Raw genomic sequence first — 57671 nt, 5'->3', positions numbered from 1 at the left:
TTTTTCAGGCTTTGCAGCCGCAGGTTCGCGCGTTGCACAGCGGCCATTTTTTCGGGGCGCTTCATGCGCTTCCATTTCCTGATGTCCTCCTTGATGCGCCCACAACTCACACACAGCTCGCCGCGCAGCTGACAAACGGAAATACACGGGTTTTCGATATCCTTGGCCATGGTTCAATCCCGAGTCGAGCGCTGGCGCGCCAAACGTTGCTGCCAGTTTCCGGCATGAGCGCGCTGACATTCTTCTTCGGTGTCAAATTGCACGTGAGCCGAAACCGGACTGACGAGAATGTCCGCTTCACTCAACGCCACGGCCGTCAGTTCGACCATTCGTTCAGCTTGCCCGACGGCCAGGGCCTGGCGCTTGTTGGCCAGCGTGTCGAAGACCCAGGTCACCTTCAGGCTTGCGGGGAACGCCGTGTAATCCACCTCGTGAGTCAACCAGGCAAACCCTGCTATTTCCGTCTTGGCCGTCTCACACGCCTCGGTCAGAGTAACCACCAGGCGACGCTCGATTCGCGCCTGATCGCGTTTGCTTAAAAGCATGGGTTGATCCTTGAATGAATATCCGTGGCCGGCCGAAGGATGCACCGGCCAGCGATGTGTTCTTTTCGCAAATGATGCCGCGCCTACAAATGGGCGGCAGGGGGAACGCTGCGGGAAATCAATGACGGCAACCATACCGAAACACCCAACCCGCGTCTTGCCACTTCATCGCCAAACCCCAGGCGGATCTGTGCCCCGTTGCGATCGGCTACCGCCTTGACGATCGACAGCCCCAGCCCGGACCCGACCTCATGGTTCCCGAGGCTGCGATAAAACGGATCGAACACACGTTCCCGTTCCTCAGCCGCAATCCCGGGGCCGGTGTCCTTGACCTGCAACAGCGCTCCGCCCTCCTCCATGCACACCGAAATATCTACCCGTCCGCCCGCAGGCGTATAGCGAATGGCGTTATCGACCAGGTTCTTGACCATGGCCAGCAGGTCGAGCTCGTTGATCAGCACCTGCACATCCTGTTCATCCTCGACACCGATGTCGATATGCTTGGCCTCGGCCAGCGGCAGCAGGTCCTCCAACACACGCCGATAGACGCCATGCACGGAAACCGGCGTTGCCGGCAGCGTCGAGTTCGATTGTGCGGTGGCCAACGCCAACAGTTGATCAATCAGATTTTTGCCGCGCTCGATCCCTCGCCGCAATGCAAACAGACGCTCCCGGGCCAACGTCGACATGTCGGCGACGGCCAGGCGCTCGGCTTGCAGCGACAGGGCCGTCAACGGCGATCGGAGTTCGTGGGCGGCGTCGGCGACGAAGCGCCGCTGGGTCTCCATCGACTGCGCCACACGGTTGAGCAATCGATTGATGGCCAACACGAAGGGACGGATCTCGGCGGGCAAATGGTTTTCGTCGATGGGGTGCAGTTCCTGCTCGCCGCGCTGGTCGATTTCAGACGCCAGTGCCGCGATAGGCCGAAACAGCTTGCGCACCAGATCGGCAACCACCAGCAAGAGCACGGGAAACAGGATGAGAAACGGCAGCAGGCCGCGCCAGGCACTCTCGCGGGCGTCCTTGTCGCGCATGCCGGTTTCCTGTGCAACGGCGATGCGTGCGCCACTGGTCAGGGTCTTGACCAGCACGCGAAACGGCTCGCCACCGACCACCAGCGTCGACAGGCCGTCGGCCAGCGTTGTCGGCAGTGGCAGCGGTGCGCCAGTCTCCACATTGCCCGACACCTGGTTGCCATCGTTCAGGTATTGAACGGTGACCCGGGACTCTTCATCGTCGCCCTCGATGCCCTTGCCTTGCGTCGGATAGGTCAGCGTCATCTGCTGGCGCTCGAACAGCACGGCCACCTGATGCAAGGTGTTGTCCTGCATTTCCAGGGCTTCATCGAATGCCGAGACGAAGGCGAAAATACCAGCCACGATAGCGACGATGAGAATGGCCAGCGACAGGGAAACGGACAGCCTGACCTGAACCGACTCGCTCAGTCGCCTTTTGAAACCATCCATCCCATACCCCTGACATTCTTGATGACGTGGCTGCCCAGTTTGCGACGCAGCGCATGGATCAGAAACTCCACCGCATTGCTTTCCACTTCATTGCCCCAGCCATAGATACGGTCTTCGAGCTCGCTGCGCGAGAGAATTGCCCCCGGCCTGATCAACAGCGCCTGCAGCAGCGAAAACTCGCGGCTGGAGAGCTGGACCTCGGGGTTTTCTTCGGTGCTGGCGTGTTTCGAGATCGGGTCCAGCGACACCACGCCGTTGCTGAACACCGGCAGCGCGCTGCCGCCCTTGCGGCGCAGAACGGCACGCATGCGGGCCAGCAGCTCGGCCATATCAAAGGGTTTGAGCAGGTAATCGTCGGCGCCGCCATCGAGGCCGCGCAAGCGATCGTCGAGGCTGTCGCGGGCTGTGATGATCAGCAGGGGAACGCCGTTGTTGCGCGCCCGAATGCTGCTCAATACCGCAAGGCCGTCCTTGCCGGGCAGGCCGAGGTCAAGCAGCACCAGATCATAATGTTGAGTGTCCAGCGCCGTCAGGGCGGTGAGGCCATTGTTGACCCAGTCGGCGGCATAACTGGCATCTTTCAGTGCGCCCTGGATCGCCTCCCCGATCATCGGGTCGTCTTCGACCAGTAATATCCGCATGTCCCTCTCCGGTGATAAGTGAGGCTCGACACTCACGCGGGTATACCTGCGCGAATGTCGAGCCTGCATTGAATCACCTGTTCAAGCGTGCGCGAAGCGATTTATGGGTATTGAAAGCGGTCAGCTTTTTCCTTGCAGCGAATTGAAGGTTTTCAGCAAGTCATCCATCGCCGCCTTGCAGTCGCTCTGTTTCGGGGTGCTGGCGCGCAAGGCTTCAAGTGCAGTGTCGATGGACTTGTCCAGGACATGCCAGTCGCTGGCAGCACGTGGCTTGATGCCGGCTTCCGCGGAGTCCCAGGACAACTCCAGGTCCTTGATTCGCGTTTTCGCGCCTGGCAGGTCGTTTTTATTCACCAGATCGGCAACGTTGGCCGCAATGCCCTGGAACGCGGACAGGTCGCCGAGTTTCGAGGCCGAGCTCTGCTGGACGCTGGCCGCGCCCGAAGTAGCACTCGTTTTAGGCGCGTCAGCGGGTTTAGAACACCCGGCGACCAGGCCGAACACGACAATGGCTGAAAGGACGGCGGCTTTACGAATGGCGGTTTGAACGTAGACCATGATGATTCCTTGATAGGCTTTTGAACCGGTTATTCAGTGACGAGTTTGCGATTGCCGACGCTCATCTGTGCGACGGCCACCAGAATCAGGATGACGCTGAGGAACATCGCGCTGGTCCACATGGCGCCCATGCCGAAGCCGCCATAAGTCTTGGCTTGCGTCAGCAGATCTCCCAGGGAGGCGCCGAAAGGGCGGGTCAGGATGTAGGCGATCCAGAAGGTCAGGACTGTATTGCCACCCAGGCGCCAGGCGGCGAACGTCACGCCGATCAGCGCGCCGAAAATCACCGCGCCCAGTGTGAAGCCAAGCCCCAGCGCTTCGGTGGCGAGGTCGCCGGCGGCGGTGCCCAGCGCAAAGGTGCAGAGCACCGTCGCCCAATAGAACAGTTCCCGGCGTGGCGTGACGATTTCAGTGATCGAAAGACTGCGTTCCAGCCCGTACCAGATCATGAAATTGATCGCCAGCAACACCGAAAATACCGCCGTGCTGGCATACAGACTGATGCCCATTTTGTCAGTGAGTACATCGGTAATCTGCGTCCCGACGACGCTCACCAGCACCACCGTCAACCAATAAATCCAAGGGCTGTAGGCGCGTGTACGAAGTTGGCCGAACAGCGCGATCGCCAACAGCACGGCCATGCCGATACTGGTCACACCCTGCCCCAACCCGGCATCGACGGCGAGAAAGTCAGCGCCGGTTTCACCCACTGTAGTGGACATGATCTTGATGACCCAGAACGACAGGGTCACCTCGGGGACTTTATTGAGCCAGTCAGCTTTCGTAAGCGGCTTCATGTGGATGCTTCTCCTTGACAGCGCTGCAAATCGCGCAAGGGAGAGACTACGCAGGCAAACTTAGCTGGGACTGAGGAACTTCGATTGTCGGTCATGAAGCGAACATAAAGTCCCGGCCAGGCCCGTACACAGGGGCTTAGCGGGCGCTCTTGACTAAAAAAATCATCTCAACAGCCTGTAGCAAACAGTTACAAATAAGGCCATTATTCCGCTCGCAGTCACCATGAACGACCCTCTGACAGAGCGGTTCAGTCCAGGATCATTTGCCCACTGCCAAGACTTTCCGAACGTCGTGCCGTGTTTTCGGGGCTAGTGGGAAAGCCTTACTTTTTAAGGAACGTATTTTGACAAACGTCTGTACCAGCGGCCTTGATATCGGCTTTGCTTCTCTGGATTTCCTGCAAATTGGCATCCTGGGGATCATTCAAGGCATCACCGAGCTATTACCCATTTCATCCACTGCGCACATGCGAATCGTGCCCGCCCTGCTCGGCTGGCCCGATCCCGGCTCGGCGTTTTCCGCCGCGATGCAATTGGCCGCACTGGCTGCGGTCGTCAGCTATTTCTGGCGTGATGTACGGGAAGTCGTCGCTGGCAGCATAGGCGCCGTGCGCCAGCGTGATTACAACAATCAGTCGTTCAAGCTGGCCGTTGCGATTGTGCTGGCGACCATCCCGATCGGCATTGCGGGCCTGGCCTTGTCCTCGCTGCTCAATACCTGCAACTCACCGTTAAGAGGCCTGATGGTGATTGGTATCTCGTGCCTGGTGATGGCCGTTCTGCTGGCTGCGGCCGAACTCAGCTGCCGCCATCAACGCGTCGTGGGACAGATGCGCCTGCGGGATGCATTGATTGTCGGCATTGCACAGATCGGCGCGCTGATCCCCGGCGTTTCCCGCTCCGGTTCAACACTCACCGCCGCACTCTTCCTTAACTTCAAACGCGAAGAAGCTGCGCGTTTCTCATTCCTGCTTGGACTGCCCGCCATTGCGCTGGCCGGCTTGAAAGAGCTGTGGGTGCTGTATCACGCACATATCCCGGCCGAAGCGTGGTCGCACCTGATTTTCGGGTTGGTGATCGCCAGCGTGTCGGCGTTTTGCGCCATCTGGGGCCTGATGAAGTTCCTCGAAAGGTTTTCCACCTGGCCTTTCGTTATTTATCGGGCGGTACTGGGTATTTTCCTGATTGTCGCGGTCAGTACCGGGCTGTTGAGCTAAACAACATTCAAACGCTGATAGAGCCCGGCCCAGTGCCGGGCTTTTTATTGTCAGCCGACGATACGGTCTGCGCTGCGCCGCGCGCCCCCGTTTCGCAACCGGGAGCGCGGCGTTCACACGGTTGCCAGCATTACTTGTCGTCGATCTTTTTTTCCGACGATTGAGGCCGATACTCGGTGCTCTCTTCAGCGTTGGGTGCTTCCGGGAGATGCCCGGGAGTGAACACATGCGTCAGCAAGTCTTTGGCATCGATTTCGTTGACGCCATTCACCGAACGGGCGAGCTCTACCACCCGCTCGCATTCTTTATGGGTGTTGACGCGACCGCTCAACGCTACCGTACCTGCGTGGGTTTTGACATTGACATGCATGCTGAGAGTCGGCTCTGCAAATGTCAGGGCCGATTTCACCCGGGTAGTAATCCATGCGTCGTGAACGGCCATTCCCAGATTATGAGAGTAATGCTGGAAGGAGTGAGTTTTCATAGTTGGACCCTCTCTCGTGTCATCGACAGATTAATTATAGTGCGGTCGTTGCGGTCCGAGCGCTGTCCCCCAGCCCATCTGCTTTAATCACTCTGTATCGAGCGCAAGGGTGCGCTACCGAACAGACCCGCGCCGGTAGCTAAGTCAACCTGACACAAGGCAGATCGCCGCCATATCAAGACGGTTGTGATCTTCCTGCTCATCCAGTGGACGGTGGGGTTCAGTGATTCCCTCATTGAAGGAGGCACGATTCATGACTCAGCATTTGCAAATACCTGTATACCGACGGCTGGCAGTAATGCTTGTCGCTGTTACCGTGGCAGCGGCCGCGCTACCGGCACAAGCGCAACATGACTATCAGCGGGACGGCTACGGCCGGCAGGTTTACCATCGCGACTATCGTGGTGGCCATGACAACCGTCGTGACTATCGCGGCGGCGGTGGTGACTATCGCGGTGGTGGCAGCGGCGATTTGGGGGCGATACTGGTTGGTGCAATATTGGGAGCAGTCGTCGCAGGTGCGGTACAGGCGCCGCCCGCCGTGATTTACCGGCAACCTCCTCCGCCCCCTCCACCGGGGGTCCGGTACTACCCAAGGCCGTACTATCCCGATTCGTACAACTCCTATGGATATCCTCCACCCGGCTATTAAGCTGCCTGGTCGTATGGAACCCGAGCGACCGCCGCTCACACTGATATATCCCATACAACGGTCGTCAGTTCGACAACTCAATCCGGATATAAAGACATGAATAACTTCGTACTCAAAGCAGCTATGCCGGCAGCGTTGATGCTGGCATTGCTCAGCACTTCTGTCTCGGCACAGACGACGGCAACGAACAGTCCTGCTGCAACGTCACAGACAGCTGCCAGTCATACCAAAAAGCACATGGACGTTGTGGAGAAGAGGATCAAGGAACTGCACGCCAAGCTGAAAATCACCGACAAGCAGTCAACTCAATGGGAGGCCTACGCGCAAACCATCCGCGACAATGCGCACAACGCCGATACCGCCTTTCTGGAGCGAGCGGAAAAGCTGCCATCGTTGAATGCCGATGACGCAATGGCCTCCTATGCCAAATTAGCCCAGTTGCACGCGGACAATATGCAAAAGCTTGCAACGACGTTTAGCGCTCTGTATGGCACGTTTTCCGACGATCAGAAAAAAAATGCCGACAAGCTGTTCCGCAATGAACAGGAAAAACGCGAGGACCGGCTCGAGGCCGCGAAAAAATCCAAGTGATATGCCACGACCTTCAACCAGGCGAACCGGCCGCAGCAGGCTCGGTTCGCACTGGAACGCAGCGCCCCGCAGAGGCTGATGCCAAGGGCTGAAGTATTGCTGAACTGCTAGGCTGTTCCAGGAAGTCCGCGCGACCTTTTGGAGGTTTGCCCCATGCAGCTTGAAGGTTCCTGCCATTGCGGCGCGGTGTCGTTCAGTCTGAACAGTGCCCACCCCTACCCGTATCAACGTTGTTATTGCTCGATCTGCCGCAAGACCCAAGGCTCGGGTGGCTACGCGATCAACCTCGGCGGCGAGGCGAAAAGCCTGAAAGTCCGCGGTCGCAAACACATCTCGATCTATCACGCGCGTCTCAAGGATGACGGCGCCCGGCGTGCCCACAGCAGCAGCGCCGAACGGCACTTCTGCTCGCTTTGCGGCAGTGGTTTGTGGTTGTTCAGCCCTGAATGGCCCGAGTTGATTCACCCCTTTGCTTCGGCCATCGACACCCCGCTGCCGGTGCCGCCGGAACACACGCACCTGATGCTCGGTTCAAAAGCCTCGTGGGTCGAAGTCGAGCTACATCCCGGCGATCAGCAGTTCGAGGTCTACCCGCAAGAATCCATCGCCGAGTGGCACGAGCGGCTGGGCCTGAGCCGTTAACAGTCTTTGACAGTTTCCCGACAAAGCTCTCAAAGATTGCCTACCCGTACGCCCCTAGCATGATGGCATCCTAATCCCTGCCGGGTGCCTCATGCTTGCTCTGAAAAACCGCAAAACCTTTTGTCTTTCGCTGACGTCCATCTGCCTGCTGGCCTCGACCGATTACGTGCAAGCCGAAGACTGGCATTACAGCGTGCAGGCCGGTGTGGCTAACGCGCCACGCTACAGCGGCAGTGATGAACGCGTGACTGCGCCGCTGCTCGGCGGCCAGATTGTCAGCCCTTATGGCCTCTTCCTCGACACCGAACGCGGTCTGGGTTGGCAGAACGAATGGGGGGACCTGGCATTCAGCACCTACATTGGCCTGAGTGAAACGCGCAAGGACCGCAAGTCGAGGTTCGAGGGCTCGAATCGCCTGGATGGGATGGGCTCGATCAAATCCCGCCCGCAACTGGGCGCCAGTATTCACTACACCTTGGGCGAAGTGGTTGTCGGCGCCACCCTGGAGCACGCGCTGAAAAAGAGCGATGACGACCGCGACACCGGCTCCGCCTACAACCGGCTGGAGCTGAGTATCAGCACCAACCTCTATGAAGGCGAATACGGCAGCCTGGATGGCAGCCTCAACAGCGTGTTTGGTGATGCCGACTACGTGCGGACCTGGTACGGCGTGAGCACGGCCCAGGCGTCACGCAGCCAGTTCCGGGCCTACGCCACCCACGGCGGGATGGTCAGCCGAGGCGCAGCGTTGACCTGGGCGGTGCCGATCAACGACCAGACCGAATTCTCGACGGTGCTGGCGATGCAGTACCTCAATGGCGATGCAGCGGACAGCCCGATCGTCGAACGACGGATGCAAACGTCGCTGGCCGGCCAGGTGAAATACAGCTTCTAAGTTGCCTCCCCCGCAGTACGCCCCAGACCTCGTAGCAGCCTGCTGCTACGGGTGATCGGTTATGCGTTAAGGCTGATATCTGACTTAGTCAGCCTGCGCCCAGGTCATGCGAAACGACGCGCCGCCCCACGGCGAATCGCTGACGTCGACCTTGCCGCCGTGCGATTGCGACACCCGCCGAACCAGCGCCAGGCCCAGGCCGAAACCGCCGGTGCGACGGTCGCGACTGGTGTCGAGTCGCGAGAACGGCTCGAAAATCTTCTCGCGCCCTTCCATCGGCACGCCGGGGCCATCGTCGTTGACCAACACTTCATATCCGTCTTCACCCAGCGTCAGCGATACCTCCACCCGTCGCTCGGCGTAGCGAATGGCATTGCGCAGCAGGTTGATCACCGCCCGCGCCATAAAGCGCGGTTCGATCCGCACAGAGTCGACCTCACAGGCGCGAATCAACAGCTGCACCCCGGCCGCCTCGGCCTCCAGGGCAACACTGCCGACCACGCTGTCGAGCCAACTGTGGGCCTGAATGTTTTCGAGACTGATCACCGTGGCACCGCGCTCAAGACTGGCGTAGGTCAGTAACTCGGAAACCATCTCTTCCAGTTCACCGAGATCGGCGTACATGTCGGCAATCAGTGCTTTGCGCTCGCTCGGATCAACCTGTTGCTTGAGTTGATCGAGTTCGAACGACAAGCGCGCAATCGGCGTGCGCAACTCATGGGACACCGCATTGGTCAGCTCGCGCTGATTGGCAATCAAGCCTTCGATACGCGCAGCCATCTGGTTGAAGTGCTCGGCCAGGACGCGAATGTTCGAGCGTTTGGACAATTGAATGCGCGAGGTCAGATCGTTATCGCCGAAACGTTGCGCGGCCACTCTGATCAGTTCGAGGTCGCGCCAATGCGGTCGCACCCAGAAGTACAGGACAAAAGCCAGAAACACGCCCAGTAAAGCGTAGGCCCAGACATACAGCCACTTGGGCTCCTCCGGGAGTTTGATGTTCAACAACTGCGGACCGCCATCGATGTTGGCGATAAACTCGTTGAAATCCCCGCGCACGACCAACAGACCGTCAGCCAGCAGTTTTTGCTCTCGCTCAGTGAGATCCAGCTCACTGCTCTGCACCAGTTTCAGGCGCAACCCGTAGTGGGTTTTCAGCTCCGCCAGACGCTCATCACGCGCAATGCCGGTGACCGGACGGAGCAATTCGACCAGGCTGTAAGCTGGCCCGCGCATGGCTTCGCGGTTATAGGTCTCGTTGGCCTCGGGCAACAGCTCGTCAAAAATGTAATTGACCGTCCAGATCGCCCCTGCGAAGCCAACAGCAAGAATGACGTACAGCCGCAGAAACAGCCTTAGCATCTAGAGCTCCCAGGCAAATGGATTGAACAGATAACCCTTGCCCCAAACGGTCTTGATGCACACCGGCTCTCTGGGATTGTCCTTGAGCTTGCCGCGCAGCTTGCTGATGTACACGTCAACACTGCGGTTGAGCCCGTCAAAGGCGATGCCGCGCATGCGATTGAGGATGTCATCGCGGGAAAGAATCTTGCCGGCGGCGCTGGCCAGCAGCCACAGCAGTTCGAACTCCATGGTGGTCAGCTCGATACCCTCACCCGCCAGCCGCACTTCGCGGCAGCTGCGATCAATCAGCAAACGGCCGAACTCCAGTGAGCCGCGCACCGTGCTTTCCGGTATCTGGCGACGTTGCAAGGCGCGCAGCCGGGCCAGCAATACCGGTGGTTTGATCGGTTTGATGACGTAGTCGTCGGCGCCGGACTCCAGGCCCAGGATGTGGTCCAGGTCGTCTTCCTTGGCCGTGAGGATGACAATTGGCGTCTCGGACACGCTGCGGATCTCGCGGCACACATGCAGGCCGCTCTGGCCGGGCAGCATCAGGTCGAGCACAACGATTTTTGGCTTGAACTCGAGAAACGCCGCCAGCGCCAGATCGCCACGGTGCACGGTGCGCGCCTCGAAACCATGTTGGGAGAGGAAGTGCGCGATCAACCCCGCGAGCTTTTCGTCATCCTCAACGAGCAGTACCTTGCCTAACGCCTGATTGTCCATAAGTGCCAATCTGTAAGCCGATGATTGAGAGCGCGCATTATAGGCGCCAATCCCCTCATCACCGGGCATGCCAGACAGCAAAAACCGGCCTCGCGGGCCGGTTTTCAGAGAACTTTCATGTTCTTAAGAGTTTTTAACAATTTGCCTGATTTCTTTCACAGACTTGCCGCAGGCACACCACTGTGGAAGCGGAACTCGATATCCGGGGACTCGATCAGTTCCTGCTCGGCGGCACGCACCTTGTCGATCACCTGTGCAATGTCCTTGGCGTCGCCGTACTGGTAGGCCAGTTTCAGGTAACCCTGAAAATGCCGCGCTTCGCTCTTCAGCAGGCCGAAGTAGAACTTTCCCAGTTCTTCATCCAGATGGGGCACCAACGCTTCGAAACGCTCGCAGCTGCGCGCCTCGATAAACGCCCCGACCACCAGCGTGTCGACCAGTTTGACCGGCTCGTGGCTGCGCACCACTTTGCGCAAACCCGAGGCGTAACGACCGGCGGACAATTGGCGCAGTTCGATCTTGCGTTTTTTCATCAGGCGCATGACTTGCTCGTGATGCACCAGCTCTTCCCGGGCCAGGCGTGACATCAAATTGATCAGGTCGACATGCGAATGGTACTTGGCAATCAGGCTGAGCGCGGTACTGGCAGCCTTGAACTCGCAGTTCTTGTGGTCGATCAGCAGGGTTTCCTGATCGGCCAATGCGGCTTGAACCCAGCCATCGGGCGTGCGGCAGCCAAGGAATTCGTGAATTTCAGGAAGGATCATTGGCTCACTTCCGACAGTTCAACAGGACCATTGGGCAGGACGGCGACGATTTCAGGGTTCAGTAACATGAGGCTCACGGGCAATAGGTTCACAGCGAAGGGGGCCGATTATACGTGCCTGCCGGCAGACCACCAGTCGCCAGACTTGATATGCATCAAGACCCGAGTTCACGACCAGCAACTATAGTTGTGCAACGACGTGTTTTTCATTCATCGGAGATTCCGACCATGCAAGCCATCCGCAGCATCCTGGTGGTCATCGAACCCTTGCCCGAGGAGAGTCTGGCCCTCAAGCGCGCCAAGATGATCGCCGGGGTGACTCAGGCGCATCTGCACTTGCTGATCTGCGATAAAGAGCATGATCACTCGGCGCTGTTGAGTGTGCTCAAAGCCAGCCTGCAGGAAGACGGCCACAGTGTCACCACCGAGCAAGCCTGGAACAAAAGCCTGCATGAAACCATCATCGATGTGCAGCAGGCCGAGGGTTGCGGGCTGGTGATCAAGCAACACTTCCCGGACAACCCGCTGAAGAAAGCCCTGCTGACCCCAGCGGACTGGAAACTGCTGCGCCAGTGCCCGAGCCCGGTGTTACTGGTGAAGACCTCGAAACCCTGGACCGGCGGGACGATTCTGGCGGCCATCGACGTGGGCAACAACGACCCCGAGCACCGCGTGCTGCATGCGAGCATCGTCGATCATGGCTTCGACATCGCTCACCTGGCCAAGGCCCATCTGCACGTCATCAGCGCCCATCCGTCGCCCATGCTCTCGGCGGCCGACCCGGTGTTCCAGCTCAAGGAAACTATCGAGGCCCGTTACCGCGAAGCGTGCAAGGCGTTCCAGGCCGAGTTCGACATCGACGATGATCACCTGCATATCGAAGAAGGTCCTGCCGATGTGCTGATTCCCTACATCGCGCATAAATTGCAGGCGTCGGTGACGGTCATCGGCACTGTGGCGCGTACCGGGTTCTCGGGGGCCTTGATCGGAAACACCGCGGAAGTGGTGCTCGATTCGCTGGAAAGCGATGTGCTGGTGCTCAAGCCACAGGAAATCATGGATCACCTGGAAGAACTGGTGACCAGCGGCAAGTAAGCGCAACCGGTCGCCGTTCCTGCGCAGGATCACCATCCTGCGCAGGAGTCGGCAATCGAAGCCAGTCAGCACATCAGCTCAACATCAACCCTCTGGACGCAACATCAACACCGCCAACGGCGGCAGATTCAGCACCAGCGACAAGGGTTGGCCGTGGCTGCCCTCCTCTTCGGTCATCACACCGCCGCCATTGCCATAGTTGGAGCCGGCGTAGATGCCCGCATCGCTGTTGAACACTTCATTCCAGCGCCCGCCAATGGGCACGCCAATCCGATACGCCGGACGCGGCACCGGTGTAAAGTTAGCCACTACCAGCACCGGCCGCCCTTCCTTGCTCCAACGCAGCCAGGCATAGACGCTGTTCATCGCGTCATCGCCGATCAGCCATTGGAAGCCCTGCGGCACATCGTCCTGATCGTGCAGCGCCGGCTCTTCGCGGTAGAGCTGGTTGAGGTCAGTCACCAGTTTTTGCACGCCGCGGTGTTCCGGGTATTGCAGCAAGTACCAATCCAGCTGCTGGTCGTGATTCCATTCGCGCCACTGGCCGAACTCACAGCCCATGAACAGCAGTTTTTTACCCGGGTGCCCCCACATGAAACTCAGGTAGGCACGCAAGTTGGCGAACTTCTGCCAGCGATCGCCGGGCATCTTGTCGATCAGCGAGTGTTTGCCGTGGACCACTTCGTCGTGGGAAATCGGCAGGATGAAGCGTTCGGACCAGGCGTAAACCAGGCCAAAGCTCAGTTCGTTGTGATGATGGGCGCGGTAGACCGGGTCCTGCTGAATGTAATGCAGCGAATCGTGCATCCAGCCCATGTTCCATTTGTAGTCGAACCCTAACCCGCCATGCTGCGTGCCCTGGCTGACACCCGGCCAGGCCGTCGACTCCTCGGCAATCACCAGCGCACCGGGGGCTTCGAGGTCGATCACATCGTTGAGATGGCGGACAAAATCGATGGCTTCGAGGTTCTCCCGACCGCCATGGCGATTGGGTACCCACTCGCCGGCCTTGCGTGAATAGTCGCGATACAGCATCGAAGCCACTGCATCGACCCGCAGCCCATCGACGTGAAAATGCTTGAGCCAGTGCAACGCCGACGCCAGCATGAAGCCATGTACTTCGGTGCGTCCGAGGTTGTAAATCAGCGTGTCCCAGTCCTGGTGAAAACCTTCGAGCGGGTTGCCGTACTCGTACAGCGCGGTGCCGTCGAACTGCGCGAGGCCATGGGTATCGGTGGGAAAATGCGCCGGCACCCAATCGAGGATCACACCGATATCGGCCAGGTGGCAGGCGTTGACGAACGCGGCAAAGTCACTGGGCGAGCCGTAACGGGCGCTCGGGGCGAATTGCGATAATGGCTGATACCCCCAGGAACCGCCGAACGGGTGCTCCATGATCGGCATCAGTTCAATATGGGTGAAGCCGAGTTTCTGCACATAAGGGATCAGATGCTCGGCCAGCTCGCCCCAATGGTATTGGCGCGCCACTTCACCGACGTCATCCACTTCGCACTGCCAGGAACCGGCATGCAGCTCATAGATCGACAGCGGCGCGCTCGGCCGGTGGCGCTCGCCGCGTGTCTGCATCCAGTCCTGATCCTGCCATTCGATATGCAACGGTGAGGCGACTTTCGAGGCTGTGTCAGGCGGTAGCTGTGTCGCCAGTGCCACGGGGTCAGCCTTCAGCGGCAGAATCCCGTGGGCACCGAGAATTTCGTACTTGTACGCTTCACCGGCCTGCAAGCGCGGAACAAACAGCTCCCAGACCCCGGACGGATGACGCAGCCGCATCGGGTGACGACGACCATCCCAGACGTTGAAATCGCCGACCACCGAGACCCGCCGGGCATTCGGCGCCCACACGGCAAAACGCACGCCGTCGACACCCTCGACGTTCTTCAGCTGCGCCCCCAGACACGCACTGAGGTCCCGGTGATTACCCTCGGCGAACAGATACAAATCCATCTCGCCCAACAACGGACCGAAGCTGTAAGGGTCCTCTGCGGTCTGCTCGCCACCCGCCCATCGGGTACGCAACAGATAAGCCTGCGCCCGGTCGAAATGCCCGACGAACAACCCCGGCACTTCGGTCGGGTTCAAGCTGCCGAGTTCTTCGCCGGAGTCACGGGCGATCACCTGCACGCTCAAGGCGTCCGGCAGGTAGGCACGAATGAACTGACCGCCGGCCCCATCTGCATGGGGTCCGAGTATCGCAAAGGGATCCTGATGCTCGGCGCGCACCAGCGCCTCAATGTCTCGCGCCGCTGGCAGCAGCGCTTCTTTCACCTGTCCCTGCTCCCTCAATGATGGCTCCGTCATGACTGCTCTCCACTCACATAGGAAAAGGGTTTGAGTCCACTCAACAACCCGTATAAACCGTGCAATGGCACAGGCAACCAGGCAGGACGATTTTCCGCTTCATACCCCACTTCATAGGCCGCCTTCTCCAGGCAGAACAACGCCAGTGCAGCGTCTTCGGCTGCAGGATCCTGCCAAGCATGAGCAAGACTAGCTGCTGCCTGCCGATACGCCTGAACAAACGTTGCGGTGGCCTCACGCAAATAACGCTCCGTCACCCGTTGACGTGCTGCCAGCGTCTGCGCGGTGACTTCAACCCCTTGCCCATCCAGGGCCATCGCCGCTGCGTAATCGAACGAACGCAGCACGCCGCTGACATCCTTGTACGGACTGTGCTTGCCTCTTCGCTCATGCAATGGCCGCGCCGGTTCCCCCTCGAAATCGATCAGGTAGGCATCACCCTTGATCACCAGCACCTGGCCCAGGTGCAGATCACCGTGGACACGCATCTGCAAACCACCCACCGCTTTTGCCGCCAGCTCCTGAATGTGCCTGAGGATGGCTCTCTTCTGCTCCTGCAAACGCACCACCAACACCTGGTCCTCCGGGCTCAGCCGGGCCTGATGCTGTTTGAGCAACTGCAAGGCGTGCTCCAGCTGTGCAGCAATCGCTTTCGCCAATGCCTGCTGATCCTTGTGCGTACTGACCCGCGAACCAAACGCCGGGTTGTCACCGGGCGCGGCCAGTATCTGGTGCATTTCCCCGAGCCGCTGACCGAGCATGCCAGCGAAATCTTTCAATTCACCGAGCGCGTTGTAGTGCTGTTCCTGCTCGGAGATGGCCTCGGCCAACTCATCGCGAATCGCCCGCTCAAGGTTGTTCTGGGTCCATTCCCAGGCATCGCCCTGATTGCTCAGATACCCTTGGGCGATCATCAGCAGAGTGTCTTCACCTTGCCTATCACGGCGAATCACCGAGCCGAGCAGCGGTGAAATATGCTTGAACCCGGCGGACGTCAGGTATGCGCCCATCTCCAGCTCCGGATGCACGCCGCTGGCGACCTTGCGGATCAGCTTGAGCACCACGCTGCCGCCAATCACCGCGGAGCTGTTGGATTGCTCGGCCGACAAGTAGCGCACATCGCAGTCAGCCTGCAGATTGAGGTCCGCCAGCCCGGCGCTCGGTTCGAAACGAATTTCGCCGTCACTGGCGTCCAGCACCGTGTACGCCTGCATCGCCTGGATCACCGCTCGAACGAAGCTGTCGAGACTGAACGCGTCCGTCACCAAGCCCACTTGCCGCCCGCGCCGAACTCGCGCCAACGCCAGTTGCTGCGGCAATGCGGCGCCCACCTGGTCTTCGGCGAGAAACCCGAACGGCAGTTGGTAACGGCTGGTCTGACCGTCGTTGACCACCTCGATTTCGCTGAACAGCACCGGATGCAGCGGATCACCAAAACGCACACCGTAGGCAATGTGCACCGTTTCGATACGGGAGTCCTTGCCGGCGAACCAACGTCGATTGTGCAACCAGCTCGGCAGCGCACTTTGCTCCAGAATGGTGCGCGATGGCGCCTCGAGCAGCTCTTCCATGCGCTTTTTTAGTACCAGAGTGGTGAAGTCCGGCAAGCTTTGCGCAGGCTCGACGTGCCAGCTCGGCATCTGGTTTTCCGCTGCCAGCACAAACCAGTAAAAGCCGTACGGCGCCAGGGTCAGCAGAAAGTTGAGCTGGCCAATCGGCGGGAAAGCATTGCCGCCGAGCATTTCCACGGGAACCATGCCAGCGAAGGCCGAAAGGTCCAGCTCAGCCGCCTGGGCACTGCGCGAGACGTTGGCTACGCACAGGATGATTTCGTGTTTGCCGTCATCACCGGTGTATTCACGGGTATACGCCAGAATCCGCCGGTTGCTCGGCGAGAGCATTTTCAAGCTGCCCCGACCGAAGGCCTTGGACTGCTTGCGGATCGCCAGCATGCGCCGGGTCCAGTTCAGCAATGAATGCGGATCGCCGGCCTGGGTTTCGACGTTCACCGACAAGTAACCGTAGAGCGGGTCCATGATCGGCGGCAGCACCAGGCTCGCCGGGTCGGCGCGGGAAAACCCGCCATTACGGTCGATCGACCACTGCATCGGCGTGCGCACGCCATCGCGGTCGCCGAGATAGATATTGTCGCCCATGCCGATTTCGTCGCCGTAGTACAGCGTCGGCGTCCCGGGCATCGACAGCAGCAGGCTGTTGAGCAGCTCGACGCGGCGCCGGTCTCGCTCCATCAGCGGTGCCAGGCGTCGACGAATGCCGAGGTTGATCCGCGCGCGGCGGTCAGCCGCGTAGTAGTTCCACAGGTAATCGCGCTCCTTGTCGGTGACCATCTCCAGGGTCAGCTCATCATGGTTGCGCAGGAAAATCGCCCATTGGCAGTTGGCCGGAATCTCCGGCGTCTGGCGCAGGATATCGGTGATCGGAAAACGGTCTTCCTGGGCCAGCGCCATGTACATGCGCGGCATCAGCGGGAAGTGAAAGGCCATGTGGCATTCGTCGCCGTTATCGCCATGAACATCACCGAAATACAACTGAGTGTCTTCCGGCCACTGGTTGGCTTCGGCCAGCAGCATGCGGTCCGGGTAATGGGCGTCGATCTCGGCGCGAATCTGCTTGAGCACCGCATGGGTCTCGGGCAGGTTCTCGTTGTTGGTGCCGTCGCGCTCGATCAGATAGGGAATCGCATCCAGGCGCAGGCCGTCGATGCCCAGGTCCAGCCAGTAGCGCATCACCGAGAGCACGGCTTTCATGACCTGCGGGTTATCAAAGTTCAAGTCCGGTTGGTGCGAATAAAAACGGTGCCAGAAGTATTGGCCGGCCACCGGGTCCCAGGTCCAGTTGGACTTTTCGGTGTCGAGAAAAATGATCCGCGTGCCGTCGTACTTTTGATCGTCATCGGACCAGACATAAAAGTCCCGCGCAGCCGAGCCTGGCTTGGCCTTGCGCGCCCGTTGAAACCAGGGATGTTGATCGGAGGTGTGGTTGATGACCAGTTCGGTGATCACCCGCAAGCCTCGATTGTGAGCCTCGGCGATAAAGCGCTTGGCGTCGGTGAGCGTTCCGTAGTCGCGGTGTACGCCACGGTATTCGGCAATGTCGTAGCCATCGTCGCGGCGTGGCGAGGGGTAAAACGGCAGCAACCAGATGGTGTTGACGCCCAGCTCGGCGATGTAATCCAGTTTGGCGATCAAACCGGGAAAGTCGCCGATTCCGTCGTTGTTGGAGTCGAAATAAGACTTTACGTGGACCTGATAAATCACCGCATCCTTGTACCAGAGCGGGTCATTGCTGAAGGTGGCTGACCTGGGTTTCTTCGCCATTGGAAACTCCTGCTCGATTCGATGAGGCATTTCTGTGGCGAGGGGGCTTGCCCCCGTTGGGCTGCGAAGCAGACCCCGGTCCAGAGAGCCCATTTTTCAGGCACACCGCGTGCGCAGACTTTACGACTGCTACGCAGCCGGGCGGGGGCAAGCCCCCTCGCCACAAAAAACTGCATCAACTTCAAGTTGCCGTAATCCGCCATATCCCGAACGGCTGGTTCCACGGCTCGATGCGCATCCATTGAGTCTTGCCGTGCCAGTCCCAGCGGTGGCCGTTCATCAGGTCTTCACCCTGGGTCACCGCGTCGTCGGGCAAGCCCATCTCCCACAGTGGCAATTCGAAGTGCGCTTCCTGGGCGTTGAACGGGTCGAGGCTGACCGCCACCAGAATAAAATTGCTGCCATCGGCCGTGCGTTTACCGAAGTACAGAATGTTGTCGTTCCACACGTTGTAGACCTGCAGGCCCAAATGGCTGTGCAAGGCCGGGTTTTGCCGGCGAATACGGTTGAGCTGGGCGATCTCGGCGATGATGTTGCCCGGCGCAGTGAAGTCCCGGACACGGATTTCATACTTCTCGGAATCGAGGTATTCCTCCTTGCCCGGCACTGGCGCCGACTCGCACAATTCAAACCCCGAATACATGCCCCACAGGCCCGAACCCATGGTCGCCAGCGCAGCCCGGATCAGAAAGCCGGCGCGGCCCGACTCATGGAGAAAGCCTGGGTTGATGTCGGGCGTATTGACGAAAAAGTTGGGCCGGAAGCACTCGCGCCAGGGCGACTGGTTCAGCTCGGTGAGGTACGTCACCAATTCGTGCTTGGTGTTACGCCAGGTGAAGTAGGTGTAGCTCTGGGAGTAACCGACCTTGCCCAGGCGCGCCATCATCGCCGGGGTGGTAAAGGCCTCGGCCAGGAAGATCACCTCGGGATACAACGCCCGCACATCGCCGATCAGCCACTGCCAGAACGGCAAGGGTTTGGTGTGCGGATTGTCGACCCGGAAGATCTTCACGCCCTCCTCGACCCAGCCGACCACAATGTCCCGCAGCTCCAGCCACAGGCTGGGAATCGCCTCGCTGGCGTAGAAGTCGACGTTGACGATGTCCTGGTATTTCTTCGGCGGGTTTTCGGCGTATTTGATGGTGCCGTCCGGCCGCCAGTTGAACCAGCCCGGATGCTGCTTCAGCCACGGATGGTCCTGGGAGCATTGAATCGCGAAATCCAAAGCGATCTCCAGCCCGTGCGCGGCGGCGGCCTTGACCAGACGACGGAAGTCCTCGCGACTGCCCAACTGCGGGTGAATCGCCTCATGCCCCCCCTCGATACCGCCGATGGCGTACGGGCTGCCGTGGTCATCAGGGCCGGCAGTCAGGGCATTATTGGGACCTTTGCGATAGCTGCGACCAATCGGGTGGATCGGCGGAAAGTACAACACGTCAAAGCCCATGTCCTGGATCATCGCCAGACGTGAATGCACATCGTTGAACGTACCGTGGCGATCCGGATCATCGGTGATCGAGCGGGGAAACAACTCATACCAACTGGCGAACTGCGCACGTTCACGCTCGACGTCCAGCGGATACTCCGGACTCAGGCTGAGGTAGGGACGCAGATCGGCCTCGGCCATCAGCCCGGCACTGCGCGGGTGCAGAAACAGCGCGACTTGCTCGGTTTCAAGCAGCCCGGCCAGCTCATGGTGCAGCGCCGTAAGTTTCTTGCTCAACGGACCGTCACTGCGCTCCGCCGCCTGCAGCACCTGGATGCGCCCTTCCTGCAGTTCCAGGCTGACCGGCACACCCGCTGTGTGTTTCTTTTCCAGTTCATGACAGAAACTGGCGAACTGATCGATCCAGGCCTCGATACAAAACCGATACCTTCCTGGCATTGCGACGCTGAACTGCCCCTGCCAGGTGTTATTACCGAGATCGGTCATGACTTCGCTTTGCCAGATCGAGTCAGCCTCGACACGCCAACGCACGCGCACCGCAAGCACGTCGTGACCGTCAGCGAAAACCTTGCTAGTCACCTTTACAGCCTGGCGCTCAATAGCCTTGGCCGCGAACTGGCCGCCATCGATCACAGGCATGGTGTTTTCGATAATAATCCGCGGCAGCAGCAAGGCCTGCGACAGTGGCAGTTGCGGGTTGTACTGCAGCTCCGTCGGTTTTTCAGTCGTCATCGAGCCTGGCCCCTTACGCCCCATGGACGCTCCTGTGCTTGATCGTGTGCTGCTTGCATGACGCTACTTAGGTTCCGAGCGCCGGGCGCTGCTAAAAGTTCAGATCCTTTCACTTTAGCCACGCTCCATGACCACTAATCGGTTACACAGAACGATGAGCAAGACCTGTGCCCTAACCTTTAGATCCCGCAGAAAAGGGTGACCCCCATGACCATGCGAATCGAAAACCAGGTCTGCTTCTTCATTACCGAGAATGGCGAAGAGATTCGCCTCGCTGCCGATGTGACCATCATTACCGACGCGGACAAAGCCATGTCGGCGGTGGACCTCGATGGCCAGCGTTTCTACATCACCGAAGCAGAAGCCGACGCATTAACCGTAGCAGGTGCCACCGATGGTCGCCGGCACCTGATGGTCACCAGCAGTGATTCGGTGATTTGACTGACGCAGATCACAGACCGCCGCAGACACCTGTGACAGGCACTGTCGCCGCGCCTGCCGGGGTGCATCAAGTTGTCGCAGGGGCGGATCAAGAACTCATCTGATCCGCTTTTTAATCCAATACCTGAGTCTGTTATGCAAACAGTTCGGTGGTCATAGTTGATCGGCCTGATGGAGGCTGATGAGCGAAAGACCATGAGCGATAGAATCCCCGTCCGATTAGTAGAGACATTCGAGCCTTCGCGTCCAAAGATGAAGGCCAAATCCAGCGACAACCAGATTCACACCCGCAGCTTCACCGGTTTGTTCCGCACCTTGCGCCTGAGCGGCGCGGGGTTTCTGTTCCTGGCGTTTTTCGGCACTGTTTGGCTGAACTGGGGCGGCCGGCAGGCGGTGCTCTGGGACTTGTCGGAAAGCAAATTCCACATCTTCGGCGCGACCTTCTGGCCGCAGGATTTCATCCTGCTCTCGGCGCTGCTGATCATCTGCGCCTTCGGCCTGTTCGCAATCACCGTGTTCGCCGGACGAGTCTGGTGTGGCTACACCTGCCCGCAGAGCTCCTTCACCTGGCTGTTCATGTGGTGCGAAAAGGTCACCGAGGGCGAGCGCAATCAGCGGATCAAACTGCAAGCCGCCCCCTGGGGCCTGAACAAACTGCTGCGTCGTTCGGCCAAACACACGATGTGGCTGGCCATCAGTGTGCTGACGGGGCTGACGTTTGTCGGCTACTTCACGCCGATTCGCCCACTGGCCAATGAGCTGCTGACCCTGCAAATGGGCGGCGTCAGTCTGTTTTGGGTGCTGTTCTTCACCGGCGCGACCTACATCAACGCCGGTTGGCTGCGAGAAGCGGTGTGCATGCATATGTGTCCGTATGCACGGTTCCAGAGCGTGATGTTCGACAAAGACACGCTGACCATCTCCTACGACGCCGCCCGTGGCGAAAGCCGTGGCCCGCGCAAACGCGAGGTGAAGCCTGCCGACGCGGGTCTGGGCGATTGCATCGACTGTCACCTGTGCGTGCAGGTCTGCCCGACCGGCATCGACATTCGCGACGGCTTGCAGATGGAGTGCATTGGTTGCGCGGCATGTATCGACGCCTGCGATTCGATCATGGACAAAATGGGCTATGCCCGTGGCCTGATCAGCTACACCTCCGAGCATGAGTTGCAAGGTGGCAAGACGCACTTGCTCAGGCCTCGGTTGATCGGCTACACCGCGGTGCTGGTGGTAATGATTGGTGCACTGACGCTGGCGCTGATGGAGCGGTCGATGGTATCGCTGGACGTCAGCAAGGACCGTGGCCTGTTTCGCGAAAACAGCCTGGGGCAGATCGAAAACATCTACAGCCTCAAAGTCATCAACAAAACCCAGCAGCGGCAGGACTATCGCTTGTCTCTGCTGGACGGCGACGGCTTCCAGTTGCAGGGCAAGACCGAGTTGAGCCTGGCGCCGGGAGAAATTGTCGATGTGCCTGTTTCAGTGGCCATGACCACCGACAAGCCAAGCAGCAGCTCGCAGACGATCAGCTTCAAGATCACTGACAGCGATGAACCTTCGGTGAACAGCGTGGCACAGAGCCGTTTTGTTGCACCGTTGAATCGTTGAGCCTTTAAACTGCCAACCCTGTGGCGAGCGGGCTTGCCCGCGCTGGGGCGCAAAGCGCCCCCAAGTCAGGCACCGCGGCGTGTCAGGTAGAACACGCACACAGGTTTACGACTGCTGCGCAGCCGAACGGGGGCAAGCCCCCTCACCACAGGATCTGCGCCGCCTGTTTTCCGTCAAATCCGGGTCCTAGATGAAACGCTACGAAAAATTCGCTGACGACATTGCTGAACTGATCCGCTCCGGGGTGCTCGGCCCAGGCCAGCGTGTACCCTCGGTGCGTTACGCCAGCCAGACTTACGGGGTCAGCCCGTCCACAGTGTTTCAGGCTTATTACCTGCTGGAGCGTCGCGGGCTGATCCGCGCCCGGCCGCGCTCCGGCTACTTCGTCAACACCCACGCGCCGAGCCCGTTCTCGGAGCCGGTGATCAGCAGCCAGGTCAACGAATCCACCGAAGTCGATGTCAGCGAACTGGTGTTCTCGGTACTCGACTCGATCAAGGACCCGAACACCGTACCCTTCGGCTCGGCCTTCCCGAGCCCGACGCTGTTTCCACTGCAACGCCTGTCACGCTCACTGGCCAGTGCCGCCCGGGAAATGGACCCACGCATGGTGGTGACCGACATGTCGCCGGGCAATCCGCAATTGCGTCGGCAAATCGCCCTGCGCTACATGGTCGGCGGCCTGATGCTGCCCATGGAAGAACTGCTGATCACCAACGGCGCGCTCGAAGCGCTGAACCTGTGCCTGCAAGCGGTCACCGAACCCGGCGACCTGGTGGCCATCGAAGCCCCGGCGTTCTATGCCAGCCTGCAAGTGCTTGAGCGACTCAAACTCAAAGCCGTGGAAATTCCCGTGCACCCGCGCGACGGCATCGACCTCGGCGTGTTGGCGCAAACCCTCGAGCGCCATCCGATCAAAGCATGCTGGTGCATGACCAGTTTCCAGAACCCCATGGGCGCAACCATGCCCGAGGCCAAGAAACAGGAACTGGTCGAGTTGTTGCGCAGCCATCAGGTGCCGCTGATCGAGGACGATGTCTACGCCGAGCTCTATTACGGCCAGCAGGCACCGAAACCGGCCAAAGCCTTCGACACCGAAGGGCTGGTGATGCACTGCGGGTCCTTCGCCAAGAGCCTCGCGCCCGGTTACCGCATCGGTTGGGTCGCCGCCGGGCGTTATGCGCAAAAAATCGAACGGCTGAAACTGATGACTTCGCTCTGCGCCTCGATGCCGGCCCAGGCGGCAATCGCCGATTACCTGCAACACGGCGGCTACGACCGCCACCTGCGCAAACTGCGCTACGCCCTCGAAGAACAGCAAAGCGCCATGCTCGCGGCCATCGCCCGCTACTTCCCGGCCCAGACCCGCGTCAGCCAGCCGGCCGGCGGCTACTTCCTGTGGCTGGAATTGCCTTCGCAGATGGATTCGTTAAAGTTGTTCCAGATGGCGTTGGCCCAAGGCATCAGCATTGCGCCGGGACCGATCTTTTCACCGACCCAGCGCTTCAGGAATTGTATTCGCTTGAACTACGGCAGCCCGTGGACCGAGGATACCGAAAAGGCCATGGAGACCTTAGGCAGGATTGTGCGATCTTTTTAACGCCCGCCACCCAAATCAACAAAGGTCCCGGTCGCATAAGAAGCCTTGTCCGACAGCAGCCAGATAATCGCCTCCGCCACTTCATCCGGGCGGCCGCCGCGGGCCATGGGAATGCCCGATTCAAGCTTGCTGACCCGATCCGGGTCACCGCTCAGGGCATGGAAGTCGGTGTAGATGTAGCCGGGACGCACGGCATTGACGCGGATGCCTTCGCCGGCGACTTCCTTGGACAGGCCGACGGTGAACGTATCCAGCGCACCCTTGGAGGCTGCGTAGTCGACGTATTCTCCCGGCGAACCGAGGCGCGAGGCGACCGAGGAGACGTTGACGATGCTGCCGCCCTGCCCGCCGTGTCTGGGTGACATGCGCAGCAGTGCATGCTTGGCGCAGAGAATCGGCGCCAGGACATTGGTTTTCAGGACTTTCAGAATGCGGAATTCGGACATTTCATCGACCCGCGACTTTTGTCCGACGGTGCCGGCGTTGTTCACCAGTGCGGTGACTCGGCCCAGCTCGGTGTCGACGCGATGGAACAGGCTGATCACTTCATCTTCGATGCTGACGTCAGCGCGCACCGCAATCGCCTGGGCGCCGAGCGCGCGGACTTGCTCGAGGACCTGTTGCGCAGCCTGCTCATCGGCCTGGTAGTTGATGCAGATTCGATAGCCCTGCTCAGCCGCCAGGAGCGCTGTAGCAGCGCCGATACCGCGACTGCCGCCAGTGATAACGATGACTTTGTCCATGCTCAATCCCCCCATTCGAACCCAAAGCCTTGCGCCGCAAGAATAACCGCCAACGCCGGGTTTTGCATGGCCTGTCACTGCCACTGTGGCGAGGGAGCTTGCTCCCGCTGGAGTGCGCAGCGCTCCTGACCTCCACCACGGCAAGCCAGGTTTACGACTGCTTCGCCCGAACGCGGACCGGCCGACGGGAGCAAGCTCCCTCGCCACAGAGGTCAATCAACCCGTCACCAATTGCTCGGCCCGGTGTATATCGACCATGAACCTGTCGGCCGGTAACGGGTGGCCGAGCAGGTAGCCCTGCAAGGAATCACAGCCTAGCTGAGTCAGGAAGTCCTGTTGCACATCGGTTTCCACGCCTTCGGCGACGATGCGCAAACCCAGCGCCTGCCCAAGGGCGACGATGGCCGAGACGATCGCCGCGTCATCGCTGTCGCGCTCAAGGTCACGGACAAAACCACGGTCGATCTTCAGCTCATTGGCCGGCAGGCGCTTGAGGTACATCAAGCTCGAGTAACCGGTACCGAAGTCGTCGATGGACAGGTCGACGCCCATTTCCGACAGTTGCTGGAGCACCGTCATGCTCGCGTCGGCATCGCTCATGGCGGTGGTTTCGGTGATTTCCAGGGTCAGGCTGTTAGCCGGCAAACGGTGAGTGGCCAAGGCTTTGGCGACGCTTTGAACCAGCCCGGCATGACAGAACTGCAACGCCGAGAGATTCACTGCAATACGCCAATGGGTGTAACCCTGGCTGCGCCAGAGGCTCATTTGCCGGCACGCTTCGTTGAGCACCCAGTCGCCGATCGGAATGATCAACCCGGTTTTCTCCGCCAGTTCGATGAACTTGTCCGGCAGCAGCATGCCCAGGGTCGGGTGTTCCCAGCGCAGCAAGGCTTCGGCACCGACCGGCCGACCATTGCTGGCGTCAAACTTGGGTTGGTAGTGCAGGCTGAATTGCTGTTGCTCAAGCGCATTACGCAAATCCTGAAGCATTTGCAGTTGCTTGCGGGCGTTGGTATTCATCGAGGCGTCGAAGAAGCTGTGGCCGTTCTTGCCCGCGCCCTTGGCGTGATACATCGCCGCGTCGGCGTTCATCAGCAGTTCTTGCGGGGTCTGTCCGTTGCCAGGGTATACGGCAATGCCAACACTGGCAGAGATCTGCAAATCGTGCTCGGCGACCCGGAATGCGCGCGAGATCAACCCCACCTGACGCGCCGCCAGGCGCAAGGCATCGTCAGGTTCGGCGAGCTGTACCAGCAACACGAATTCATCGCCGCCTATCCGCGCCAGCGTGTCCTGGCCGCGCAGGTCCTCGCGCAAACGTACGCCGACTTCGCGCAGCAACTGGTCGCCTATATGGTGACCAAAGGCATCGTTGACCGGTTTAAAACCATCGAGATCGATGAACATCAACGCAAAACAGCCGCCCTGCTCCTGCACCACATGCATGGCTTGATCGATGCGATCGGCCAGCAGTACACGGTTCGGCAACCCGGTCAGGGGGTCGTGCAATGCCAGCTGGGTGAGTTCGCGGTTGGCCAGGGTCAAGGAATTGGCCAACTCGGCGGTGCGTGCTTCCAGGCGTGCATCGAGGATCGACGTCAGCAGCGCGATGCTCAACACTGCCAGAGTGGTGACCAGCACCAGATTGTCCAGGCCCTTGCCACTCAAACCGTCGACTGTCGCGCCGCAATAGCTGCCCTCGGCAAACCGTGCGGCCGCCATCCCTGTGTAGTGCATACCGACAATTGCGATACCCATGATCACCGCGGCGCCGCCACGAACGAGGCGTACATACGGGGTGTTCTGGCGTAAACGAAAGGCAATCCACAATGCCGCGGCTGAAGCGCCGACCGCGATCACCAGCGAAGCACCAAACAATGTCGGATCGTAATCGATACCCGGCTGCATGCGCATGGCGGCCATGCCGGTGTAATGCATGCCGCTGATGCCCGCGCCCATGATCAATGCGCCAAACGCCAGTTGCCAGCCCGGCATACGCGGCTGGCTGACCAGCCACAGCGCGAACCCGCAGGACAGAATGGCGATCACCAGCGACAACGCGGTGATACCGATATCGTAGCCGAGGATGATCGGCAACCTGAATGCCAGCATGCCAATGAAGTGCATCGACCAGACGCCGATACCCATCGCCAACGCGCCACCCGCCGTCCAAAAATGAACTGCGCGGCCTTTGGCGGTTGCGATACGACCGGTCAGGTCCAGGGCGGTATAGGAGGCAAGAATCGCCACGCAAAGGGAGATCAGAACCAGCGCGGGGGAATAGCTACCGATGAGCATCAGAACTTCTCGTGACGCCCCCGCTGGACTGCATCCATGCTCGTTGGGGCAAAGTGCGCGATTGTACTGATTCCATCAACGAACGCACTCACAAAGTAACCAAAAGGCCATTAGCGCGACGGACAGTCTGAAACAAGGCAGAACATGCCCTTACAGAGCGTAAGGCTGACTGCAATTTGTGGCGAGGGAGCTTGCTCCCGATGGGCCGGTCCGCGTTCGGGCGCAGCAGTCGTGAAGCCAGCCATTGCGGTGTGACTGAAATGACGCGGTCGCAGGTTTTGGGGCCGCTTCGCAGCCCAGCGGGAGCAAGCTCCCTCGCCACAGAAGCGCTCTACCCTAGTTTTTTTCGCTGATCTGGGTCTGACCATCCCAGCCACCGCCCAACGCGGCGATCAAGTTCACGCTGGCAATCAGCCGGCTTTGCTGCAAGGTCAGCACGCTACGCTCGTTGCTCAGCGCTGTGGCCTGGACCACCACCACATCAAGGTAGGCGATCAACCCGGCCTTGTACTGGTTCAGGGTCAGGCGCAACGACTCGCGGGCCGCATCCAGCGCTTCCTGGCGCACCGCCGCTTCGTCTTCCATGACCTTGAGCTGCACCAGGTAGTTTTCGACTTCGCGGAACCCGTCGAGCACGGTTTGCCGATACTTGGCCACGGTCTGGTCGTAGGCCGCCTCGGTTCGGTCGACTTCCGCCGAGCGCTGACCGCCATCGAACAAGGTCATGGCGAGTTTCGGCCCTACCGACCAGAAACGGTTCGGCAAGCTGATCAGGTTAGAGTAAGTGCTACTGCTGTAGCCGCCACTCATACTCAAGGTCAGGTCCGGGTAGTAGGCTGCCTTGGCCACGCCGATGTTGGCGTTGGCGGCAATCACCGAACGCTCGGCGGAGGCAATGTCCGGGCGTCGCTCCAGCAGTTGCGAGGGCAGGCTCAGCGGTACCTGCGGCAATGCTGGAATGTTCTGGGTTTCTGCCAGGTTGAAGTCAGCCGGCGGCAAGCCGATCAGCACCGCAATCGCGTTCTCGAACTGCGCACGCTGCCAGATCAGGTCGACCATGTCGGCCTGAGTGCTTTTCAGTTGGGTTTGCGCCTGGGCCACCGCGTCCTTGCCGGACACTCCCGCGCGGTACTGGTTTTCAGTCATTTGCAGCGAGCGCTGATAATTCTCGACCGTGGCTTGCAGCAGGCGCTTTTGCTGGTCGATCACTCGCAATTGCAGGTAGTTCTGCACCAGCTCCGATTGCTGGCTCAGGCGCATCGCGGCCAGGTCGGCAAAACTCGCTTGGGCACTGGCCTTGTCGGCTTCCAGGCCGCGACGCAATTTGCCCCAGACGTCCGCTTCCCAACTCACCCCAAGCTGAGTGTTATAGGTGTCGCGGATACCACTGTTGGTACTGCTCAGGCTCGAACTGCTGCTACCGGTGCCTTGACTCGAACGGGTTTTCCCGGCGCTCAGATCAACCGTCGGAAAAAACGCACCTCGGGCACTGCGTACCAACGCCTGAGCCTGACGGTACTGGGCTTCGGACTGGGCAACGGTCTGGTTGGCACTGTTGAGTTTTTCGACCAGCCCGTTGAGCTGCTGATCACCGTACAGTTCCCACCAGGCGCCACGCGCCAATGAGTCACTCGGTGTCGCCTGACGCCAGCCGTCTGCCTGCTTGTACTGTGCCGGCTCGGCCACTGTCGGACGCTGATAGTCCGGGCCGATGGCGCAGGCACTGAGCATCAAGACGCTGAGCGAAAGACTCAGTAAACGCGAACCTCGGGCCGATACCAGGCGCCGGGCCATCGGTGCGTCGAGGTTGAGTGGGCAACGGTCAGTCATAGCGGAGTTTCCAGAGAAGCATCGGTACGAACCCCACGCCAGCGGTTGACCCGATGGCGCAAACGGTCGAGATAGAGGTAAACCACCGGGGTGGTAAAAAGCGTCAGCACCTGGCTGAAAATCAACCCGCCGATAATGGTCAGGCCCAGTGGCTGGCGCATTTCCGCGCCTTCGGCGGTGCTGAGCAACAACGGCAAAGCGCCCAGAATCGCCGCCAGGGTGGTCATCAGAATCGGCCGCAGACGCAACAGACACGCACTGCGAATCGACTCCAGCGGTTCCATGCCCTGATGGCGTTCAAGTTGTAGCGCGAGGTCGATCATCAGAATGGCGTTTTTCTTCACCACGCCGATCAGCAAAAACAGCCCGAGCAGCGAAATCAGGCTGAACTCGCCGCCCAGCACATAGATCGACAGCAACGCACCGACCCCTGCCGAAGGTAATGTCGAGAGGATCGTCAGCGGGTGCACATAACTTTCGTACAGCACGCCCAACACCAGATACACCGCCACCAGCGCACCGAGAATCATCCACGGCTGACTCTTCTGGGTCGCCGCGAAAGCGTCGGCAGTGCCGGCCATCTTGGCGATCACTTCTTCCGGCAACCCCAGCTTGGCAATCGCCCGTTCGATGGCGGCCGAGCCTTGTTCAACGGTGACGCCTTCGGCCATATCAAAAGAAATGCTTTCGGAAGCGAACTGCCCTTCATGGCTGACCCGGTCGTTTTCCAGGCTGTTTTCATAGTGGGCAATCGCCGACAACGGAATGCGCGCGCCGGCAGCGGTAATCACCTGGACCTGATTGAGGGTGATCGGGTCCTGGGCGTATTTCGGATTGACCTCCATCACCACCTGATACTGGTTGAGACTGTCGTAAATGGTCGATATCTGGCGCTGGCTATAGGCGTTGTTCAGCACTGCGGTGACCATCGACATGTCGACCCCCAGGCGTTTGGCCTGGTCACGATCGACCACCAGTGTCACCTGCGCGGCACCTCGCCCTTCGCGGGCGTCGATGGCCGTCAGTTCAGGCAATGCCTTGAGTGCGGTGACGACCTTTGGATACCACTCGCGCAACGCCGATAAATCGCCGCTTTGCAGGATGTAGGTGTATTGCGAGGTGGTCTGCTCGCGGCCACCGCCAAACTGCAAGTCCTGGTCGGCCATCAACATCAATTGGGCACCGGCGACCTTGGGCATTTCCTTGCGCAGGCGTTCGATGACCTTCTGCGCAGAAATATTGCGTTCCTTGATCGGCTTCAGGCGTACCAGCATGAAAGCGTTATTGGTGCCGTTGGTCCCGCCGATAAAACCGGCGACACTTTCCACAGCAGCGTCTTTCAGCACTGCACGGCGGAAGGTTTCCATTTTCGGCTGCATGACGTTGAACGACAGGCCATTGTCGCCGCGGACAAAACCGATCAGTTGACCGGTGTCCTGCTGCGGCAGGAAGGTCTTGGGCACCACCACATACAAGGCGATATTGACGCCAATGGTGACAAACAGGCTGAGCAGCGTCAGCCGCTTGTGACGCAGCACCCAATCCAGGCCGCTGGAATAGTGCTTGACCATCCAGTCGTTGGCGCGCCGGCTGGCACGCTGCAAACGGTTTTCTTCGCCTGGAGTGTGGGGTTTCAGCCAGCGGGCGCAGAGCATCGGCGTCAGGGTCAGCGAGACCACCAGCGACACCACGATTGACGCCGCCAGGGTGATCGAGAACTCACGGAACAGGCTCTCGATGATCCCGCCCATGAACAGAATCGACAGGAACACCGCCACCAGTGAGACGTTCATCGACAGCAGGGTAAAACCGACTTCCTTGGCGCCCAGGTACGCCGCCTTCATCGGCGCGATCCCTTCGTCGATGTGCCGCGAAATGTTTTCGAGCACCACGATGGCATCGTCCACCACCAGCCCCGTGGCCAGAATCAGCGCCATCAGCGACAGGTTGTTCAGCGAAAAGCCATAGAGGTACATCACCGCGAACGTACCGACCAGCGACACCGGTACCGCCAGCGTCGGGATCAACGACGCACGGAAGTTACCGAGAAACAGATAGACCACCAGAATCACCAGCGCCACGGCAATCAGCAGGGTCATTTCCGCTTCGTGCAAGGTCGCCTTGATCACCGGTGAACGGTCCATCGCCAGGTTCAGTTTGACGCTGGCCGGCAACACCGCCTGCAACGCCGGCAACTGCGCCTTGATATCGTTGACCGTTTTAATGATGTTGGCGCCGGCCTGACGGTTGATCACCAACAGCACCGCCGCGTCATCGTTGAAGAAACCGCTGTTGTAGCGGTCTTCGACGCTGTCGCGAACCTTGGCCACATCACCCAGGCGCAACGCCGAGCCATTCTGGTAGCGAATGATCAGCGGTTCATAATCCTTGGCCTTCTCCAACTGGTCGTTGGCCTGGACCTGCCACATCCGCTGGTCGTCTTCGATCGAACCCTTGGGCCGGCGCACGTTGGCGTTGGCAATGGTGTTGCGTACATCATCCAGCGCCACGCCGTACTGGTTCAGCAGTTGCGGTTCAAGCTCGATGCGCACTGCCGGCAACGAACTGCCGCCAATCTGCACCTCGCCGACACCGGGCACTTGAGACAGGCTTTGCGAAAGGATGGTCGAGGCCAGGTCATAAAGCTGACCTTTTTCCAGTACGTCCGAGGTCAGCGACAGCACCATGATCGGCGCCTGGGACGGATTGACCTTCTTGTAGGTCGGCATGCTGCGCATACCGCTGGGCAGCAGGTTGCGCGAGGCGTTGATCGCCGCTTGCACTTCTCGCGCCGCGCCATTGATGTCGCGGTCCATGTCAAATTGCAGGATCACCCGGGTCGAACCCTGGCTGGATCGGCTGCTCATGGTGTTGACCCCGGCGATGGCGCCGAAGGATCGCTCCAGCGGCGTCGCCACCGTGGAGGCCATGACCTCGGGGCTCGCGCCCGGCAGGCTCGCCGACACCACGATCACCGGGAAATCCATTTGCGGCAGCGGCGACACCGGCAGCAAGCCGAAACTCACACCGCCCAGCAACATGATCGCCAGGCTCAGCAGCATCGTCGCTACCGGCCGGCGAATGAAAGGTCCGGACAGGTTCATGGCTGCTCTACCGGCTCCAGGCGCTCAGGCGCACGTCGCCAGCGCCGACCGAGGCGGTCGAAGTACAGATAGATCACCGGCGTGGTAAACAGCGTCAGCACCTGGCTCACCAGCAGGCCACCGACCATCACCAGACCCAATGGCTGGCGCAGTTCAGCACCCGAACCGGTGGCGAGCATCAACGGCACCGCGCCAAACAACGCGGCCAGGGTGGTCATCAGGATAGGCCGGAAACGCAGCAGCGCCGCCTGATAAATCGCGGTCGCCGGGTCCATGCCCTGATTGCGCTCGGCGTCGAGGGCGAAGTCGATCATCATGATCGCGTTCTTCTTGACGATGCCGATCAGCAAGATGATGCCGATGATCGCGATCATGCCCAGGTCGTTGCCGCTGAGAATCAACGCCAGCAAGGCGCCGACCGCCGCCGATGGCAATGTCGAGAGAATGGTGATCGGGTGAATGTAGCTCTCGTACAGCACGCCGAGCACGATGTACATGGTCACCACCGCCGCCAGAATCAGCAGCAAGGTACTCGACAACGAGGCTTCGAACGCTTGGGCCGCACCCTGGAACTGAGTCTGCACGCCAAGCGGCATGCCGATGTCCTGCTGCACCTTGTTGATCAGCTCGACGGCCTGCCCCAGCGCCACGCCGGGCGCGAGGTTGAAGGACATCATCACTGCCGGGAACTGGCCGATGTGCGCAATCGCCAATTGCGCCTGGCGCTCTTCGACGTGGGCCAGGCTGGACAGCCGCACCTGGCCGCCATTGGTGGTCTTGACGTGAATCTGCTCCAGCGCCTGCGGGCCGATCTTTTCGCCGTCCTGCGCCTGCATCACCACGCGGTACTGGCTGGCCTGGGTGTAAATGGTCGAGATCTGGCGCTGGCCAAAAGCGTCGTACAGCGCGTCGGTGATGTTCGACACCGAAACGCCGATTCGCGAAGCCGCGTCACGGTCGATCACCAGATAGACCTGCAAGCCCTTGTCCTGCAAGTCACTGGCAACGTCAGTCAGCTCGGGTTGCTTGTGCAGCGCCTCGACCAGTCGCCCGCTCCACAGGCTGAGCATCTCGGCATCCGGCGACGACATGCTGAATTGGTACTGTGTGCGGCTGACCCGGTCTTCGATGGTCAGGTCCTGCACCGGCTGCATGAACAGACGAATGCCCACCAGTTTGTCCAGCTGCGGCTGCAACCGGCTGATCACCTGGGCCGCGCTCAGATCACGTTCTTTGTGCGGCTTGAGGTTGATCAGCAAGCGCCCGCTGTTGAGGGTCGCGTTGTCGCCGTCGACTCCGATATAGGACGACAGGCTTTGCACCGCCGGATCGGCCAGGATGACCTTGGCCAGCTCCTGCTGGCGCTGGCTCATGGCGGCGAAGGAAATCGACTGCGGCGCCTCGGAAATACCCTGGATTACCCCGGTGTCCTGCACCGGGAAAAAGCCCTTGGGTACCACGATGTACAGGAACACCGTCAGGCCCAGGGTAGCGACGGCCACCAGCAAGGTCAGCGGCTGATGCTTGAGCACCCACTGCAACTTGCGCCCGTAGGCGGCGATCAGCCAGTCGATCCACGCACCGCTGGCCCGGTAGAAGCGGCCCTGTTCTTCTGGCTTGGGTTCACGCTTGAGCAACCGCGCGCACATCATTGGCGTCAGGGTCAGCGAAACCACCAGGGAAATCAGGATCGCCACCGCCAGGGTAATCGCAAACTCGCGGAACAGCCGCCCCACTACATCGGCCATGAACAACAGTGGAATCAATACCGCAATCAGCGACAACGTCAGCGATATCAGGGTGAAACCGATCTGCTTGGCGCCCTTGAGCGCCGCCTGCAACGGGCTGTCGCCCTCCTCGATGAAGCGCGAAATGTTTTCCAGCATGACGATCGCGTCGTCCACCACAAAACCGGTGGCAATGGTCAACGCCATCAAGGTCAGGTTGTTGACCGAAAAACCGGCCAGGTACATCACGCCAAAGGTGCCGATCAACGACAACGGCACGGCAATCGACGGAATGATCGTGGCGCTGGCCCGGCGCAAGAACAGGAACGTCACCATCACCACCAGGGCGATGGCGATCAACAGTTCGTGCTGCACGTCGGTGACGGACGCGCGGATGGTCTGGGTGCGGTCGGTCAGCACGGTAACGTCGAGGCCGGCCGGCAGGTTATCGGTGATGCTTGGCAACAGGGCCTTGATCCGGTCGACCACCTCGATCACGTTGGCACCCGGCTGGCGCTGGATGTTCAGCAGCACGGCCTGGTTTTCATTGGCCCACGCGGCGAGGCGTTCGTTTTCGGCGCCATCGACAATCTGCGCGACATCCTTGAGTCGCAACGGCGCGCCGTTCTTGTAGGCCAGAATCAGTTCGGCGTAGTCCTTGGGCGAGGTCAACTGATCGTTGGCATCGAGCATCGAGACCCGGGTCGGGCCGTCGAAGTTGCCTTTGGGCTGGTTGACGTTGGACGCGCCGATCAAGGTGCGTACGTCCGACAGGTTCAAGCCGTTGGCCGCCAGGGCTTCCGGGTTGACCTTGATCCGCACGGCCTGACGCTGGCCGCCGGCGATGCTGACCATGCCGACGCCACTGATCTGGGCGATTTTCTGCGCCATGCGCGTGTCGACCAAATCATTGAGTTTGGGCAGCAGCATGGTTTTGGAGGTGATTGCCAGGGTCAGCACCGGGGTGTCCGCCGGGTTGACCTTGTTGTACACCGGCGGTGCCGGCAAGTCCTTGGGCAACAGATTGGTCGCCGCGTTGATCGCCGCCTGCACCTGCTGCTCGGCGACGTCCATGTTGATGTCGAGGCTGAAGCGCAGGGTCAGCACCGAGGCGCCGCCGGAACTGGTCGAGGCCATTTGGGTCAGGCCGGGCATTTGCCCGAACTGGCGCTCGAGTGGCGCAGTCACCGCACTGGTCATTACATCCGGACTGGCGCCCGGGTACAGGGTCATGACCCGAATGGTCGGGTAGTCGACCTGAGGCAATGCCGAGACCGGCAGCAACTTGTAGGCAATCATGCCGGCCAAAACGATGGCCAGCATGCTCAGGGTGGTGGCTACCGGGCGAAGGATAAACAGCCGCGAGATGTTCATGCGCGACCCTTGTGCGCCTTGCCGGTGGCTTTCGGATCAGTCGTGGCGTTGGTCGATGGGTCCTGGCTTTCGGTCGGGGTCGGGGTCGCGGGGGCGACATTACTGCTGTCGTTGACCACCTCGACTTCACTGCCCTCCTTGAGGCGGTCAGTGCCTTCCAGAACCACGCGATCACCGGCTTTCAAGCCTTCCTGGATCACCGTGTTGTCACCATCGCTGGCACCGATCTTCAACGGGCGAATGGTGACTTTCTTGTCACCGTCCAGGACATAGGCAAAGGTGCCGTTGGTGCCAAACTGAACGGCTGCCGAAGGCACCAGCACCACGCCCTTGAGGGTGTCGGCCAGCAGTCGGACGTTGACGAACTGATTCGGAAACAGCGCCAGATCGCGGTTGTCGTAGCGTGCCTTGAATTTCAGTGTGCCGGTGGTGGTGTCGATTTGGTTGTCGAGGCTTTGCAAGACACCGCTGGCCTGCAATTTGGTATCGCCACGATCCCAGGCTTCAGCCGGCAGTTTGGCACCGGAGTGGTAGCGGGTCAGCACGGTATCGAGCGTGTTTTCCGGCAAGGTAAAGACCACGCTGATCGGCTGGGTCTGGGTAATGACCGCCAGGGACGTGGTGTCATTGGCGGACACCAGGTTGCCGACGTCCAGCTGCCGCAGGCCGACGCGCCCGGTAATCGGCGCACGGATCCTGGTGAATTCCAGATTGAGTTTGGCGTCGTTGACCGCCGCCTGATTGGTCTTGACCGTGCCCTGGTACTGCCCCACCAGCGCGGCTGCGGTGTCGAGGGTCTGTTTGGCGATACTGTCTTGCGCATACAAACCGCGATAGCGTTCCAGATCCACCTGCGCGTTTTTCAACTGTGCCTGGTTCTGCAGCAACGTGCCTTCGGCTTGCAGCAAGGCGTTCTGGTAAGGGCGCGGGTCGATCTCGGCGAGCAGATCGCCTGCCTTGACCATTTGCCCTTCTTCAAACGCAATCTTCACCAGTTCACCGCCCACACGGCTGCGCACATTGATGGTGTTCAGCGCAGTGACCGTGCCCAGCGCTTTGTAATAGAGCGGGAAATCACCCACGACAGCAGGCGCGACCCGAACCGGGACCGGTCCTGTGGCGCCACCAAAACCCGGACGCATCCCGCCAGACTTGCCGACATGCCCCGCCGCCGCTTTAGCTACTGGGGCGTCTTTGTGAGCCGTACCGCCTGGCCAGAACTTCCAGCACAGGCCGGCAATGACCAACAGGACCAGCAGGCCAAATAGCCAGCGACGGGGATGACGGGAAGCAGAGGATTGCATGGAATGATCAACCATTGGGCGCGTGTGGGCATCTTTATACGGGAGAGTGAACGATAAGCACTGACGGCATTGAAGCAAAGCGCCTTTACCGGCAATTTACCTTCAGCCTGCTTTTGCGATTTTTTGCTAAGGCACTGAAGCACAAATGAAAACGGCCTGGACAGAGCCAGGCCGTTAATAATTGTAAAATGCGGTTACTTCAAAACGGCCAACGCCGCTTCGTAGTTTGGCTCTTCAGCGATTTCTTTAACCAGTTCGCTGTGCAGCACAGTGTCGTTTTCATCGAGTACCACCACGGCGCGGGCGGTCAGGCCTTTGAGCGGGCCGTCGGCAATGGCAACGCCATAGTTTTCGATGAACTCACGGCCGCGCAGGGTCGACAGGTTCTGGACGTTTTCCAGGCCTTCAGCGCCGCAGAAACGTGCCTGGGCGAACGGCAGGTCAGCCGAGATGCACAGGACAACGGTGTTGGCCACGTCGTTGGCCTGAGCGTTGAACTTGCGTACCGACGTGGCGCAGGTCGGAGTGTCGATGCTTGGGAAGATGTTCAGCACTTTGCGCTTGCCGGCGAAGCTTGCCAGGGTCACGTCGGACAGATTGCCGGCAACCAGGGAAAAGGCTGGCGCCTTGGAACCGGCTTGTGGCAGTTGGCCGTTGACTTGAACCGGATTGCCTTTGAGGGTGACTTGAGCCATGAACGGAGTCCTTCTGAACGTTGTTTGGAAAATATCGAAGAGGTCGAAGTTAACCACGAAATTGTCCGACGACCTATGGCCGAACACAAATTGTGATATCTCGCGACCCAAACTGGATACAACACAAGCCGCCCCTGTAGGAGCAAGGCTTGCCCGCGATTGGAACACTGCGGTGCAACAGCCTCACCGCGTTATCGTTCTTCGCGGGCAAGCCTTGCTCCTACGGGGGCGCGATTCAGCCCAGCAAACGAAGCATATTGCGGTGCCGCGCCTCGAAAATCCGCCGCATGTAGGCATTGACCATCAACCACTCGAAAAGTGCACCGCCAATGGCCGCATAGGTGACGCGATCAGTGTACAGCGTCCCCCCCTCCGCCGCCGCGACCCGGTGCTCATGACGAAATGCAGCCATCGGGCCCTTGAGCATTTCGTCGATGAAATGGCTGTCGCTGACCTCGCGAATCGTCACGGTCCAGGTCGCCGGAATACATCCGAACATCCAGTGACGAAAACTGAACTCGCGACCGGCAGCAATGCGCAAGTCATTCACGTCGATGTTGCCTAATGGCGTCACCCGTTCCGGGAAGATTTTCGGGAAATTGCTGCCTTCAAGGCAAAAATCGAGAACCTGTGCGGGTGTTTGTCCTCTGATCAGCGTGGAGAGTTCCAGAACAGGCATTGACAGTGTCCTTCCTTGAGCACGAATGCCGGCAGATTAGCACTCGACATTTACCGTATTACAGCGCTTTTCACATGCAAGCCTGTGAATAGGCTTATTATTTTGGCGCACGAAATTTAGGGGACTTTATGTACAAAGTGACCAGGTAACGACCCGCAATGACGTGCACCTTTGTTCGGTAACGGAAACTTGTTTCGACAAAAACCGCAAACTCGACGACATTACGCCCGTGCAATGACACCTGAATCGCGCTTATCCATAGGACTGTGCAATGACCATCGAAAAACCGACCCGCCTGTTGCTCGCCGGCCTCTCTTTGCTACTGAGCGCAAGCGCCTGGGCAGATTTCAGCGCCAGCCCCGAAGAAGCCCGGGGGATCGCCAAAGACGCGTATCTCTACGGCTTCCCGGTGGTTGAGATGTACAAGACCCTGTACACCCAGGCGGTGGACAAGAACGGTCCGAACTTCAAGGCACCGCTCAACCATATCAGCAATACGGCAAGAGCGTTCACCCCCAAGGACACCGCGTTCGTTAGCCCAAACCCGGACACTCCCAGCTCATTTCTCTGGATGGACCTGCGCGCCGAGCCTGTGGTTGTGACCCTGCCGCAGATCGCCGAAGAGCGTTACTACTCGGTACAACTGGTCGACCTCTACACCCAGAACTTTGCTTACCTGGGCACCCGCAGCACGGGCAACAAGGGCGGGACCTTCATGATTGCCGGTCCCAATTGGCAAGGTCAGCAACCGCTGAAGATCGATCGCCTGGTACGTAGCGAAACCAATATTGCCTATGCGCTGTACCGCACGCAGTTGTTTGATGAAAAGGACCTGGAGAAGGTCAAGAAAATCCAGCACGGCTACAAGGTTCAGACGTTGAGCCAATACCTGGGGCAACCGGCACCGGCTGCTGTACCAAAAATCGACTGGCCAAAGCCAACTCCGACCATGAGCGACAGCCCTGAGCTGTTCCGCTACCTGAACTTCATGCTCGGCTTCGCTCCGGCGCAAGACGTTGAAAAAGACCAACTGGCACGTTTCGCGAAAATCGGCATTGTTGCCGGCCAGCCGTACGACCTTAAAACTCTCACCGCCGAACAGCGCAAAGCCCTCGACGACGGGATTGCCGATGCCAAGGCCGAGTACGCGGCGTTCAAGAAAGACAAGATCGATACCCATCAGGTCAACAACGGTGACTTGTTCGGCACCCGCGACCACTTGAACAACAATTATCTGTACCGCTACGCCGGCGCCAACCTGGGGATCTTTGGCAACTCGGCCGATGAAGCAGCCAAGTTCAGTTATCTGGTCGACAGCCTGGGCAAACCGGCCAACGGCGCGAGACACAGCTACACCGTGCACTTTGACAAGGATCAGTTGCCGCCAGCCGATGCGTTCTGGTCACTGACCATGTACGACGGCAAGACCAAGCTGCTGGTGCCTAACCACAAGAAACGCTATCTGCTCAACTCGCGCATGCTGTCCACCTTCAAGCGCGACCCGGACGGCGGACTGACGCTTTACCTGCAGCACTCCGAGCCGCTCAAGGATCAGCGCAGCAACTGGCTACCGGCGCCGCACGGCCCGTTCTACGCGGTGTTGCGCCTGTACCTGCCCCAGCCTCAGGTCGGCAACGGTCAATGGAAACTGCCACCGCTGACGCCGATCAACCCGTAAGTTGAAGTAATACGCAAACCGTGTGCACCCCCGCAACCGTGGGTGCACACATCACCCGGATCTGTTGAACGTATTGATCAGCGTCGGCGAAACAACGGTCGTGGCTCGATCACCGAGCGACCGTAATGCACGCTCATCCCCACCAGCCCCTTCAGGGCATCTTCAGCGCATTTGTCTTCACGCACCGCGAACGCATCGAAACCGCATTGGCGCATATGGCTGAGCTGGTCGCGCAGCACATCGCCAATCGCCCGCAACTCCCCCGCCCAGCCCAAACGCGTGCGCAACAGGTAAGCCTGGCTGTAAGCGCGGCCATCGCGAAAACTTGGAAACTCCAGCGCGATCATGGGTATCAGCTTGAGCCACGGCTTGAGACTGTCGACCTCGTCATCCGGCCCCAACCACACCGCGTCTCGTGACGGATGATGTTCAGTACGGCGGGTCAGCCACAGAGCCAGCGGCAAAATCAGCGGCCCCGCTGGCAGTTGGCTTTCCAGGTCCCTGACCAGGGTCCACGGATCGTCGTCGACCTTAAGCGCAGCACCATCTTCCAACCGCAGCAGATTATTCATGCGACGACCTCCAGGCTCTTGGGATAAACGCGCTCCTTGAACGGCTCCAGACCGATGCGCTGCAAGGTATCGACAAACAGTTCTTCGCTCTCGCGGTAACGGACAAAGGTCGCGATGATCCGCTCGATCACCTGCGGTACTTCGGCGGCGCTGAACGACGGACCGATGACCTTGCCCAACGCGCTGTTCTTGCCCTGTGATCCACCGAGAGTGATCTGGTACCACTCGCTGCCATTCTTATCGACGCCGAGAATGCCGATATTGCCGATGTGGTGATGACCACAGGCATTCATGCAGCCAGAAATGTTGAGACTGATGTCACCCAGGTCGTGGAGGTAATCCAGGTCATCGAAACGTGCCTGAATCGCTTGGGCGATGGGGATCGATTTGGCATTGGCCAGCGCGCAGAAATCGCCGCCGGGGCAGGCAATGATGTCCGTCAGCAAACCGATATTGGCGCAGCCCAGTCCATGCTCGCAGGCCAGGCACCACAACGCGTACAGGTCAGACTTGGGCACGTCCGGCAGGACAATGTTCTGTTCATGGGCAATGCGGATTTCGCCGAAACCGAACTGCTCGGACCAGTCGGCCACCGCGTCCATCTGCGCATCGGTGACATCACCGGGTGGCGAAGCCATGCCAGGTTTGGTCGACAGCACCACGCTGGTGTAGCCAGGTACTTTGTGCGGCTGCACGTTACGCGCAACCCAACGCGCGAATGCCAGGTTCTCGGTCAGGCGAGTACCGAAGTCCAGGTCGGTGTCGGCCAGTGGCGCATAGGTGGGCGGCACGAACGCGCTGGCGACGCGCTGGTATTCGACGTCGGTCAACTGCGCCGGGCCGTCCTTGAGGTGTTGCCACTCCTGTTCGACTTCCTGGGCGAAGGCCTCGATGCCCAGCGCCTTGACCAGAATCTTGATCCGCGCCTTGTACTTGTTGTCACGTCGACCATGGCGGTTGTAGACCCGCAACACCGCCTCGACGTAGGACAGCAAATGCTGCCAAGGCAATCCTTCACGGATCTGCAAACCGAGGATCGGTGTGCGCCCCAGACCGCCGCCAACGATCACCCGCAGCAGCATCTGCCCTGCCGCGTCGCGGTAAAGGTAGAGACCGATGTCATGCATCATGATCGCCGCACGGTCCTGTTCCGCCGAGCAGATGGCGATCTTGAATTTACGTGGCAAAAACAGGAATTCGGGGTTGATGGTCGACCACTGCCGGAGGATTTCCGCCAAGGGCCGCGGATCGATCAGCTCATCGGCCGCCACCCCGGCAAAGGCTTCGGTGGTGATGTTGCGCACGCAGTTGCCGGAGGTCTGGATCGCATGCATTTCGACCTGGGCCAGGCGCTCGAGGATGTCCGGCACCTGGGCCAGTTCGATCCAGTTGAATTGCATGTTTTGTCGGGTGGTGAAGTGCCCGTAACCCCGATCGTAATCCCGGGCGATGCTCGCCAGCGTACGCATCTGCCGGGCGCTCAGGGTGCCGTAAGGAATGGCCACCCGCAGCATGTAGGCGTGCTTTTGCATGTACAGGCCGTTCTGCAGGCGCAACGGCAAAAACTCTTCCTCACTCAAGGCTCCAGCCATGAACCGCTCGACCTGATCGCGGAACTGCGCAACCCGTTCAAAGACCAGGGCCCGGTCATAGTCATCGTACTGATACATGTCGCTACCTCATCAGGGTTGATCGGGCTCTGCGGCTCGTTTCTGGGGGAGTGACTATGCAGTAGCGGCTCAGGTGGTTACAGATTCAGCTAAAGACTAAAAAACCATATCAGGGCGCGGCAGATCACCGCAGGCAGGCATTACATCTGATCCGTATTAATGCAGTTTTTCTGAGTCTGTTTTGTTTCGACCAGGGTTTCTACAGTTGACCGCATGCCAGACCGGGTGGCCTGGCAAGACTTTGCAACCGTGGAAGCATTGACCATGAGCACAGCAGCAATCGGACAGGCCTATAACTACAAGGTCGTCCGCCAATTCGTCGTGGCAACAGTGGTATGGGGTGTTATCGGGATGGCGATGGGCGTGTGGATCGCCTCGCAACTGGTGTGGCCGGAGGCGAACCTCGATTTGCCCTGGACCACCTTTGGTCGCTTGCGCCCGCTGCACACCAGCCTGGTGATTTTCGGTTTTGCCGGCAGCGCACAATTTGCCGCCAGCTACTACGCGGTTCAGCGCACCTGCCAGGTGCGACTGTACAGCGACAAACTCGCCGCCTTCACCTTCTGGGGCTGGCAATCGGTGATCGTCAGCATGCTGATCACCCTCCCCCTGGGCTACACCACCACCAAGGAATACGCCGAGATCGAGTTCTCCGGCGCGGTGTGGATGACGGTGGTCTGGGTCGCCTACGCCATCGTGTTTTTCACCACCGTGGTGCAGCGCAAGACCAAGCACATCTACGTCGGCAACTGGTTCTTCGGTGCGTTCATTGTGGTGATCGCCATGCTGCACGTGGTCAATCACCTGTCGATTCCGGTGGGTTGGTTCAAGTCCTATCCGGTGTATTCCGGGGCCACCGATGCGATGGTGCAGTGGTGGTATGGGCACAACGCAGTGGGCTTCTTCCTGACCACCGGCTTCCTCGGGATGATGTATTACTTCGTGCCGAAACAGGTCGGCCGGCCGGTGTATTCCTATCGGTTGTCGATCGTGCATTTCTGGGCGCTGATCACCCTGTACATCTGGGCCGGCCCACACCACTTGCACTACACCGCACTGCCGGACTGGGCGCAATCGCTGGGCATGGCGATGTCGCTGATCCTGCTGGCGCCGAGCTGGGGCGGGATGATCAACGGGATGATGACGCTCTCGGGCGCCTGGCATAAGTTGCGCACCGACCCGATTCTGCGGTTCTTGGTGCTGTCGCTGGCGTTCTACGGCATGTCGACGTTCGAAGGGCCGATGATGGCGATCAAAACCGTCAACGCCCTCTCCCACTACACCGACTGGACCATCGGCCACGTACACGCCGGCGCCTTGGGCTGGGTGGCGATGATCACCTTCGGTTCGCTGTACCACATGATCCCGAAAGTCTTTGGCCGCGAGCAGATGTACAGCATCAGTCTGATCAACACGCACTTCTGGCTCGCAACCATCGGCACCGTGCTGTACATCGCCTCGATGTGGGTCAACGGCATCACCCAGGGCCTGATGTGGCGCGCCATCAACGACGATGGCACGCTGACCTATTCCTTCGTCGAAACCCTGGTGGCCAGCCATCCTGGCTTCATTGTGCGTTTCGTCGGCGGCGTGTTCTTCCTCAGCGGCATGCTGTTGATGGCTTACAACACCTGGCGCACCGTGCGGGTCGCCGACCTGAAAATCGCTGAGCAAGAAGCGCAGATCGCTTGATCCGGCCCATGACGCAAGCCCCACCGGCTTGCGCCTCTCACCTCAGGGAATGTTTGTCATGATCGAAGTCATGTTGAATCTGTTGGGCGTGGCGTGCCTGTATTTATCGGTGGAGTATTGCTTGAAGCATCAGTCGGCCGAAAGCCTGGAAGATGCCAGTCTGATACCGTTTGCCGATGACCCGGAAGTGGCACGGCGGGTGGAGTTGGCGACGGGCAAGACGGTGAAAGCCGTTGCCCCCGAAGAAGCCAGGCCGGGTTGGGGGAATCTGGAGGTTTGAAGTCAAACCACACCCCCTGTGGCGAGGGGGCTTGCCGGAACGCCGCACCGCCCCGTTCGGCTGCGAAGCAGTCGTAAAACCGGCAGATGCATTTTCCCTGACACAATACGATCATCGACTTTTGGACCGCTTCGCGCTCCAACGGGGGCAAGCCCCCTCGCCACAAAAGTTCACACCTGCCAGAACTCGACTCAACCCCGATCGCGCGGTATCAGGCTCTGCAACTGCTGCGCCAGGAAATTCGCGTCGAAGGCAAAGGTGTCCGGGTCTTTCAGGCCATTGGTCTTGCGCCACTGCCAGTCAGTCGAAGGGGGTTGGCACACCAGCGACACGCTGCCGTAACGCGCAGCGGTCAAGCCCATGACCGCCAGTGTAATCAGCCCACCGGCACCCATCACTTCCGGGACGATTTCCACCGGTTTGCCGGCAATCAGAATGCTCAGTTTTTCGGTCTTGAAGGTCGAGCTTTCGACCGGCACGTTCGCCCCGAACGCCACATAGGCTTCGCGGCTCACCTCCAGCAAATGCGGGGCCTTGACCGGGGCCAGCCACTGCTCGATCTGCCCGAACAACTCGCCAATTCGTGTTGCCCACACTGCCGATTGGGTTTCAAACAGCTGCTTCTTGTGCGCTTCGCTTTCTGCGTAGTGGCGAAGCATCTCACCCAGTTGCTGTACGTCATCCATTGCTGTGTTCCTTTGGTTGAAGCAGTACTGCGGACTTTGAGCATGGCAGATGCACGCTGCCGGCGTACGACTAAAACCGGGCATGCACACCTTGCTGACACTTCAGCGCCGCGCCAAGGGTTTACTCCGCTGCCGGATCGCGGACATTGTAGGCCGCACTCCGTCATCAACAGGAGCGTATTGGTCCCGGATGCCGCCGAACGGTATGCGCAAGCTGCGCTGGCGTTCGCCCTCGGCGGCTGACTCAGCGCGCCTTGAGCAGACGGCGCAAGCGCGCCATGCTCAGGGCATCCACCAGCACCCCATCGCGCACTGCATACTCGCGAAACAAGCCTTCTGTGTCGAAACCAAACTTGCGATACAGCCCGATCGCCGCTTCGTTATCCGCATACACCGAGAGTTCGACCCGTTGCACGTTCATCCAGTTGTCGGCAAGGTCGAGCACCGCCGCGAGCAGCCGAGAGCCAACGCCCTTGCCTTGCCACGCGACCGCCACGCCCATGCCGATGTTGGCGCAATGACTGCGACGAATCCGCGAAACCTGCTCCAGGCCGACGTTGCCAATCACCTGGCCCTGATGCAACGCCACCAGTTGCACCACCCGCTCGTTCTCCGGCGCCAGGCGCTTGCGCCAGACTTCAGTGGACTGAAACGGCATTTGCAGCACCTGGCGGGCAACCGCCGGATCGTTGTAAAGCGCGGTAATGCCCTCGATGTGGGCTTCGCTCATACGCTCAATGCTGATCACAGGATCGATGGCTGACATGGTGATTCCTCCTTGAAAGTAGCATGGCCATCGAGTCTAAACGGATCATCACCCGGATGACGACAGCCATAGCGCGACGAGGCGCGAATAGGGATGCGCTGCAGCTTCTTCCCGACACCGCAATACGGGTAATCTGGCGCCATGCACGTCTTCCCAATACACCAACTGCCGCAGGAGCCTCGCGGGTATGGAACTTCATGTTGTGATCAACGGCCGCAAGGACCTCGCCGGTCAGCTGTATCAGCAACTGCGCAGCGCCATAGAGTCGGGTCGCCTGGCCGCCGGGACACAGCTACCGCCGAGCCGCTTGCTCGCCGAACAATTGGGCATCTCACGCAAGACCATTTCCGACACCTACGCGCAGTTGACCTACGAGAACTTCCTCACCGGGAGGATCGGCAAAGGCACCTACGTCAATCCCCGCCCCTCGGCAATCGTCCGCAAACAGAGCCATTGCGAACTGGCGAGCGCCGACATCCTCGAGCGTTGGCGCAACATGCCGTGGTTCTTGCGCCACCCCACCCAGGAAGGTTCGCTACGTTACGAGTTCATCGGCGGTGCCACCAGCAAGGGCCTGTTTCCTCAGGATGACTGGCGCCGCTGCACCGCCCATGCGCTGCGACAGATTGCTGGCTCCAAGGGTTTTTACAGCGAGCCGGAAGGCCTGCCGACGCTGCGCAACGCGATCGCCCGGCATATCGCCTTTTCTCGCGGGGTCAATTGCCAGGACGACGACGTGGTGGTGTGCAACGGCGCGCAGCAAGCGCTGGACCTGATCTCCCGCGTACTGACCGAGCCCGGTAGCCTCGTCGCGATGGAAGATCCCGGCTACCCGCCGGCACGCCTGTTGTTCACCTCCCACGGCGCCGAGGCGGTCGGGGTGCCGGTGGATGAACAAGGCATTCAAGTCGAGCTGATTCCCGATGGAACCCGGCTGATCTATGTCACACCCTCTCACCAGTTCCCGCTCGGCATGCCGATGAGCCAGGCACGGCGCGAAGCCTTGCTGGCAAGGGCACATGAGCTGGGCGCGATCATTATCGAGGACGACTACGACAGTGAGTTCCGCTACGCGGGCCGCCCCACCGACTCCCTGCAAAGCATGGATGAGCGCGGGATCGTCGCCTACGTCGGGACCTTTTCGAAAACCCTGCTGCCAGAATTGCGCCTGGGTTACGCGATTCTGCCGCCGGCCATTCTCGACGCGGTGATCCGCGCCAAGCAACTGACCGACCTGCACACCTCGACCCTGCCGCAATGGGCCTTGGCCAAGTTCATCGCCGAAGGCTGCCTGCTGAAACACATCCGCCGCTGCCATACGGTCTATGCCGGGCGGCGCGAGCGCATCCTCGCACGCGTCGCCGGGGACCTTTCGCCCTGGCTCGAAGCGGTGCCAACCACTGCCGGCTTTCACATGGCCTTGCTGTGCAAAGTCGAGGTGGATGTCCCGCTGGTCATCACATTGGCGAAAAAACTCGACGTCGGGCTGTATGGCCTGAGCGGTTTTTACTATCAGCAACCGCCACGGGCCGGGCTGTTCATGGGCTTCGGCTCCATCGAAACCCTGGACATCGATAGTGCCCTTGACCGTCTGCGGGACATTTTGCAGCAAGTCTGTTGAGGTCTATTGGTATGGCACTTTTACTGCCAATTGGCTGTTGGCCGCTACCAGCCACAGGCCTATCCTGCACATGCGTTATCCCACCTTGAGCGAGCCTCGTCCGGCTTGATACAGGAGCGTGTGCGATGCCCAACGAAATAATCAATACGGTCCAGGTACAGGCCGCCGCTGGCCGCTCGGATGAACTGGGCAAGCAATTGCAGAAGATCGTCGAAACATTGCGTGAGCTCCCAGGCTGCGATTCCTACATGGTCGACCGCTGTCCGGAGGATGACAATCGATGGACGGTCAGTGCCCGCTGGCAGTCCGAAACCGCCATGCAATCACACTTCTACTGCCCGCAAGTTCAAGGCTTCATCAGCCTGATCGACAGCCGACTGGCCAGCAGCGTCGACTTCAATAGTTTTCCGATCCACTAAAAACAAGATCAAAAGATCGCAGTCTGCGGCAGCTCCCACAGGGAAACGCATAACCCCGTGTAGGAGCTGCCGCAGGCTGAGATCTTTTCGTTTCTCTGTACGCAATTGGTCCCCTGACCTTCTCGAATATTGGCTGTTTGATTGTCAAGGGTGGCGCACTAGATTGGTCCCTGACCACTAATCCACTGCAGGTAAAACCATGAACTTTTTGCGCTTCTGTGCCGCGCCCCTTATTGCCCTGACTCTGACCGTTTCCACCTCGGCATTCGCCCATGAGGCCGCCGGTCATCAAGAAAAGGTCACCATGCTGCAAGACCAGATGCTGCTCAATGCACCGGGCAAGAAAGCCATGATGCTGGTGGTTGATTACCAGCCGGGACAAGCCTCGATTGCCCATAAACATCAGGGCACGGCCATGGCCTATGTGGTCTCGGGTGAAGTGACTTCCCAGGTCAAGGGCGAGCAAGCCATCACCTACAAGGCTGGCGAGTCCTGGTATGAGCCGGCGGGTTCCGAGCACCTGATCTCGAAAAACGCCAGCGCCACAAAACCTGCCAAATTACTGGTATTCATGTTGATGGATAAAACCGATGAAGTGTTGATCCCGTTAAAAAACTAATACCCGCGCAACCTGCCATAAGCAACAGGGTCTGAATCCACTATTCAAGCCCTGTTTATTTCCTTGGGAAGTTACTCGCACATTTTTAAACCCATAATAAATTGGCGACCTGACCAGCGGAGCCATTGGCTATTTTATTTCCAGCCCACAGATTTAGTCTGGAACTACGCCGACACTAGTTGGCCGCTTAAACTTCCCGACTGAATGTGTTTCACTGGAGACACACCATGAAACTAATTCTGCTAACCAGCGTAAGCCTCACCGCCTTATTAACCGGCTGTTCGGTGCCCACCGCTCCAGAAGAGCAAGCCGCGCTGAGAAACTACTTCACTGCACCGGTCATGCACTCCAGCGCCACCCATGTCACCAGCGGTCCGGACGTGTCACTGGGCATTGTCTACAGTCAGAATACCCAGAACAGCCATGCCTACCTCAAGGACTACCAGACCAACGCCGGCACCGGTTTCGGCCAGAGCCTGCTGGTGCAACCGATCCACGACGCCTATGTTTCCACCTCCCAACCAGACATGGCGGTGGATTGGGTCAAGGCCTCACTGCAACGACAGTTCGGCTCGGTGACGGTTTACCCGGACATGCAAAGTCTTAAAGCCGCAAAACCGGATGTCGTGGCGGTCATCGATACCCATAGTCAGCTCATCACTTCCCGCAGTTCCAATGTGCAGGCCGACGTCAGCGCGGCCTTCTATGACGCCAATCTCAATTACATCGGGACTGCTCAGGGCCATGATGCAAAAAGTCTGAGCCCGGTGTGGGCGGACTTCAAACCGACAAGCGAGATAGTTGCCGATATCAATGAACAGCAAAACATTCAAGTTCACGCCTTGCAAAAGTTTGACCAGTCGCTCAGCAATTTACTAAGCAGACCATCAGATAAACTTTCGGTGAACAACGGAACGGCCGTCATCATTCGGTAGGCGCTACCGCAGGCCACGATCATTTGATCTAGATATTTAAACTTATGTTGCAAAGCAGTTGACGCTAAAAGATCGCAGGCTCCTACATCGACTTCCCCTGTCAGAGCCCACATTCTTTAACGTTTAAATTAAAAAAGCCCCGTTTCTCTCGATACGGGGCTTTTTTATTCAGCGCCTGACGATCAGGCAGCAGGCTCCAGTTCAGCGATTGCAGTGGCCGTGACAGGCACCACCGCTTGACCGCTCAACGCCAGGTCCAGCAGTTCGCGGTTGGCGACCGCGTACATGGCGTAGTCGGTGCCGCTGGCGGCACGGATGTCCACCAGCATGGCGCGCCAGCGCTCGACCATGGTCTGGTTCTGGTCCATCCACAAGGCCAGACGTGTTTCCACGTCCTGCTTGCCGTTGCCCATTTGCAGGACCGAGATGGTGATCGCCCGTTGCTGCCAGTCGATGTCATCGCGGAACGCTTCACGGGCCAGCGCTTGCCAGTTGTTTTCCACCGGCAGAGCACTGATCTGTTGCAGGTACCAAGTCAGGTCCAGCGCGCTGCCCACGGCGAAGTAGGCCTTGGCCACGTCCGCTGCGTTCTGGCCGGTCACATCCGCCGCCTCGATGATTGGCAACAGGGTGTACAGGTGACTGGTGCCTGCAACCATGCGCGCCAGCAACTCGGGTACGCCAGCGGCGACGTAGGCCTGGTAGCGGGTCTGCCAGCCTTCGCGGGTCGGGCCTTCCAGCAGTTCGTCGAGCTTGAGGCCCAGCGCTGCCAGATGTGGACCGAAATGCGCGACGTCGCGCGCTGCGTTCTGCTCGTTGCGACGGCTGCGCAGGAACCAGCGAGTGGCACGACGGCCCAGACGCATCAGTTCATCCATCAGCTCCAGTTGTACGTCAGCCGACACCTGGTAATCCAGCGCCTCGATCTGACGGAACCAGTGCGGGAGATGGAAGATGTCACGCACGATCACATAAGCGCCGGCCACGTTCGCCGGGCTCATGCCGGTCGACTCTTTGAGTCGCTGAACGAAGGTGATGCCCATGTGGTTGACCAGGTCGTTGGCGATCTGGGTGCTGACGATCTCACGCTTCAGACGGTGACGACGCATGGCCTCGGAGAACTTGCTGACCAGCATCGGCGGGAAAGCGGTTTCCATGTCGCGGGTCAGGTAATCGTCGTCCGGCACCAGGGAGTTGAGCAACTGCTCCTTGAGGTCGATCTTGCTGTAGGAGATCAATACCGACAGCTCGGCACGGGTCAGGCCATGGCCTGCCGCAACGCGCTCGTTCAGTTGATCTTCGGTCGGCAGGAACTCGATGGCACGGTCCAGCTTGCCACGGCCTTCCAGGTCGTTCATCAAGCGCTTGTACTCGGCAATCCGCACGTAGGCGCGACGGGCTGCCAGGGACAGGGCCTGGGTCTGCTTGTAGTTGTTGCCGAGAACCAGGCCGCCGACTTCATCCGTCATGCTGCCGAGCAACTGGTTACGTTGCTTCTCGGTCATGTCGCCAGCCTGCACCACTTCGTTGAGCAGGATCTTGATGTTCACTTCGTGGTCGGAGCAGTCCACGCCACCGGCGTTGTCGATGAAGTCGGTGTTCGAGCCGCCGCCATTGAGACCGAATTCGACACGACCCAGTTGGGTCATACCGAGGTTACCGCCCTCGCCCACGACTTTGCAGCGCAGTTCGTTGCCGTTCACGCGCAGTGCATCGTTGGCCTTGTCGCCGACATCGGCGTGGCTTTCGCTGCTGGCTTTGACGTACGTACCGATACCGCCGTTCCACAACAGATCCACTGGTGCCTTGAGCAAGGCGTTCAGCAGTTCGGTCGGGGTCAGCTTGTCGGCCTGAATGTCGAAGCGCTCTTTCATCTGCGGGGAAATCGCGATGCTCTTCGCGCTACGGGAGAAAATCCCGCCGCCTTCAGACATGATGCTGGTGTCGTAATCCGACCACGCCGAACGCGGCAGGTCGAACAGACGCTGACGCTCAGCGAAGCTGTTGGCTGGCTGTGGATTCGGGTCGATGAAAATGTGCAGGTGGTTGAACGCTGCGACCAGTTGCAGCTTGTCGGACATCAACAAACCGTTACCGAACACGTCACCGGCCATGTCGCCGACACCCACGACAGTGATGCTGTCTTCCTGGACGTTGATGCCGCGCTCGCGGAAGTGACGTTGTACGCCAACCCACGCGCCTTTGGCGGTGATGCCCATTTTCTTGTGGTCGTAACCGGCCGAGCCGCCCGACGCGAAGGCGTCACCGAGCCAGAAGCCGTAGTCGATCGCAATACCGTTGGCGATGTCGGAGAAGGTCGCAGTGCCCTTGTCCGCTGCCACCACCAGGTACGGGTCATCGTCGTCATGACGCACGACGTTGGCCGGCGGTACCAGCGCACCGTCTTTCAGGTTGTCGGTGATGTCCAACAGACCGGAAATGAAGATGCGGTAGCAGGCGATGCCTTCTGCTGCGATCTCATCACGGCTGCCGCCCAACGGCAGGCGACGCGGCAGGAAGCCGCCTTTGGCGCCCACTGGCACGATGACCGAGTTCTTCACTTGCTGGGCTTTTACCAGGCCCAGGACTTCGGTACGGAAGTCTTCTTCACGGTCGGACCAGCGCAGACCACCACGAGCCACGTTGCCGAAGCGCAGGTGCACGCCTTCGACGCGTGGCGAGTAAACGAAGATTTCGAACTTCGGTACTGGCTTCGGCAGCTCTGGAATAGCGTGCGGGTTGAACTTGAAGCTGAAGTAGGACTTGTTCTGACCGTTGGCGTCGGTCTGGTAGAAGTTGGTCCGCAAAGTAGCCTTGATCAGGTCCAGGTAGCGACGCAGGATGCGGTCTTCGTTCAACACTTGAACGTCGTCCAGAGCGCTCAGAATCGCTTGTTCCAGGCGCAGCTGCTTGTCGTCGAGGTCGTCGCTGGTCAGCTTGCGCGCCAGGTAGAAACGGGTCTTGAACAACCGGGTCAATTCGCGAGCGATATCGGTGTGGTTGTTCAGGGTGCTGGCGATGTAGCCCAGGTCGAAGCCCAGACGAATCTGCTTCAGGTAACGGGCGTAAGCACGCAGCAGCGCAACGTCGCGCCACGGCAGGCCGGCGGTCAGTACCAGACGGTTGAATGCATCGTTTTCGGCATCGCCGCGAACGATGTGGACGAACGCGTCCTGCAGGGTGTCGTTGAGCTGCTGGATGTCGAGTTCCAGGCCTTCAGCAGCGGTGAACGCGAAGTCGTGAATCCAGAACTCGCGACCGTTGCTGTGACGCAGGCGATACGGGAACTCGCCCAGCACGCGCAGGCCGAGGTTTTCCAGGATTGGCAAGACGTCGGACAGGGCCAGCGGGGTATCGGCGTGGTACAGCTTGCAGTGCAGTTCGCGCTGACCGGACACCTGACCCAGCGGCTGATAGAAGCTCATGACCAGCGGATTTTTTTCGCTCAGGCTCAGCAGGTGCTGCATGTCGACCACAGCCGAATGCGCAGCGAAACGCTCGCGGTAGCCGGCCGGGAAGCCTTTCGGGAAGTCGGACAGCACATTGGTGCCTTGGGCTTCGCCGAAACTTTCGACCACCAGGCTTGCGTAGTCGTCCTGCCAGCTGCGGCAGGCCTGAACCACTTCTTTTTCCAGCAGCAGTGGATCGATGTCCAGACGATTCTTCGGGTCGACCCGCAGAATCAGTTGCACACGGGCCAGCACGGACTCGGAGAAGAAGGTCCAGAATTCGCAATCGCTGGCTTTCAGGCGATCCATCAGCACTTGCTGGATCTTCTGACGCACTTCGGTGGAATAGATGTCGCGTGGCACGTAGGCCAGGCAGTAGCAGAAGCGACCGTACGGGTCTTTGCGCAGGAACACGCGAATCTTGTTGCGTTCCTGGATCTGCACGATCGACATCACGGTGCTGAACAGCTCGTCGACCGGAGTCTGGAACAGATCGTCACGCGGCAGTACTTCGAGTACCTGGGCCAGCTCCTTGCCCAGGTGCGCCTTGGACTGGAAACCGGAGCGCTGTTCGATGACATCGACCTTGCGACGGATGTACGGAATGACCCGCACGCTTTCGCCATACACCGACGAGGTGTACAGGCCCATGAAACGGCATTCCTTGATGACTTTGCCGTTGGCATCGATCTGGCGGATCGACACGTAGTCAGGGTAAGCCGGACGGTGCACACGGCTTGGGTGCGCAGCCTTGGCGAACGACAGCGGCGTCGGTTCACGCAGGTAGTTCACGGCGTAGTCTTCGATACGCAGGTCGTCAGCCGTCAGGCCGGCGCGCAGCAATCGGGTCAGGCCCAGGAACGAGCTCTGGTCGTACTCGATATGGCCGCCATCCTTGTCATCGCGAACCACGAACTCTTCGTAACCGAGGAACGTGAAGTGGTTGCCCACCAGCCACTCGAGGAAGCCCTTGATCTCGCTCTTTTCTTCGGCATCGACGGCAAACTTGCTCTTGTCGATGCCTTCGATCAGTTCCTGGACCTTGGCTTTCATCGGTTCGAAATCGGCGACCGCAACGCGGACTTCACTGAGAACCTGCTCCAGTTCCTTGCTCAATACATTGAGTTCGGCGGTATGGGCGCAACGGTCGATCTCAAGGTACATCAGCGATTCTTGCAGAATGCCTTCGCCCTGGGAGCCTTTAGGCAGGATTTCCAGCAGCTCGCCCTTGGCGCCGCGACGCACGCTCAGCACCGTGGTTTGCAAGGTGTGGATGCTGTAGCCGCGACGGTTCAGCTCGGTGCGCACCGAGTCCACGAGAAATGGCAAGTCATGGTGCAGCACTTCGACCGCCGTGTGGGTCGACTGCCAGCCGTGACGTTCGTAATCCGGGTTGTAAACGCGCACTTGCGGTTGCGCGTGATCAAAGCGCTCAAGCAGGCGCCAGGCAGAAAGGGTGCAGCCGGCGAGGTCGGACAACCGGCGCTGGGTCAGCTCATCGAGGGAAATAATGCCGAAGAATTGTTCAGCGAACAGCGCCACTTGTGGCAGTGACTGTTCACTGATGTGCTGCGCCAGTGCCGCTTGCAGTTGTTGCTGGAAGTCGGCTTTGCTGGCTGCGGTGAAGAACGCCATCTGTGGTACTCCGCTTGGGCTTGTTATTGATGGAAGCGTCGCGTGCAAAACCCCTGTCGGGGCAATCCGTCACCCAGTTCCTGAATCTCGGGCAGAGGTTAACAGGGTGACAGATGGGTGAAGCTGGACGAGACACTCAGGTCACATTCACCTTCCATGAAAGGGCATCTGTAAAAACGACTACCGGATAGACAAGCAATGTCTTTAGAGGTGCCCATTGGTTGCGCAGCTTATCGGGTGCGACAACCTGCCTGCTTGCGATGCTGCGACATATTCGGTCATCGGTACGTAACTCATCGGCAGCGCATCGAACAACACTAGCAGTTGCGTGAAAAAAAGACGGTTTTATGCCCGGATTTACGGTGCCTTCGTACCAGAAATGACCGACTCCCCTTGTAGTGTTCACAACACACTTTCAGACACACATCCGAGCAGAAATTCACTCGGGCTGGCAGAATCGGCTTTTGTCGTCTTCATAACGCTCCTTGAGCGAGGATTTTCCCCATGCAACTGACCACCGCCCACCTTATCGCCAACCCGTGCGATGACGAAGAAGACAACCTGGCCATGCTCTGCTGCCACAGCAATCAGGGCGAGATGTTTTTGATGACTCGCTACCCGGATGAAGATGAGCTGGAGATCACCCTTGATGGCGAACCGTCGACCCTCGACGGCGTGAAAGTCACCCTCAGCCCTACCCGCCTGCTGATCGAAATAGCCGCCGCTGACGCCGATGCGCTGAATGGCGACGATCATCTGGAAATCCACCACAGCACCGCGCCGGCGGATCTGGCTGAAGTGGAAGAAACGTTGCAGAACATTCTCAAGGGCACGGGCACTTATGTGAGCCAGTTGAGCTGACCCTAGCGGGTGGGTGGCCTCACGGCCCCGGGAAGATTGACTATGCTTGCCTAATACACTCCGGTGACGAGGGATTTATGGACGATCCAGTCGACAACAAACCACCCAGCTTCTGGCAGATGCTGCACAGCGTGATGGCGGCGGCGTTCGGCGTACAGAGCGGAAAGAACCGCGCCCGCGACTTCACACACGGCAAACCCAGTCATTTCGTGATATTGGGCATTCTGTTCACCGCAGTCTTTGCGCTGACGCTGTTCGGTATCGTGAAACTGGTCCTGCATCTGGCCGGGGTTTAGCCCGACGTCAGTGCATCAGTGCATCAGTGCTTGCAGGCTGAACGGATAGCGATAGCTCAGCGGACGATCCTTGGCCGAAAAGCTGCGAAAGATCACACCGTAGTTCTGCGTGGTACCGATGGCCAACAAGCGCCTGGCCTGTTCCCGATCAATCAACTGCAACAGCGGGACCTGCCGGTCACGACCGCCATATCGTTCGACATGGACGCCCTGGTCATAGTCATGCAACTGCACCAGCGCCCAACCGCCCAGGCTGAAGTGTCCGCCTACCAATACACTAAGACGACCATCCAGCAGTGCCTGCAAGGCTGACGGCGAGGTATTGACGGCGCTGAACAGCGCGCCCTTGCCCGGCGTGCCGCCCGCCTCTTCATAGGCCTGCATCGCGCCGAACGCCATTTCATCGTTGGCCGTCCAGATCAGCGACGTCTGCGGATAGCGCTTGAACAGCAACGTCGCCTGCTCATGGACGCGCTGACGGTTCCACCCGCCGTACACCAGTTGCTGCAAATGCACCTCGGGGTGCTCGCGCAACGCCCGCATCAAGCCCTTTTCACGCAACTGCGAGGCCGGCGTGATTTTCAAACCGGCAAACGCCAGCAATTCAAGTTTCTGGCCGGGGGCGACCGGAGGATGCAGGCGGATCAACTCCTTGAGCATCAGGTAACCGCCCTCCTCATCGTTGGGTACCAGGCTACCGAGCAAAGCCGGGTATTTTTTCTCGCGATTGCCGAGCAACGCCAGTTGATCAGCGTTTAGCGCGCTATTGACGATAAACAGCTTCACGCCGCTGCCCTCGGACAGCCGCAAAATTTCCGGCGCAACATATTGCTCGTTGGCGAACACCAGATAGTCCGGACGTTTTGGCCCTTGCAGGGCTTCACGGGCCTGTTTGATCGTGGTTTCGGGCACGCGCTCGGAATACTGGATCTGCAGGTCCATGCCCAGATCCCGGGCGGCAGCCTGCATGAATTGCGAATAGCTCAGCCAAAAAGTTTCCGTAGAGGTGCCAGGACTCAGGAACAGCACTGACGCCGCTTGCGTACCCGATCCATAGACCGAGCAAAACGTCAGCAATACCCCACAGAAAAACTTGAACATTGAATATCCGAGCCCCGGCAATTAGCCGCGCATTATAGCCAGCGAAGTGCTGGCAAATCGCGATTAATCGTCGTTTTGTCCGACAATCGTCAGGACAGGGCCCGGACACGCTTACTTATTGATGGCTGACCCAGAACACCGCAGTGCCCACTACCAGGATGATCAGAAACAGAATGGCCCATGCATCGACGGTGCTATCGCTTTTCCGTGCTTTGGTTGGGTTGCTCATTGCATCGCCTCTTGTCGGTTTTATCGGTGATTGCAGAAAGACTCGAGCACAGTTAAGTAGAGGATTGCCCGCACCACAAATGTGGGTAAGACAATAACCAGTCTCATTAGTCGATTTGGTTCTTTACATATACTCAAACATCACTTTTGCGCATAAACGCAAACTGGTATCTTGCCTCGGCTCCGTGGGGAGTGCGCGGCCGTGCGCGCAGAATTGCCAAGGCAGTATCGGAATCAAGCGAGCGGAAAACGCAGCTGTTCCTGATTGGCCCAAGCCTGAGAACAGGACCTATATGTACGTATACGACGAGTACGATCAGCGGATCATCGAGGACCGCGTCAAGCAGTTCCGTGATCAGACCCGACGCTATCTGGCAGGCGAGCTGAGCGAAGAAGAATTCCGCCCCCTGCGCCTGCAAAATGGCCTTTACATCCAGCGCTTCGCTCCGATGCTGCGGGTTGCCGTGCCTTATGGCCAACTGACTTCGCGCCAGACGCGAATGATGGCCAAGATTGCCCGCGACTACGACAAGGGCTATGCCCACATCAGTACCCGGCAGAACGTCCAGTTCAACTGGCCGGCACTGGAAGACATCCCGGACATCCTGGCTGAGCTGGCGACCGTGCAGATGCACGCTATCCAGACCAGCGGCAACTGCCTGCGCAACGTCACCACCGATCAGTTCGCCGGTGTCGCTGCCGACGAGTTGATCGATCCGCGTCCGTGGTGCGAAATCGTCCGTCAGTGGACCACCTTCCACCCGGAATTCGCCTACCTGCCACGCAAGTTCAAGATCGCCATCAACGGTTCGACCTCGGACCGTGCAGCCATTGAAGTCCATGACATCGGCCTTGAGCCGGTGCACAACGCCGCAGGCGAACTGGGTTTCCGCGTGCTGGTCGGTGGTGGCCTCGGCCGAACGCCTGTCGTTGGCGCGTTCATCAATGAATTCCTGCCGTGGCCAGACCTGTTGAGCTACCTCGACGCCATCCTGCGTGTGTACAACCGCTATGGTCGTCGCGACAACAAGTACAAGGCGCGGATCAAGATTCTGGTCAAGGCCCTGACGCCTGAAGTCTTCGCACAAAAAGTCGACGCGGAAATGGAATACCTTCGCGGTGGCCAGACCACACTGACCGAGGCTGAAGTGCATCGCGTCGCCAAGCACTTCGTCGATCCGGACTACAACGTCCTGAACGATCAGACGGCAGAACTGGCTGAACTCGACAAGCAATATCCGGGCTTTGCTCGCTGGCGCACCCGCAACACCCTGGCTCACAAGAAGCCGGGGTATGTCGCGGTAACCCTGTCGCTCAAGCCGACCGGCGTTGCTCCGGGCGACCTGACCGACAAGCAGCTCGATGGCGTTGCCGACCTGGCCGACCGCTACAGTTTTGGCCAGCTGCGCACCTCTCACGAGCAGAACATCATTCTGGCTGACGTCGAGCAGAGCCAACTGTTCACCCTGTGGGGTGAATTGCGCGAGCAAGGCTTCGCTACA

46 protein-coding genes (2 of these 46 cut by a window edge) are annotated in these 57671 nt (G+C 59.5%); 19 read left to right on the top strand and 27 right to left on the bottom strand.

Annotation, left to right across the window (positions count from 1 at the left end):
* The 6 genes from AO353_RS23025 to AO353_RS23000 all read right to left on the bottom strand — a co-directional run.
* On the bottom strand, positions 1 to 170 hold the 5' portion of the coding sequence (locus AO353_RS23025) for a DUF1289 domain-containing protein (protein ID WP_019690716.1). It extends 4 nt beyond the left edge of the window; only the first 170 of its 174 coding nucleotides appear in the window; the start codon lies at positions 168 to 170; its stop codon lies off the left edge, out of view.
* Between the two features lie 3 nt (positions 171 to 173).
* Positions 174 to 545 (bottom strand): hypothetical protein, encoded by a 372-nt coding sequence (locus AO353_RS23020; protein WP_054597044.1) that lies wholly within the window; start codon positions 543 to 545, stop codon positions 174 to 176.
* A gap of 83 nt (positions 546 to 628) precedes the next feature.
* On the bottom strand, positions 629 to 2014 hold the full coding sequence (locus tag AO353_RS23015; protein WP_054597043.1) for an ATP-binding protein: 1386 nt from the start codon (positions 2012 to 2014) through the stop codon (positions 629 to 631).
* On the bottom strand, positions 1990 to 2655 hold the full coding sequence (locus tag AO353_RS23010) for a response regulator transcription factor (RefSeq protein WP_054597042.1): 666 nt from the start codon (positions 2653 to 2655) through the stop codon (positions 1990 to 1992). The genes AO353_RS23015 and AO353_RS23010 overlap by 25 nt, the downstream gene beginning before the upstream one ends.
* Before the next feature lie 120 nt (positions 2656 to 2775).
* The gene (locus AO353_RS23005) at positions 2776 to 3213 is read right to left on the bottom strand and encodes a hypothetical protein (protein ID WP_054597041.1); all 438 of its coding nucleotides are present in this window, start codon (positions 3211 to 3213) and stop codon (positions 2776 to 2778) included.
* A 29-nt stretch (positions 3214 to 3242) separates the two neighbouring features.
* On the bottom strand, positions 3243 to 4010 hold the full coding sequence (locus AO353_RS23000; protein ID WP_054597040.1) for a hypothetical protein: 768 nt from the start codon (positions 4008 to 4010) through the stop codon (positions 3243 to 3245).
* A 344-nt stretch (positions 4011 to 4354) separates the two neighbouring features.
* Here AO353_RS23000 and AO353_RS22995 point away from each other — a divergent pair, with 344 nt between their 5' ends.
* Positions 4355 to 5227 (top strand): undecaprenyl-diphosphate phosphatase, encoded by an 873-nt coding sequence (locus tag AO353_RS22995; protein ID WP_054597039.1) that lies wholly within the window; start codon positions 4355 to 4357, stop codon positions 5225 to 5227.
* Between the two features lie 130 nt (positions 5228 to 5357).
* Here AO353_RS22995 and AO353_RS22990 read toward each other — a convergent pair whose 3' ends face one another.
* The gene (locus tag AO353_RS22990; RefSeq protein ID WP_054597038.1) at positions 5358 to 5711 is read right to left on the bottom strand and encodes a BON domain-containing protein; all 354 of its coding nucleotides are present in this window, start codon (positions 5709 to 5711) and stop codon (positions 5358 to 5360) included.
* 253 nt (positions 5712 to 5964) lie between these two features.
* Here AO353_RS22990 and AO353_RS31140 point away from each other — a divergent pair, with 253 nt between their 5' ends.
* The 4 genes from AO353_RS31140 to AO353_RS22970 all read left to right on the top strand — a co-directional run bounded on the left by AO353_RS31140 (position 5965) and on the right by AO353_RS22970 (position 8491).
* Positions 5965 to 6363, top strand: coding sequence for a hypothetical protein (locus tag AO353_RS31140; protein ID WP_146016088.1), 399 nt, complete (start codon positions 5965 to 5967; stop codon positions 6361 to 6363).
* Positions 6364 to 6459: 96 nt separating this feature from the next.
* On the top strand, positions 6460 to 6954 hold the full coding sequence (locus tag AO353_RS22980) for a Spy/CpxP family protein refolding chaperone (RefSeq protein WP_054597036.1): 495 nt from the start codon (positions 6460 to 6462) through the stop codon (positions 6952 to 6954).
* Between the two features lie 153 nt (positions 6955 to 7107).
* Positions 7108 to 7596 (top strand): GFA family protein, encoded by a 489-nt coding sequence (locus AO353_RS22975; protein WP_054597035.1) that lies wholly within the window; start codon positions 7108 to 7110, stop codon positions 7594 to 7596.
* A gap of 91 nt (positions 7597 to 7687) precedes the next feature.
* On the top strand, positions 7688 to 8491 hold the full coding sequence (locus AO353_RS22970; RefSeq protein WP_054597034.1) for a MipA/OmpV family protein: 804 nt from the start codon (positions 7688 to 7690) through the stop codon (positions 8489 to 8491).
* A gap of 84 nt (positions 8492 to 8575) precedes the next feature.
* On the opposite strand, the gene AO353_RS22965 is transcribed toward AO353_RS22970, so the two are convergent.
* The 3 genes from AO353_RS22965 to AO353_RS22955 form a co-directional block, all read right to left on the bottom strand.
* A complete protein-coding gene (locus tag AO353_RS22965; RefSeq protein ID WP_054597033.1) occupies positions 8576 to 9853 on the bottom strand; it encodes an ATP-binding protein in 1278 nt (425 codons plus the stop codon).
* On the bottom strand, positions 9854 to 10561 hold the full coding sequence (locus AO353_RS22960; RefSeq protein WP_054597032.1) for a winged helix-turn-helix domain-containing protein: 708 nt from the start codon (positions 10559 to 10561) through the stop codon (positions 9854 to 9856).
* Positions 10562 to 10716: 155 nt separating this feature from the next.
* Positions 10717 to 11328, bottom strand: coding sequence for a tRNA-(ms[2]io[6]A)-hydroxylase (locus AO353_RS22955; protein ID WP_054597031.1), 612 nt, complete (start codon positions 11326 to 11328; stop codon positions 10717 to 10719).
* Between the two features lie 227 nt (positions 11329 to 11555).
* On the opposite strand from AO353_RS22955, the gene AO353_RS22950 reads away from it, so the two are divergent.
* A complete protein-coding gene (locus tag AO353_RS22950) occupies positions 11556 to 12422 on the top strand; it encodes a universal stress protein (RefSeq protein WP_054597030.1) in 867 nt (288 codons plus the stop codon).
* An 84-nt stretch (positions 12423 to 12506) separates the two neighbouring features.
* Here the strand turns inward: AO353_RS22950 and glgB are convergent, their stop codons facing one another.
* The 3 genes from glgB to AO353_RS22935 form a co-directional block, all read right to left on the bottom strand.
* Entirely contained in the window at positions 12507 to 14741 is a 2235-nt protein-coding gene (gene glgB / locus AO353_RS22945; RefSeq protein WP_054597029.1) for a 1,4-alpha-glucan branching protein GlgB, read from the bottom strand.
* Positions 14738 to 18079: a maltose alpha-D-glucosyltransferase gene (gene treS, locus AO353_RS22940; RefSeq protein WP_054597028.1), complete on the bottom strand. Its 3342-nt coding sequence runs from the start codon at positions 18077 to 18079 to the stop codon at positions 14738 to 14740. The genes glgB and treS overlap by 4 nt, the downstream gene beginning before the upstream one ends.
* Positions 18080 to 18260: 181 nt before the next feature.
* Positions 18261 to 20258 carry an alpha-1,4-glucan--maltose-1-phosphate maltosyltransferase gene (locus AO353_RS22935; protein WP_054597027.1) on the bottom strand — a complete coding sequence of 666 codons (1998 nt, stop codon included), beginning with the start codon at positions 20256 to 20258 and terminating at the stop codon, positions 18261 to 18263.
* A gap of 207 nt (positions 20259 to 20465) precedes the next feature.
* Here AO353_RS22935 and AO353_RS22930 point away from each other — a divergent pair, with 207 nt between their 5' ends.
* The 3 genes from AO353_RS22930 to mapR all read left to right on the top strand — a co-directional run bounded on the left by AO353_RS22930 (position 20466) and on the right by mapR (position 23907).
* Entirely contained in the window at positions 20466 to 20699 is a 234-nt protein-coding gene (locus tag AO353_RS22930) for a DUF3203 family protein (protein WP_054597026.1), read from the top strand.
* A 195-nt stretch (positions 20700 to 20894) separates the two neighbouring features.
* Complete coding sequence (gene ccoG / locus AO353_RS22925) at positions 20895 to 22307, top strand: cytochrome c oxidase accessory protein CcoG (protein ID WP_054597025.1); 1413 nt, start codon at positions 20895 to 20897, stop codon at positions 22305 to 22307.
* Between the two features lie 190 nt (positions 22308 to 22497).
* Entirely contained in the window at positions 22498 to 23907 is a 1410-nt protein-coding gene (mapR, locus tag AO353_RS22920) for a GntR family transcriptional regulator MpaR (protein WP_054597024.1), read from the top strand.
* On the opposite strand, the gene AO353_RS22915 is transcribed toward mapR, so the two are convergent.
* The 8 genes from AO353_RS22915 to AO353_RS22880 form a co-directional block, all read right to left on the bottom strand.
* Positions 23904 to 24650, bottom strand: a complete 747-nt coding sequence (locus AO353_RS22915) for an SDR family oxidoreductase (RefSeq protein ID WP_054597023.1) — start codon at positions 24648 to 24650, stop codon at positions 23904 to 23906. The two genes, mapR and AO353_RS22915, sit on opposite strands and share 4 nt — an antisense overlap.
* Positions 24651 to 24866: 216 nt before the next feature.
* On the bottom strand, positions 24867 to 26948 hold the full coding sequence (locus AO353_RS22910; RefSeq protein ID WP_054597022.1) for a putative bifunctional diguanylate cyclase/phosphodiesterase: 2082 nt from the start codon (positions 26946 to 26948) through the stop codon (positions 24867 to 24869).
* Between the two features lie 336 nt (positions 26949 to 27284).
* The gene (locus AO353_RS22905; RefSeq protein WP_054597021.1) at positions 27285 to 28778 is read right to left on the bottom strand and encodes an efflux transporter outer membrane subunit; all 1494 of its coding nucleotides are present in this window, start codon (positions 28776 to 28778) and stop codon (positions 27285 to 27287) included.
* Positions 28775 to 31882: an efflux RND transporter permease subunit gene (locus AO353_RS22900; RefSeq protein ID WP_054597020.1), complete on the bottom strand. Its 3108-nt coding sequence runs from the start codon at positions 31880 to 31882 to the stop codon at positions 28775 to 28777. Before AO353_RS22900 ends, AO353_RS22905 begins: the two co-directional genes overlap by 4 nt.
* On the bottom strand, positions 31879 to 34983 hold the full coding sequence (locus AO353_RS22895) for an MdtB/MuxB family multidrug efflux RND transporter permease subunit (RefSeq protein ID WP_054597019.1): 3105 nt from the start codon (positions 34981 to 34983) through the stop codon (positions 31879 to 31881). The genes AO353_RS22900 and AO353_RS22895 overlap by 4 nt, the downstream gene beginning before the upstream one ends.
* Positions 34980 to 36302, bottom strand: a complete 1323-nt coding sequence (locus AO353_RS22890) for an MdtA/MuxA family multidrug efflux RND transporter periplasmic adaptor subunit (protein ID WP_054597018.1) — start codon at positions 36300 to 36302, stop codon at positions 34980 to 34982. Before AO353_RS22890 ends, AO353_RS22895 begins: the two co-directional genes overlap by 4 nt.
* Before the next feature lie 179 nt (positions 36303 to 36481).
* The gene (gene tpx, locus AO353_RS22885) at positions 36482 to 36982 is read right to left on the bottom strand and encodes a thiol peroxidase (RefSeq protein WP_019690760.1); all 501 of its coding nucleotides are present in this window, start codon (positions 36980 to 36982) and stop codon (positions 36482 to 36484) included.
* Positions 36983 to 37217: 235 nt separating this feature from the next.
* Entirely contained in the window at positions 37218 to 37661 is a 444-nt protein-coding gene (locus tag AO353_RS22880; protein ID WP_054597017.1) for an SRPBCC family protein, read from the bottom strand.
* Positions 37662 to 37932: 271 nt separating this feature from the next.
* Between AO353_RS22880 and AO353_RS22875 the strand changes: the two genes are divergently transcribed.
* A complete protein-coding gene (locus AO353_RS22875) occupies positions 37933 to 39339 on the top strand; it encodes a DUF1254 domain-containing protein (protein ID WP_054597016.1) in 1407 nt (468 codons plus the stop codon).
* A gap of 77 nt (positions 39340 to 39416) precedes the next feature.
* On the opposite strand, the gene AO353_RS22870 is transcribed toward AO353_RS22875, so the two are convergent.
* Entirely contained in the window at positions 39417 to 39911 is a 495-nt protein-coding gene (locus AO353_RS22870) for a DUF934 domain-containing protein (protein ID WP_054597015.1), read from the bottom strand.
* Positions 39908 to 41581, bottom strand: a complete 1674-nt coding sequence (locus tag AO353_RS22865; protein WP_054597014.1) for a nitrite/sulfite reductase — start codon at positions 41579 to 41581, stop codon at positions 39908 to 39910. The genes AO353_RS22870 and AO353_RS22865 overlap by 4 nt, the downstream gene beginning before the upstream one ends.
* Before the next feature lie 264 nt (positions 41582 to 41845).
* On the opposite strand from AO353_RS22865, the gene ccoN reads away from it, so the two are divergent.
* Together ccoN and AO353_RS22855 are read left to right on the top strand one after the other, a co-directional pair.
* Positions 41846 to 43273, top strand: a complete 1428-nt coding sequence (gene ccoN / locus AO353_RS22860; RefSeq protein WP_054598305.1) for a cytochrome-c oxidase, cbb3-type subunit I — start codon at positions 41846 to 41848, stop codon at positions 43271 to 43273.
* A gap of 58 nt (positions 43274 to 43331) precedes the next feature.
* Complete coding sequence (locus AO353_RS22855) at positions 43332 to 43553, top strand: hypothetical protein (protein WP_054597013.1); 222 nt, start codon at positions 43332 to 43334, stop codon at positions 43551 to 43553.
* A 191-nt stretch (positions 43554 to 43744) separates the two neighbouring features.
* Here AO353_RS22855 and AO353_RS22850 read toward each other — a convergent pair whose 3' ends face one another.
* Both AO353_RS22850 and AO353_RS22845 read right to left on the bottom strand, forming a co-directional pair.
* Positions 43745 to 44239, bottom strand: coding sequence for a hypothetical protein (locus AO353_RS22850; protein ID WP_054597012.1), 495 nt, complete (start codon positions 44237 to 44239; stop codon positions 43745 to 43747).
* Between the two features lie 244 nt (positions 44240 to 44483).
* Entirely contained in the window at positions 44484 to 45005 is a 522-nt protein-coding gene (locus tag AO353_RS22845; protein ID WP_054597011.1) for a GNAT family N-acetyltransferase, read from the bottom strand.
* Positions 45006 to 45192: 187 nt separating this feature from the next.
* Here AO353_RS22845 and AO353_RS22840 point away from each other — a divergent pair, with 187 nt between their 5' ends.
* From AO353_RS22840 to AO353_RS22825, 4 genes are all read left to right on the top strand, one after another.
* On the top strand, positions 45193 to 46626 hold the full coding sequence (locus AO353_RS22840; protein WP_054597010.1) for a PLP-dependent aminotransferase family protein: 1434 nt from the start codon (positions 45193 to 45195) through the stop codon (positions 46624 to 46626).
* Positions 46627 to 46751: 125 nt separating this feature from the next.
* Entirely contained in the window at positions 46752 to 47045 is a 294-nt protein-coding gene (locus tag AO353_RS22835) for a putative quinol monooxygenase (protein ID WP_054597009.1), read from the top strand.
* 199 nt (positions 47046 to 47244) lie between these two features.
* Positions 47245 to 47664: a cupin domain-containing protein gene (locus AO353_RS22830; protein WP_054597008.1), complete on the top strand. Its 420-nt coding sequence runs from the start codon at positions 47245 to 47247 to the stop codon at positions 47662 to 47664.
* A 227-nt stretch (positions 47665 to 47891) separates the two neighbouring features.
* Positions 47892 to 48599: a hypothetical protein gene (locus tag AO353_RS22825; protein WP_054597007.1), complete on the top strand. Its 708-nt coding sequence runs from the start codon at positions 47892 to 47894 to the stop codon at positions 48597 to 48599.
* Positions 48600 to 48781: 182 nt separating this feature from the next.
* On the opposite strand, the gene AO353_RS22820 is transcribed toward AO353_RS22825, so the two are convergent.
* Positions 48782 to 53683, bottom strand: coding sequence for an NAD-glutamate dehydrogenase (locus AO353_RS22820; protein WP_054597006.1), 4902 nt, complete (start codon positions 53681 to 53683; stop codon positions 48782 to 48784).
* A gap of 504 nt (positions 53684 to 54187) precedes the next feature.
* Here AO353_RS22820 and AO353_RS22815 point away from each other — a divergent pair.
* Together AO353_RS22815 and AO353_RS22810 are read left to right on the top strand one after the other, a co-directional pair.
* Positions 54188 to 54544, top strand: coding sequence for a hypothetical protein (locus AO353_RS22815; RefSeq protein WP_054597005.1), 357 nt, complete (start codon positions 54188 to 54190; stop codon positions 54542 to 54544).
* Between the two features lie 77 nt (positions 54545 to 54621).
* Complete coding sequence (locus AO353_RS22810; RefSeq protein WP_054597004.1) at positions 54622 to 54840, top strand: DUF2970 domain-containing protein; 219 nt, start codon at positions 54622 to 54624, stop codon at positions 54838 to 54840.
* A gap of 15 nt (positions 54841 to 54855) precedes the next feature.
* Here AO353_RS22810 and AO353_RS22805 read toward each other — a convergent pair whose 3' ends face one another.
* Positions 54856 to 55941, bottom strand: coding sequence for an ABC transporter substrate-binding protein (locus AO353_RS22805; RefSeq protein ID WP_054597003.1), 1086 nt, complete (start codon positions 55939 to 55941; stop codon positions 54856 to 54858).
* A gap of 521 nt (positions 55942 to 56462) precedes the next feature.
* Here AO353_RS22805 and AO353_RS22800 point away from each other — a divergent pair.
* Positions 56463 to 57671, top strand: the 5' portion of a protein-coding gene (locus AO353_RS22800) for a nitrite/sulfite reductase (protein ID WP_054597002.1). 450 nt of this gene lie beyond the right edge of the window; only the first 1209 of its 1659 coding nucleotides appear in the window; the start codon lies at positions 56463 to 56465; its stop codon lies off the right edge, out of view.

The organism is Pseudomonas fluorescens, assembly GCF_001307155.1.
GTDB classification, from domain to species: Bacteria; Pseudomonadota; Gammaproteobacteria; order Pseudomonadales; family Pseudomonadaceae; genus Aquipseudomonas; species Aquipseudomonas helvetica.
The sequence above is the reverse complement of the archived record's forward strand: the minus strand, read 5'-3'. Positions and strand labels throughout refer to the sequence as shown.

What these genes read in the sequence shown, in the direction of transcription:
- tpx (WP_019690760.1), bottom strand. Translation starts at nt 36,982, where the DNA reads ATGGCTCAAGTCACCCTCAAAGGCAATCCGGTTCAAGTCAACGGCCAA.
- AO353_RS22930 (WP_054597026.1), top strand. Translation starts at nt 20,466, where the DNA reads ATGACCATGCGAATCGAAAACCAGGTCTGCTTCTTCATTACCGAGAAT.
- AO353_RS23020 (WP_054597044.1), bottom strand. Translation starts at nt 545, where the DNA reads ATGCTTTTAAGCAAACGCGATCAGGCGCGAATCGAGCGTCGCCTGGTG.
- AO353_RS22820 (WP_054597006.1), bottom strand. Translation starts at nt 53,683, where the DNA reads ATGGCGTTCTTCACCGCAGCCAGCAAAGCCGACTTCCAGCAACAACTG.
- AO353_RS22805 (WP_054597003.1), bottom strand. Translation starts at nt 55,941, where the DNA reads ATGTTCAAGTTTTTCTGTGGGGTATTGCTGACGTTTTGCTCGGTCTAT.
- AO353_RS22875 (WP_054597016.1), top strand. Translation starts at nt 37,933, where the DNA reads ATGACCATCGAAAAACCGACCCGCCTGTTGCTCGCCGGCCTCTCTTTG.
- AO353_RS22955 (WP_054597031.1), bottom strand. Translation starts at nt 11,328, where the DNA reads ATGATCCTTCCTGAAATTCACGAATTCCTTGGCTGCCGCACGCCCGAT.
- AO353_RS31140 (WP_146016088.1), top strand. Translation starts at nt 5,965, where the DNA reads ATGACTCAGCATTTGCAAATACCTGTATACCGACGGCTGGCAGTAATG.
- AO353_RS23015 (WP_054597043.1), bottom strand. Translation starts at nt 2,014, where the DNA reads ATGGATGGTTTCAAAAGGCGACTGAGCGAGTCGGTTCAGGTCAGGCTG.
- AO353_RS23000 (WP_054597040.1), bottom strand. Translation starts at nt 4,010, where the DNA reads ATGAAGCCGCTTACGAAAGCTGACTGGCTCAATAAAGTCCCCGAGGTG.
- AO353_RS22840 (WP_054597010.1), top strand. Translation starts at nt 45,193, where the DNA reads ATGGAACTTCATGTTGTGATCAACGGCCGCAAGGACCTCGCCGGTCAG.
- AO353_RS22855 (WP_054597013.1), top strand. Translation starts at nt 43,332, where the DNA reads ATGATCGAAGTCATGTTGAATCTGTTGGGCGTGGCGTGCCTGTATTTA.
- AO353_RS22965 (WP_054597033.1), bottom strand. Translation starts at nt 9,853, where the DNA reads ATGCTAAGGCTGTTTCTGCGGCTGTACGTCATTCTTGCTGTTGGCTTC.
- AO353_RS22960 (WP_054597032.1), bottom strand. Translation starts at nt 10,561, where the DNA reads ATGGACAATCAGGCGTTAGGCAAGGTACTGCTCGTTGAGGATGACGAA.
- AO353_RS22850 (WP_054597012.1), bottom strand. Translation starts at nt 44,239, where the DNA reads ATGGATGACGTACAGCAACTGGGTGAGATGCTTCGCCACTACGCAGAA.
- AO353_RS22845 (WP_054597011.1), bottom strand. Translation starts at nt 45,005, where the DNA reads ATGTCAGCCATCGATCCTGTGATCAGCATTGAGCGTATGAGCGAAGCC.
- AO353_RS22970 (WP_054597034.1), top strand. Translation starts at nt 7,688, where the DNA reads ATGCTTGCTCTGAAAAACCGCAAAACCTTTTGTCTTTCGCTGACGTCC.
- glgB (WP_054597029.1), bottom strand. Translation starts at nt 14,741, where the DNA reads ATGACGGAGCCATCATTGAGGGAGCAGGGACAGGTGAAAGAAGCGCTG.
- treS (WP_054597028.1), bottom strand. Translation starts at nt 18,079, where the DNA reads ATGGCGAAGAAACCCAGGTCAGCCACCTTCAGCAATGACCCGCTCTGG.
- AO353_RS22910 (WP_054597022.1), bottom strand. Translation starts at nt 26,948, where the DNA reads ATGCTCATCGGTAGCTATTCCCCCGCGCTGGTTCTGATCTCCCTTTGC.
- AO353_RS22905 (WP_054597021.1), bottom strand. Translation starts at nt 28,778, where the DNA reads ATGACTGACCGTTGCCCACTCAACCTCGACGCACCGATGGCCCGGCGC.
- AO353_RS23010 (WP_054597042.1), bottom strand. Translation starts at nt 2,655, where the DNA reads ATGCGGATATTACTGGTCGAAGACGACCCGATGATCGGGGAGGCGATC.
- AO353_RS22880 (WP_054597017.1), bottom strand. Translation starts at nt 37,661, where the DNA reads ATGCCTGTTCTGGAACTCTCCACGCTGATCAGAGGACAAACACCCGCA.
- AO353_RS22950 (WP_054597030.1), top strand. Translation starts at nt 11,556, where the DNA reads ATGCAAGCCATCCGCAGCATCCTGGTGGTCATCGAACCCTTGCCCGAG.
- AO353_RS22935 (WP_054597027.1), bottom strand. Translation starts at nt 20,258, where the DNA reads ATGACGACTGAAAAACCGACGGAGCTGCAGTACAACCCGCAACTGCCA.
- AO353_RS22890 (WP_054597018.1), bottom strand. Translation starts at nt 36,302, where the DNA reads ATGGTTGATCATTCCATGCAATCCTCTGCTTCCCGTCATCCCCGTCGC.
- AO353_RS22900 (WP_054597020.1), bottom strand. Translation starts at nt 31,882, where the DNA reads ATGAACCTGTCCGGACCTTTCATTCGCCGGCCGGTAGCGACGATGCTG.
- AO353_RS22830 (WP_054597008.1), top strand. Translation starts at nt 47,245, where the DNA reads ATGAACTTTTTGCGCTTCTGTGCCGCGCCCCTTATTGCCCTGACTCTG.
- AO353_RS22815 (WP_054597005.1), top strand. Translation starts at nt 54,188, where the DNA reads ATGCAACTGACCACCGCCCACCTTATCGCCAACCCGTGCGATGACGAA.
- AO353_RS22990 (WP_054597038.1), bottom strand. Translation starts at nt 5,711, where the DNA reads ATGAAAACTCACTCCTTCCAGCATTACTCTCATAATCTGGGAATGGCC.
- AO353_RS22825 (WP_054597007.1), top strand. Translation starts at nt 47,892, where the DNA reads ATGAAACTAATTCTGCTAACCAGCGTAAGCCTCACCGCCTTATTAACC.
- AO353_RS22895 (WP_054597019.1), bottom strand. Translation starts at nt 34,983, where the DNA reads ATGAACATCTCGCGGCTGTTTATCCTTCGCCCGGTAGCCACCACCCTG.
- AO353_RS22975 (WP_054597035.1), top strand. Translation starts at nt 7,108, where the DNA reads ATGCAGCTTGAAGGTTCCTGCCATTGCGGCGCGGTGTCGTTCAGTCTG.
- AO353_RS22810 (WP_054597004.1), top strand. Translation starts at nt 54,622, where the DNA reads ATGGACGATCCAGTCGACAACAAACCACCCAGCTTCTGGCAGATGCTG.
- ccoN (WP_054598305.1), top strand. Translation starts at nt 41,846, where the DNA reads ATGAGCACAGCAGCAATCGGACAGGCCTATAACTACAAGGTCGTCCGC.
- AO353_RS22980 (WP_054597036.1), top strand. Translation starts at nt 6,460, where the DNA reads ATGAATAACTTCGTACTCAAAGCAGCTATGCCGGCAGCGTTGATGCTG.
- AO353_RS22835 (WP_054597009.1), top strand. Translation starts at nt 46,752, where the DNA reads ATGCCCAACGAAATAATCAATACGGTCCAGGTACAGGCCGCCGCTGGC.
- AO353_RS23005 (WP_054597041.1), bottom strand. Translation starts at nt 3,213, where the DNA reads ATGGTCTACGTTCAAACCGCCATTCGTAAAGCCGCCGTCCTTTCAGCC.
- AO353_RS22865 (WP_054597014.1), bottom strand. Translation starts at nt 41,581, where the DNA reads ATGTATCAGTACGATGACTATGACCGGGCCCTGGTCTTTGAACGGGTT.
- mapR (WP_054597024.1), top strand. Translation starts at nt 22,498, where the DNA reads ATGAAACGCTACGAAAAATTCGCTGACGACATTGCTGAACTGATCCGC.
- AO353_RS22870 (WP_054597015.1), bottom strand. Translation starts at nt 39,911, where the DNA reads ATGAATAATCTGCTGCGGTTGGAAGATGGTGCTGCGCTTAAGGTCGAC.
- ccoG (WP_054597025.1), top strand. Translation starts at nt 20,895, where the DNA reads ATGAGCGATAGAATCCCCGTCCGATTAGTAGAGACATTCGAGCCTTCG.
- AO353_RS22915 (WP_054597023.1), bottom strand. Translation starts at nt 24,650, where the DNA reads ATGGACAAAGTCATCGTTATCACTGGCGGCAGTCGCGGTATCGGCGCT.